Origin of the sequence: Pseudonocardia sp. 73-21, assembly GCF_001899645.1 — a bacterium.
Taxonomy (GTDB): domain Bacteria; phylum Actinomycetota; class Actinomycetes; order Mycobacteriales; family Pseudonocardiaceae; genus Pseudonocardia.
Genome location: NZ_MKVV01000055.1, coordinates 1 through 55,653, shown reverse-complemented (window position 1 = coordinate 55,653; position 55,653 = coordinate 1). Strand labels below are relative to the sequence as shown.

Here is a 55,653-nt window from a genome sequence, read left to right as displayed (position 1 = left end):
GGTTCGTCCCGGCTCGTCGGCATGGTGAGCCTGCTCGACGTCCTGCGTTTCCGCGAGGTGCACCGCACCGAGGGCGTCGAGGCCGACGAGCGGACGTCGGTGGAGGAGATCATGACCCCCGACGTGCTGTCGATGTCGGCCACCGCCAACGCGGCCGCGGTCGCGGAGCGGCTGCGCAGCCACGGCCAGCTGCGCGTGCTGCCCGTCGTGCAGGGCGGCAGGCTGGTGGGCGTCGTCACCCGCAGCGACCTGCTCCGTCACCGTGCGGACGGCGGCTCCCGGCCGGGTCTGCGCCGGCTGTTCGGCGGCGGCCGCGACCGCACCGAGGACGACGCACTCGCCGCCATGGTGCGGGTCCGCCGCACCGGACCGGCGCCGTCGGCGGGAACGCCCGTGACGGCCGTGATGACCCGCGAGGTCGTCGCGGTCGCCGCACGCGAGCCCGTCGCCGTCGCGGCCCGGCTGATGCTGGAGCACCGCCACACCGCGCTCCCGGTGGTGGAGGGGGAGGGGCGGCTGGTGGGGATCATCAGCGAGGCCGACATCCTGGCCGACCCGCTCGCCGGCCGGAAGGCCCACTCCACGGTGTCGTCGGTGATGACGAGGACCCCGGTCACGGTGGACGCCCGCGCGACGGTGGGCGACGCGCAGGCCCTGGTGGCCGACCACGGGCTGCGCACGGTCCCGGTGGTGGACGGAGCGACCCTGGCCGGGGTCGTGAGCCGCAGCGACCTGATCTGACGAGCGGGGTCCGGAACATCGGCCCCGTGCAGGGCGTTCCATCGGCGGTACCAGCAACATCGAGGAGGCAACAGGATGACAACCGAGACCGCGATCCTCGCCGGGGGCTGCTTCTGGGGAGCGCAGGAGCTCGTGCGGCGGCGCCCCGGGGTGATCTCCACGCGCGTGGGGTACTCGGGCGGCGACACCCCGAACGCCACCTACCGCAACCACGGCGACCACGCCGAGGCCGTCGAGATCGTCTTCGACCCCTCCGTGATCACCTACCGCGAGCTGCTGGAGTTCTTCTTCCAGATCCACGACCCGTCGACGAAGGACCGCCAGGGCAACGACCTGGGCCGCAGCTACCGCTCGGCGATCTACTACACCTCCGACGAGCAGAAGGCGACGGCGATCGACACCATCGCCGACGTCGACGCGTCCGGCCTGTGGCCGGGCAAGGTCGTCACCGAGGTGGAGCCGGCCGGGCCGTTCTGGGAGGCCGAGCCCGAGCACCAGGACTACCTGCAGAAGTACCCCACCGGATACACGTGCCACTTCGTGCGGCCGGGCTGGGTCCTGCCGAAGCGCGAGGCGGAGACCGCGCGCTGAACCCGAGACCTCGGATGTCTGCCCGCGTCTGTCTTGTTGGTCGAGGCAGACGCGGGCTAGGGTCCTCCACACATCCGATGTCACGGAAGTCTGGTGCCCAGTGAGCTCTCCGCGCGTCACCGACGTCCGCGCCGTCGACGTCCGCTTCCCCACCTCCCGCGAGCTCGACGGTTCGGACGCGATGAACCCGGACCCGGACTACTCGGCCGCGTACGTCGTGATCACCACCGACGCCGGCGACGGGCACGAGGGCCACGGGTTCGCGTTCACGATCGGCCGGGGCAACGAGGTGCAGACCACCGCCATCACCTCGGTAGCGGCGCGGCTCGTCGGGCGCCCGGTGCCGGAGTTGCTGGCGAACCTGGGGCCGCTGTGGATCGAGCTCGTCCACGACTCGCAGCTTCGCTGGCTGGGCCCGGAGAAGGGCGTCATCCACATGGCGATCTCCGCCGTGGTCAACGCCCTGTGGGACCTGCGGGCCAAACGGGCCGGGCTGCCGCTGTGGAAGCTGCTCGCCGACCTCTCGCCCGAGGAGCTCGTCGAGCTCGTCGACTTCCGCTACCTCACCGACGCGCTCACCCGCGACGAGGCCCTCGACATCCTGCGCAAGGCCGAGCCGGGCCGCGCGGAGCGGGAGAGGCGCCTGCGGGCCGAGGGCTACCCCGCCTACACGACCAGCGCGGGCTGGCTCGGCTACGACGACGAGAAGCTGGCGCGGCTGTGCCGGGAGGCCGTGGCCGACGGGTTCGGCCAGATCAAGCTGAAGGTCGGTGCCGACCTCGACGACGACCGGCGCCGCCTGCGCATCGCGCGCGACACCGTGGGCCCGGACATCCGCATCGCGATCGACGCCAACCAGCGCTGGGACGTCGCGGACGCCATCGACTGGGTGCGGGCGCTGGCGCAGTACGAACCGTGGTGGGTGGAGGAGCCGACGAGCCCCGACGACGTGCTGGGGCTGGCCGCGATCGCCGAGGGCATCGCCCCGATCCGGGTCGCCGCCGGTGAGCACGTCGCCAACCGCGTGGTGTTCAAACAGCTGCTGCAGACCGGCGCGCTGTCGTACCTGCAGATCGACGCCGCGCGCGTCGGCGGGGTGAACGAGAACATCGCGATCCTGCTGCTGGCCGCGAAGTTCGGCGTGCCGGTGTGCCCGCACGCCGGTGGGGTGGGGCTCTGCGAGCTGGTGCAGCACCTCTCGATGCTCGACGTCGTGGCGATCTCCGGGTCGTGGGACGACCGGGTGATCGAGTACGTCGACCACCTGCACGAGCACTTCGTCACCCCCGTCGACGTGCACGCGGGCCGCTACTGGCCGCCCACGGCGCCCGGCGGCGGCGGCGAGATGCACGCCTCCACCCTGACCGCCTTCCGCTTCCCCGACGGTGCCGTCTGGAAGGAGACCCCATGAGCGAGTTCGACGGGCTGGTCGCCGTGGTCACGGGGGGCGGGTCGGGCATCGGCCTGGCCACCGCCCGCCTGCTGGCCGACCGCGGCGCGCGCGTGGCGTGCCTGGACCTCGACCCCTCGGGCGTGCCGGAGCCGCTGCTCGCGCTCACCGCCGACGTCACCGACGACGCGTCGGTGGACGCCGCCGTCGCGGGTGTCGTCGAACGGCTCGGCGGCATCGACGTCCTGGTCAACAACGCCGGCATCGGCGCGCAGGGCACCGTCGAGACCAACCCGCTCGACGAGTGGCGGCGCGTGCTGGACGTCAACGTGCTGGGCATCGTGCGGCTCAGCCGCGCCGCGCTGCCGCACCTGCGCCGTTCGTCGCACCCGGCCATCGTCAACACGTGCTCGATCGCGGCCACCGCCGGCCTGCCGCAGCGGGCGCTCTACTGCGCGTCCAAGGGCGCCGTGCAGTCGCTCACCCTGGCGATGGCCGCCGACCACGTGGCCGAGGGCATCCGCGTGAACTGCGTGAACCCCGGCACCGCCGACACCCCGTGGGTGGGGCGGCTGCTGGACTCGGCCACCGACCCGGAGGCCGAGCGGGCCGCGCTGAACGCCCGCCAGCCGATGGGCCGGCTCGTCACCGCCGACGAGGTGGCCGCGGCGATCGCCTACCTGGCGAGCCCGCTCGCGTCGTCCACCACCGGAGCGGCGCTGGCGGTCGACGGCGGCATGCAGGGCCTACGGGTGCGTCCGCGCTCCTAGAGGTCCCTGGTCGAGGAGCGCACTGCGCAACCACTGCTCCACCCCGGCCACGTGCACGGTGGCCCACGAGCGGGCGACCTCGGGCTGGCGGGCGGCGATGGCGTCGCAGATGGCCTCGTGCTGCTCGATCGTGCGGGCCACCGCGCCCTCCTGCGTGAGGCCGCGCCAGATCCGCGCGCGGGTGGTGGGGCCCGAGAGGCCGTCGATCAGCGAGCACAGCACCGAGTTGCCGCTGCCGGCCGCGATGCGCCGGTGGAACTCCAGGTCGTTGGCCACCAGCGCCTCGGCGTCGGGGTCGGGGCCCAGCGCCGCCAGCACCTCGCGCAGCCCGACGATCTCCTCGTCGCTCATGGCGAGTGCCGCCATCGCGGTGGCCGCGGGCTCCAGGATGCGGCGCACCTCGAGGAACTCCAGCACGGTGTCGTCGCGGTGGAAGTCGACGACGAAGCTCATGGCGTCGAGGAGCAGGTCGGGGTCGAGGCTGGTGACGTAGGTGCCGTCGCCCTGCCGCACGTCGAGCACGCGGATCAGCGACAACGCCTTGACCGCCTCGCGCAGCGAGTTGCGCGACAGGCCCAGCCGCACGGCGAGGTCGGCCTCGCGCGGTAGCCGCGCCCCGGGGCCCAGCTCACCGGAGACGATCATCGCCTTGATCTTCTCGATGGCGTCGTCGGTGACCGGCATCCGCCCATCCTTCCCCATGTCCTCCGAGCGGCCGCGGCTCAGAGCTCGATGCGGGAACCCATGACGACGGTGCGGTCGACCGGCAGGTGGAAGTAGGCGGCCGGGGAGGCGGCGTTGTGCGACAGCCCGATGAACAGCCGCTTGCGCCAGGAGTGCATGCCCGGCCGCCTGCTGCGCTCGATCGTGATGCGGGACAGGAAGAACGACGCCCCGGCGGGGTCCAGGTCGAGGTCGGGGGACAGGCCGCGGGCCTGGCGCAGCACGGCGGGCAGGTCCTGGTCGTCCTGGAACCCGAAGCGGGCGCACAGGTGCACGATGCCGTCGTGGACGTGACCGAGCTCGTCGACGGTGAGCCGCTCGTCGGGTGGCACGTGCGGCACGTTCTCCGACTCCACGGAGATGATCACGACGCGCTCGTGCAGCACGTGGTTGAACTCCACGTTGGCGCGCAGGGCCAGCGGCGCGGTGCGGTTGGTGGGGTGCGGGAAGACGGCGAGCCCCGGCACCCGGGTGATGCCCTTGCCGTGCATCGTGTCCACGAATTCCGGCAGCGGGCCCTCCAGCTCGGTGCGCCGCGCGGTGACGATCCGCCGCCCCCGTTGCCAGGTGGTCATGACGGTGACGACGATCGCGGCGATCAGCAACGGCAGCCATCCGCCGTGGGCGATCTTGGTGAGGTTGGCGCCCAGGTAGAGCAGCTCGACGCCGCCGAAGACCACCGCCACCCCCACGAGCTTCCAGCGCTCCCAGTGCCACGCCGTGGCCGCGTACATGAGGAACAGGGTGGTGGTGAGCAGCAGCGTGCCCGTCACCGCGAGCCCGTAGGCGGTGGCGAGGCTCGCCGACGACCGGAAGGTCACGATGAGCACCAGCACGCCGCCGAACAGCAGCCAGTTCACCGCGGGCACGTAGATCTGGCCGCTCTCCTGCGTGGAGGTCTGGCGCACGGTCAGGTGGGGCAGGAAGCCCAACCGCACGGCCTGCCGGGACACCGAGAACGCGCCGGAGATCACCGCCTGGGACGCGATGACCGTGGCGAACGTGGCCAGCACGACGAGCGGCAGCCGCGCCCAGTCCGGCGCGAGCAGGTAGAACGGGTTGACGATCGCCTTCGGGTCGTCCAGGACCAGCGCGGCCTGGCCCAGATAGTTGAGGATCAGCGCCGGGAACACCACGGCGAACCAGGACAGGCGGATCGGGCGCCTGCCGAAGTGGCCCATGTCGGCGTAGAGCGCCTCGGCGCCGGTGATCACCAGCACGACCGCGCCCATCGCGACGAACGCCGTGAAGGGGTGGTCGGCCACGAACGAGACGATGTAGGTGGGGGAGAGGCCCCGCAGCACGCCCGGGTGGCCGATGATGTGCGGGATCCCGAGCACGGCGAGCGTCACGAACCAGATCACCATGACCGGCCCGAACAGCCGCCCCACGCGGTGGGTGCCGAACCGCTGGGCGGTGAACAGCAGCGCGAGGATCGCGATGCCGATCGGCAGGATGGCGTCGGCGAGCCCGGGATCGGCCACCTCCAGGCCCTCCACGGCCGAGAGCACCGAGATCGCCGGGGTGATCAGGGAGTCGCCGTAGAACAGCGACGCGCCGAGCACCCCCAGCGCCAGGGCCAGCCCGGCCCGGCGCGCGTGCGAGCCCGTCACCCCGCGGACCAGCGCCGCGAGCGCCATGATGCCGCCCTCGCCGTCGTTGTCGGCGCGCAGGATGAAGGTGACGTACTTGAGGGTGACGACGAGCGTGACCGACCAGAAGATCAGCGACACGACGCCGTAGATGTCGTCGGGCGTGGGCTTCACCGCGCCGTCGTCGATCGAGAACACGGTCTGCACGGCGTAGAGCGGGCTGGTGCCGATGTCGCCGAACACGATGCCGAGCGCGCCGAGGGCGAGCCCGTAGAGCCCGCCGCTGTGGGCGGCGGGATGGTCGGGGTTCCCCCCGTTCGCGCGGGGTGTGGGGAGCGGGGCCACCGGGGCGTCGGTCACGCGCCCAGTGTGCCCCGCTCACCCCGCCTCGATCCCCCCGGTGGCGGCGTACCGCACCGAGGCCGTGACGATCTCGGTCACGGTCTCCAGCTCGTCCTCGTCGCGGGGGCCCGGCACCAGCACCATCCCGGGGCTCAGCCGCACCCCGGCCAGCGGATGCGGCAGCGCCCAGCCCTTCGCGAGCGCGTCGTAGGCCAGCGCGTCGGGCAGCGCGACGTGCAGGCTCCCGTCCGGGGCGGGGTGCAGGTGGGCGACCTCGCCGAGGGCCGGCAGCAGGTAGGCGGTGTCCGGGCCCCTGGCGGCCGCGCGGTCGAGCAGCAGGGCCCGGGTGCCCTCGACGCCCACCGTGGTCGGGCCCGTCGCGACCCCGTCGAGGGCGGCGAGCCGCTCCCACAGCCGTTCCTGCAGCTCCGCGGGCCCGTTCTGCGACGTCTGGTGCTGCGGGATACCGGACGTCGTGTCGGGGACCGGGCCCGTGCGGCGGGGGAGCGGCCGGCCGTTCCAGTCCGGCTCCGTCCCGTCGGGCAGCGGGTTCTCGCCGTGCGCGCGCAGGTGGTCGAGCCGGTCGGCCAGCCAGGTGCCCAGGTCGCCGACGACCTTCCCGGCCAGCTGGTCGCCGCCGGGCACGCGCTCGGCCCACAGCGGGGCGCCGCTGTCGTGGGCCAGCCAGTCCCACGTGCGGGCGAGCAGCTCGGGCGGGGTGCGGGGATCGTCCTCGGCGTGGGCGAGGAACACCGGCATCCCGGCGAGCGGGGCGGGACCCGCGGTGCCCGCCGGCGGGAGCGCGCCGTAGAGCAGCGCGGCCCCGGAGAACCGGTGCGGCGCGTCGAGCATCAGGGCGCCCGCCACCGTGACGCCGTCGCGGAACGCCAGGAGCAGCACGGGCCGGTCCGGGTCGCCCTCGGTGTCGAGCCACTCGAGCAGCCACGCGGCGGACTCCGGCAGGTCACCCGGCTCCAGGAACCACGAGTACCCGGTGCCGTGCTCGAACGGCGCCCGCACGGAGACGTAGGCGACCGGCCCGTGCGGCAGCCACGGTGAGATCTCGATCATCGAGTGCTCGCTGGTGCCGTTGCCGTGCAGGGCGACGACCAGCGGCACCGCCGGGTGCTCGCTGCCCCAGCGCGCCACCATCGGCATGCCGTCGGCGTCGGTGGACCAGCCCTCGCGCGACGCCATCGCCAGATCGTGGTCCCCGGTGGACGACGGTGGCGGTGCCGTCTCAGTTCGAGACGCGCCACGGCCTGGCAGGCTGCGGGCATGCGCAGCTCCCCTGTGACCCGGGCCGTGGCCGTGTGCGCGCTGCTGGGTGCGGCCGCCTGCTCGTCCCCGGCGCCCGCCCCGGCCCCGGTCCCGGTGCCCACCCGCGCCTCGGCCGCGCCCGTGGCGCCGGGGGCGTCGGACTGCCCGACCACCGCGGCCGCCCGCCTGGGCTGGGGTGCGCCGACCCGCTCGTCGGACTTCACCGGCACGGCCCTCCCGTCCGACTGGCACCCCTACGGCCCCGAGCCGGGCCACCAGCGCTCCGGGCTGCGCACGCCGGCCGCGATCACGGTGAAGGACGGGGTCGTCACCATCGCCGGCACCGCCGACGGCACGACGGGTGCGATGAGCTGGCATCCCGGCCAGCGCTACGGGCGGTGGGAGGCCTGCGTGCGGGCGGACGCGGGCGATCTGCACCCGGTCCTGCTGCTCTGGCCGGGAGCGGAGGACTGGCCCGTCGGCGGCGAGGTCGACTGGATGGAGATCTCCGACCCCACCCGTCAGGAGACCGGGTTCTTCCTGCACTTCGGGGAGGACAACGGGCAGGAGGCCGCGTCCGTCACCCGCGACGCCACGCGGTGGACGGCCTGGGCGCTGGAGTGGACGCCCGAGAAGATGACGGCCTTCGTGAACGGGGAGGAGTGGTACTCCACCACCGAGACCAGCCACTTCCCGCCCCGGCCGATGAACATGACGATGCAGCTCGACTGGTTCGGCGCCGCCGACACCCCCACCGCGATGCAGATGGACTGGGCCCGCCAGTGGGCGCTGCCCGAGAGCGAGCCCGCCACGCTGTCGCTGGCCCCGGGGGACCCGGCCACCGGTCAGCCGGAGCTGTTCCCGGACCGCACCCCGCGTCCGGTGGGCGGCTGATCGGCCACCCACGGCGTCCGGCGAGCACCGCAGGAGCGACGGAGACCAACAGCGTGGACGTACGCCGACGGGACGCCGCCACCAGCAGCAGCACCCCGACCGCGGCCGCCGTCGCACCGGTGCCGGCGACGTCGACGGCCAGCACCCGCACGTCGTCGGAGGTCGGGACGCCCACCCACCCCACGACGGACGCCGGGACGAGGCCCAGCCGGCGCCGGGCCAGCTCCGCGGCCAGGCCGACGGTGGCCACGGCGCACACCGGGGACAGCGACCGCACCACGATCTCGGAACGTCCGAACAGCAGCACGACGTGCAGCAGCAGGTCGTAGCAGCCGTGGACGACGTCGATCCGGCCGAGCGCCGTCAGGAGGGCGGGCAGCGGCCGGGACGCGATCTCCACGCTCGCGATCTCGTCGCGCCACAGCGGCAGCCGCCCGAGCGCGTGGCCCTGCACGAGCACCGCGACCGCGCAGACCAGCACGAGCCGGCCGCGCCCCGACCTCGTGACGGTCGGGGGCGCGGCGAGCATCCGTCCATCTTCCGCGTCCTGCCCGGGAACGGGCTGTGCTCAGCTCCGGGCGCGCCGGCAGGGCCGAGCCACCCGCCGCCGTCGCCGAGGCCGCGACCACGCAGGCGCGGGCCGGTCGGTGCGGTGCGGCGGGACACCGCGTGAGGGGTCAGACCGAGCCGAGGAACATGACGGCCATGAGTCCGCACATCACGACGTGCGCGCCGACCACGATCCGGGTGCCGGTGGCCAGGGCGGGAGCCGCCACCGCCACCGTTCCCCCACCGGACGCGGTGGGAGCCGCAGGCCGGAGCCGGCCGGCGAGGATCCACGCGTACCAGACGAAGTAGCCCGTCAGCCCGAGCGCGACGGCCGAGAGCCACGGCGACCCGCCGCCTCCGCCCATCGTCATGGTGTGGCCCGCGTGCGCGGGATCGACCACCGTCGTGTCCGTCGGCGCGTGGCCCATCGGGACCAGGTACATGAGCACCATGGCGGCCGGTCCGACGACGAGGTGGGTCGACTCGGTGAGCCCCACCCGGCCGGTGCGCAGCAACGCCGCCGCGAACCAGGCCGCGACCACCACGAAGACGAGCGCCCCGGCGACGGGCGGCACCGGGTCGCCCCACGGCGAGAACATCCCCGCCATCCCCAGCCCCATCAGCGCATGGGCGAGGCACCCGGGGCGCTGCGCGGGGCGCCGGGCCGCGGCCAGCAGGAAGACCGCGCCCGCGCCGAGGCCGATCCCGGCGAGCAGAGCGTTCACCCAGGTGGAACCCATGTGGATCACTCCGATGCGTCGCGGGCGGCGGCTCCGTCAACTGTAGGCAGACGCAACGGCGTTATCCATACGGCCACGGGGTACCGGTTTCAGGTGAGCGCGGCCCGGCAGGAGTTGAGGTGGTGGCGCAGTGCGGCGCGCTCCCCGGCGTCGAGGCCGGCGACCATGCGGGCCTCCAGGGCGGCGACGTCGTCGGCCACCTCGGCGAGCCGGGCCCGTCCGGCGGGGGTGAGGCCGATCAGTCGTCGCCGCCCGTGTGCGGGATCGGTGCTCCGGGTGACGAGCTCCCGGCGTTCCAGGGCGGCGACGATGTCCGACATCGCCTGCGGCGTGACGAACGAGGTGCGGGCCAGTTCGGCGGTGGTGCGACCCTCGCGTCGCTCCAGCACGGTCAGGGCCGTGTAGGTCGAGGTGGTCAACCCGTGCGGGCGCAGCAGCTCGTCGAGGTGGGCGCGCACCGCGAGCTCGACCTGCTTGACGGCGTAGAGCAGCGAGGGCACAGTGGGCATGAGTGACAGGTTTCCTGTTATCGATTCCCGCGTCAATGGTGCGACAGGAGTGTGGAGCATGGCACCAGGTCCCGACGGCCTCGGCAGCTGGCCCGCCCGCCGGGCCCGGATCGCCTCCGACCGTCCGGCGCTCGTCGGCCCACGCGGCCCGGTGTCCTACGGTGAGCTGGCGCAGCGCGTCGACCGGCTCGCGGGTGCCCTGGCCGCGGCGGGTGTCGGTCCCGGCGACCGCGTCGCGCAGCTGGGCGTCAACAGCGTCGAGGTGCTGGAGACGTTCTTCGCGGTGTGGCGCCTCGGCGCGATCGCGATGCCGCTCAACCACCGCCTGGCCGGCCCCGAGATCCGCTTCATGCTCGACGACGCGGGCGCCACGTTCCTCGTGGCCGGCCCGGACGCCGTGGCGCCCTTCGGCGGCGCGCGGCTGGAGGTCGGGCCCGACTACGAGAGCGCGATCGCGTCGAGCCCGGGCCTGGGCGAGCCGCCCGTCGTCGGCCTCGACGATCCCGCGCTGCTGCTCTACACCTCCGGCACCACCGGCCGTCCCAAGGGCGCGCTGCTCACCCACGGCAACCTGACCTGGAACACCGTCAACCAGCTCGCGCACGTCGACGTGCTGTCCACCGACCGGGCCCTGTGCATCGCACCGCTGTTCCACTGCGTCGGGATCGGGCAGATCACGCTGCCCACGCTGTTCAAGGGCGGAAGCGTCGAGCCCGTGCCGAAGGTCGACCCCGGTGCGATCCTGCACCGCATCGGCGAGGCCGGCATCACCAGCTTCTCCGGCGTGCCGACGATGCTGCAGATGATGTGCGAGCACCCCTCGTTCGCGGGCGCCGACCTGTCGTCGCTGCGCGTCGTCCAGTACGGCGGATCGCCGGTGCCCGCGCGGGTGGCGCAGGCGTGGATGGACCGCGGCGTCACGCTGCAGCAGGGGTTCGGGATGACCGAGGCGTCGCCCGGGGTCCTCATGGCCACCCGGGAGGGATCGCCGGACCACCCGGTCTCGGTGGGCGTGCCGCACTTCTACACCGACGTGGCCATGATCGACGGCGACGAGCGCGTGCCGCTGCACGCCGGGCCCGCCGAGGTGGCCGTGCGCGGGCCCAATGTGTTCGCCGGCTACTGGGGGCGCACCGAGCCCGCGCTCGACGACGGCTGGTTCCGCACCGGCGACGTCCTGACCGTCGCCGAGGACGGCTGGGCCACGGTCGTCGACCGGGTCAAGGACATGTACATCTCCGGCGGCGAGAACGTCTATCCGGCCGAGGTCGAGGCCGTCCTGATGCGGCTGCCCGAGGTGGCGGGCGCCGCCGTGGTCGGGGTGCCCGACGAGAAATGGGGCGAGGCCGGCATCGGCTTCGTCCAGCCCGCCGACGGCGCCCGTCTCGACCTCGACGCCCTGCACGCACACCTGCAGGAACACCTGGCCCGCTACAAGGTGCCGCGGCGGCTGGTGGTCACCGACCAGCTGCCCCGCACCGCGACGGGCAAGATCGCCAAACCCGCGCTGCGGGCCATCGCCGAGGAGCAGAGATGACCCTGCCGGAGACCGTCGACGTCGAGGAGCGCGGGGAGGTCGCCGTCGTGCGGCTCAACCGCGCGGCCAAGCGCAACGCCCTCGACGACGCCACCGTCCTCGGGCTGGAGGAGGTCTTCACCTCCCCGCCCGCCGGGGCCCGCGCGATCGTCCTCGACGCCGTGGGGGACCACTTCTCAGCGGGGCTGGACCTCGGCGAGCTCGCCGAGCGCGACGCCTTCGAGGGCATGGCGCACTCCCGGATGTGGCACCGCGTGTTCGAGCGGATCGAGCGCGGCGACCTGCCCGTCGTCGCGGTGCTCAAGGGCGCCGTCGTCGGGGGCGGGCTCGAGCTGGCCTGCGCCGCACACATCCGGGTGGCCGAGCCGAGCACGTTCTACGCCCTGCCCGAGGGCCAGCGCGGCCTGTTCGTCGGCGGCGGGGCGTCGGTGCGGGTGCCGAAGCTGATCGGCGTGCACCGGATGGCCGACATGATGCTGACGGGCCGCGTGCTCGACGCCGACGAGGGCGCGGCGCTGGGCCTGTCGCAGTACCGGGTGGAGGCGGGCGAGGGGCTGGCCCGCGCGCTGGGCCTGGCCGAGAAGATCGCCGCCAACTCGCCCGTCACGAACTTCGCCGTGCTGCAGGCGCTGCCCCGCATCGCGGCGGCCGATCCCGACCAGGGCTACCTCCTGGAGTCGCTGATGGCGGCGGTGGCGTCGAGCAGCGGGGAGGCCAAGGAACGGATGAAGGCGTTCATGGAGGGCCGGGGGGCCAAGGTGGCGACGTCGTGACGATCATCGACCGCTTCGCCGAGCGGGCCGGGTACGCCGACTACGCGTCGTTGCACCGCTGGTCGGTCACCGATCTCGACGGCTTCTGGTCGTCCGTCGCGGAGTTCTTCGACGTCCGGTTCACCACGCCTCCCACCGCGGTGCTGGGCCGGCGCGAGATGCCCGGAGCCGAGTGGTTCCCGGGTGCCACGCTGAACTACGCCGAGCACGCGCTGCGGGGCACCGGGGTCGCCGCCGACGACATCGCGGTCGTCGCCTACTCCCAGACGCGGCCGACCTCGGAGCTCACCTGGGCGCAGCTGCGCGACCAGGTCGCCCGGGCCCGGGACGGGCTGGTCCGGCTGGGGGTGGGCCGTGGCGACCGGGTGGTGGCGTACGCGCCCAACATCCCCGAGACCCTCGTGGCGTTCCTGGCGGCGGCGAGCCTCGGCGCGGTGTGGGCGAGCTGCGCGCCGGAGTTCGGGGCCCGCAGCGTGGTGGACCGCTTCGCCCAGATCGAGCCGGCCGTGCTGCTCACGGTGCCCGGCTACACCTACGGGGCCAAGCCCGTCGACCGCCGCGCCGAGGTGGCGGCCCTGCGCGCGGGCCTGCCCACGCTGCGGCACGTGGTGGCGATCGGGCACGGCGACGGCGCGATCCCGGACGCCGTGACCTGGGACGACCTGCTCGCCACAGGCTCTGCACACACCGGCGCTACAGCCCCGGTTTTCGATCCGGTTCCCTTCGACCACCCTCTGTACGTGCTGTTCTCCTCCGGCACCACCGGCCGGCCGAAGGCGATCGTGCACGGCCACGGCGGCATCCTGCTGGAACACCTGAAGAACCACGCGCTGTCGTGGGACCTCGGTCCCGGCGACCGGATCCTGTGGTTCTCCACCACGGCCTGGATGATGTGGAACGCACTGGTCTCCGGCCTGCTCGCGGGCGCGTCGGTGGTGCTGATCGACGGCAACCCGCTGCACCCCGACCTCGGCTGGCAGTGGCGGATCGCCGCCGAGACCCGGGCCACGATCATGGGTGCGTCGCCCGGCTTCCTCATGGCGTGCCGCGAGCAGGACGTCGCGCCGGGCGAGCTGCCGGCGCTGCGCCAGCTCGGTGCGGCCGGCAGCCCGCTGCCGCCGGAGGGCTTCCGCTGGGTGGCCGAGCAGTTCGGCGAGCGCGTGCTGCTCAACGTCGGCAGCGGCGGCACCGACGTGTGCACCGGCATCGTGCAGGGCAGCCCGTGGCAGCCGGTGGTGGTCGGCGAGATCTCCGGGCCCGCGCTCGGCGTGGCCGCGGAGGCGTTCGACCCCGACGGCAAACCGGTCGTCGGGGAGCTGGGGGAGCTGGTGATCACCGCCCCGATGCCGTCGATGCCCGTCGGGTTCTGGGGCGACCCGGACGGCACCCGCTACCGCGACACCTACTTCGACGTCTACCCCGGCGTCTGGCGCCACGGCGATTGGGTGCGCTTCTCCGAGTCCGGCAGCTGCGTGATCGCCGGGCGCTCGGACGCCACGCTCAACCGCGGTGGTGTGCGGCTGGGCACCGCGGAGTTCTACGCGGTGGTGGAGGAGCTGCCCGAGGTGGCCGACAGCCTGGTGGTGCACCTGGAGGACCCGGCGGGCGGCAACGGTGAGCTGCTGCTGTTCGTCCAGCTCACCGGCGGGGTGGTGCTCGACGACGCGCTGCGCGAGCGGATCGGCGGTGAGCTGCGCTCCGCCCTGAGCCCACGGCACGTGCCCGACCGGATCGAGGCGGTCCCGGCGGTGCCCCGCAACCGCACCGGCAAGAAGCTGGAGCTGCCGGCCAAGAAGATCCTGCTCGGCGCGGCGCCGGACGACGTGGCGAGCCGCGACGTCCTCGCGGATGCCACGTCCCTGGACGCCTTCGTGGGCTTCGCCCGATGAGGGTCGCGGTGGTGGGTACCGGCGTCATCGGCACCAGCTGGGCCGCCCACTTCCTCGCCCACGGCCTCGATGTCGTGGCCACAGACCCGGCCCCCGACGCCGAGGAGCGGCTGCGCGCCGGGGTCGCCGCGATCGGTCCGGGCTCCCTCGACCGGCTCACCTTCACCGGTGATCCGGGCGAGGCGGTGGCCTCCGCCGACTTCGTGCAGGAGAACGGACCCGAGCGCGAGGACGTCAAGCACACGCTGTTCGCCGTGCTCGACGAGGCCGCCCGCCCCGACGTGGTGCTGGCCAGCAGTTCGTCGGGGATGCTGCCCAGCGTCATCGCGAAGGGCTGCGCCCACCATCCCGAGCGCCTGGTGGTCGGGCACCCGTTCAACCCGCCGCACGTCATCCCGCTCGTGGAGGTCGTGCCGGGCGAGCGCACCTCGGACGCCGCCGTCGAGGCGGCGATGGCCTTCTACACGTCGGTGGGCAGGAAGCCGATCCGGCTGCGCCGGGAGCTGCCCGGGCACATCGCCAACCGGCTGCAGGCCGCGCTCTGGCAGGAGGCGTACTCGCTGGTGGAACGTGGTGTCGCGAGTGTGGCCGACATCGACACGGCCATCGCGCAGGGCCCGGGACTGCGCTGGGCACTTCTCGGCCCGTTCGTTAACCAGCACCTCTCCGGCGGCCCCGGCGGCATCGCCCACATCCTCGAGCACCTCGGCCCGCCCACCGAGGCCTGGTGGCGCGACCTGGGCCGGGTGCACATGACCCCCGAGCTGGAACAGAAGATCATCGCCGGGGTCGACGAGGAGCTGGCCGGTGTCGACCCGGCCGACCTCGCCGGCCGCCGCGACGCCGTCCTGCGCACGCTGCTGGCGGCCAAGACCGAAGGAGACCTGCCGTGATCGATCCCTCCACAGTGGACGCCATCGACGTCCACGTCCACGTCGAGCAGGACGGCCACGGCTGCTTCTCGCTGGACCAGGAGCTCAACGACGCCTCGGCGGCCTACTTCAAGGCCGACGCCAACCGCACGCCCACGGTCGCCGACATCGCCGCCCACTACCGGGAGCGCCGGATGGCCGCGGTGGTCTTCACCGTCGACTCCACCTCGGGCACCGGGCACCCGGCCCTGTCGAGCGAGGAGATCGCCGACACCGCCGCCGAGTACGCCGACGTGCTCATCCCGTTCGGCTCGGTGGACCCGCACGGGGGCAAGGCCGCGGTCCGGCGCATCCACAGCCTCGTGAACGACCACGGCGTGCGCGGGTTCAAGTTCCACCCCAGCCTGCAGGCCTTCGAGCCCAACTCGGTGGCGTTCTACCCGCTGTACGCGGCCATCGAGGAGCTCGGCGTGCCCGCGCTGTTCCACACCGGCCAGACGGGCATCGGCGCCGGGCTGCCCGGTGGGCGCGGCATCAAGCTGCGCTACTCCGACCCGATGCTCATCGACGACGTCGCCGCCGACTTCCCGCAGCTGACGATCGTGCTCGCCCACCCGTCGGTGCCGTGGCAGGACTCCGCGATCTCCATGGCCACCCACAAGGCCAACGTCTACATCGACCTCTCCGGCTGGTCGCCGACGTACTTCCCGCCGCAACTGGTGCGCGCCGCGAACGGCCTGCTCAAGCGCAAGGTGCTGTTCGGCTCCGACTTCCCGGTGCTGCAGCCCGACCGCTGGCTGGCGGACTTCGCGAAGCTGGAGATCAAGGATGAGGTCCGCCCCCTGATCCTCAAGGAGAACGCGGTGAGGATGCTCGGACTGGGATAGCACTCTGATCATGACCTGCCGGACGACCCAGAGCTCGGCACGGGCGCGGGGGTCGTCGAGCGAATGGCCCGTGAGTTCTTCGATCCGGCGTAATCGGCGGCGGACGGTGTTGCGGTGCGCCCCGATGGCCGCCGCCACCAGCGTGAGCTGGCCGTGGCAGGCGTGGAACTGCTCGAGTGTGGCGTGCAGGTCGTCGTGTCCCGGGTCGGCCAGCGGACCCAGTACCTCACGGGCGAACGCCTCTCCGGCGGCCGGCTCTCGGCGGCGCCGAGGGCATCTGCCCCGCGCACGCGCTGCACAGGGAAGCGGCCCTCGTGCGAGACCGGTCCGGTCGCGGCGGCGCGCAGACCGAGCAGCGCGACGGCCGAGTCCGCGGCGCCGGCGAGAAACAGAGCCCAGGCACCCGCCCGGATCTCCCGCGCCGCGGCCTGGGCGTCGGCCCGCCGCTCGGCGTCCAGGGACAGCAGCGCGACCGCGGTGGCCACGGCGCCGTGGTGCGCCGCGTCCCACGGGTGGGGGCCCGTCACCAGCAGGTAGCCGCGCGGGGAACCGGCCAGCCCCAGCGGCTGGACGAGCGTGCTCCCCTCCGGCCCCGACGCGCTGTGCGACCCGCGCAGCCCGGCCCGGCGAAACCGCGCGAACACCTCCGGATCGAGCCCGGCCCCGTCCGGCCCGCAGACCCGTGCCGACCCGTGCCGACCCGTCGACGATCGCGCCGAGGGTGCGCAGGATCGCCGCGGGCCCGTCCGGGGCCACCGCGGCCCGGGTGAGGCGGCGCTGCAGCGCGACCGCTGTCCTTGATGGGCGCGACGCGCTCAGCGGGCAGGGGTGCGCCCGTAGGTGATGGCGTGCATGGGGGTGAGGGTGACCGAGCCGAGGTCGGTGAAGCCGTGGCGGGTCAGGAGGTCGTCGTAGGCGGCGCGTGGGAGGAGTTGGTCGTCGATCTGCGCCTCGAAGAACTGGATCCCGCACATGATTCGGCCGGGTGCGGTGCGCAGCGCGGCGTCGGTGTTCGGGAAGGGAAAGTCGGAGATTACGAACCAACCGCCGGGCTCTAGCCCAGCGCGCACGTTGTCGGCAACCCGGTCGATGTCGCGGCATTCGTGCATCGAAATGTTGTTGATCACGACGGTGGCGGATTCGTCGAGCGCCAGGTCCTCCAGCGGGCTGTGCACCAGGGTCACCCGGTCCCCGAGACCGGTCTCGGTGATGCGGACCCGGGCCTGCTCCAGCGAGTGCACGTCACCGTCGACGCCGACCACCGAGCAGTCGGGGTAGGCGGTGGCGAGGCGGATCAGGCCGGTGCCCGCGCCGCAGGCTGTGTCGACGACCCGGCACCCGGCGTCCAGTCGGTCCGCCAAGCCGGGGATCTGGGCGAGGCCGCCCGGCACGAGGCGGGTGTAGAACGGGGCCCCGGTGCTGGAGACCCCGGTGATCCACTCGGGGGTGGTGTCGTCCCACCACATCCGTGCACCGGTGGCCAGGCTGGTCTCGAAGCGGTCGAACATCTCCGGGGCCTCGAAAACCAGGAACACCCCGCCGAGATAGGCCGGGGAGGCGGTGTCGAGCAGGAGCGTGGCCAGGTGCGGGGCGAGCCGGTACCGGCAGGGCTGGGCATCGTCGCGGTCGAGGACACCGGTTGCCAGCGCGGCGCGACACCACACCGAGACGTAGAAGTGGTCGAGCCCGAGCGCAGCGGCGAGCTCGTCCGGGTCGGCCCCGGGCCGGTCGGCGAGCGCCTGAACCAGCCCGCAGCGCAGTCCTATGGCGACGGTGCGATGGCCTACGTATCCGGCGATCTGGCCCAACAGCACCGATGCCTGCTCGGACATGGCCGGGGTCGCAGTGGCGTCGGGGGTGGTGCTGTCGGGGGTGGCGGTCGCGGTCATCGGACTCTCCCGTCGGTGGTCGGCACCAGCTCACGATCCGGTGCCGCTATCCGAGTGCCCCAGTCCCGGATCTGTACCGATCCGCTTCAGATTCTGTACTTCTCGGCACCCGCAGCGGCTGCCTATCCTGGCCGCGTCACCCAGCTTGGGAGGGCTCGGATGCCTGGTAGCTACGGTCAGTTCTGCCCGGTGTCCAAGGCGATGGAGCTGCTCGACGAGCGTTGGACGTTGCTGGTCGTGCGCGAGCTGATGATGGGCAGCCGGCACTTCAATGCCGTGCGCCGGGGTGTGCCTCGCATGTCACCGGCACTGCTGTCCAAGCGGCTGCACACCCTGATCCGGGCCGGGGTCGTCGAGCGTTACCGCGAAGGCAACAGGGTCACCTACCACCTGACCCCGGCCGGCCGGGAGCTCGAACCGATCGTGGAAGCCATCGGCCGGTGGGGCACCCGCTGGATCTCCGAACTCGGTGACGGCGACCTCGATCCGCACCTGCTCATGTGGGATGTGCACCGCAACATCGATCTGGAGGCCGTACCCGACGGCCGCACCACCCTGCAGTTCCGTTTCACCGACATCGATCCCGGCGCGCGGGACTGGTGGATCGTCGTCGGCAACGACGGCGTCGATGTCTGCCACGACGATCCCGGCTTCCCGGTCCAGGTTGCCGTGGAGACGACGCTGCGCGCGCTCACCCTCGTCTGGCGCGGCGACCTGTCCTGGGCCGGCGCGCTGCGCTCCGGTGACATGGTGCTGCGCGGCGAACCGGCAGCGCGGCGTGCACTACCGCGCTGGCTCAAGCTCTCACCACTGGCATCGACACCGCGTCCAGCCCTGAAACCGGTCGAGCACCAACGTTCCTCTCTGCATGGCTCGACCTCCCGTCACAGCCGGGCCGGGTAAGGCTGTTCACCTGGAACTCCAGCCGTAGATCGTGCTCGGCTCCGGCATCGCGGTCACCGGCGTCGGCAACAGCGCCCCCGCCGTGGTCGACGCCGTGTCCGACCACGCCTACCACGGCCGCACGTCGCTCACGATGGCGATGACCGCGAAGAACGTGCCCTACGAGGACGGCTTCGGCCCGTTCGCCCCCGAGGTGCACCGCGCGCCGATGTCGTACCCGTTCCTCGACGGCCTCGACGGGCCCGCTGCTGGGCCGGCTCCGCACGGTGCAGGCCGCCGACCCCCGCATCGGCGACGTCCGCTGGCCCGGTGCCATGGTGGCCGTCGAGATCGTCGACCCGACCACCGGCGCGCCCGACGCGGCCACGACGAAGGCCGTCGCGTCCGCCGCCCACGCGGCCGGGCTGATCGTGCTGACCTGCGGCAGCCACGGCAACGTGCTGCGCCTGCTCCCGCCGCTGGCCATTCCGGGCCTGCTGCTGGACGAGGCCCTCGACGTGCTGGCCGAGGTGATCGCCTCCACGCGGTGACTACGGCCAGGTGAGCGCCGCGGCCCCCCACGTGGCCCCGCCCCCGAACGCGGCGAGCACGACGCGGTCACCGGTGCGCAGCCGGCCCTCGTCGGAGGCCTCGCTCAGCGCGATCGGGATGGAGGCGGCCGCGGTGTTGCCGACGGTGGCCAGGTTGCTGACCACGCACGCGGGATCCATCTTCAGGCGGCCGGCCACGGCGTCGAGGATGCGCTGGTTGGCCTGGTGGCCGACGAAGTGGTCGACGTCGGCGACGGACCAGCCCACGCGCTCGAGGATGGACCGGGTGCTGCTGGCCATCCGCGCCACCGCGTGCCGGTAGACCGTCTGGCCCTGCATCGTGTACGGCGACTTGGCGTCCTCGACGAGGATGAGGTTCTCCATCTCGCCGTCGCTGCCCAGCTCCACGGCCAGCACCGATCCCGCCTCGCCGGGCTCGCCCGCCCGCAGGACCATGGCGCCGGCGCCGTCGCCGAACAGGAAGGCGGTGGAACGGTCGTCGGGGTCGATGAACGACGAGAAGATGTCGGCCCCGATCACCAGCGCGGTGTCGTAGAGGCCCGAGGTCAGCATGCTGTCGGCCGTGGCGAGCGCGTAGAGGAAGCCGCTGCACACCGCGTTGACGTCGAAGGCGGGGGCCTCGACCAGCCCCAGCCGGGTGGCGACGACGGGCGCGGTGGCGGGGCAGGGATGGTCGGGGGTGGTGGTGGCGACGATGACCACCCCGACGCTCGTGAGCCCCGCCGCGGCCAGCGCCCGCCGGCCCGCCCCGACCGCGAGATCGGACGTGCTGGTGCCCGTGTCGACGATGTGGCGCTGGCGGATGCCGGTGCGGGTGCGGATCCACTCGTCGGAGGTGTCGAGGCGGGCGGCCAGGTCGTCGTTGGTGACGATCCGTTCGGGCAGGCAGTGCCCGAGGCCCGTCACAACAGCGGAGCGCAGGCTCATGTCACTCCTCGGTTGTCCAGCGGGTACCCGGGTGGGTTCGGGGTTCGGGTCCCCACTGGTTCGACCGTACTTTGTTACTCACGGGTCAGCTCGGGACCCGCGTCACACGTGTCCCGCCGCGCCGCACACCTCAGGGGCGCAGGGAGTGCAGCACCATCGACTGCGCCGTGCGGATGACGTCGTCGAGCGGGCCGCCCGCAGGGTCCCACCACTCCGCGGCCCAGTTCAAGGCGCCCAGCACCATCATCCGGCCGACGGCCGGGTCGACGTCGGCGCGCAGCTCCCCGGCGGCGGCGAGCTCGGCCACCAGCACCCGCCACACGTCGTTGTAGGCGGCCACCTCGGCGAGGGCGCGGCGGCTGACCGGCTCCGGCAGCTGGTTGGCGTTGCGGATGATCGCCGTGGAGTAGGCGGAGATCTCCAGCTCGTGACGCAGGTGGGCCTCGACGGCGGCGCCGATGCGCTCGACCGGGCCCGCCGAAGGCGGCAGCGCCTCCAGGGCCGCGACCAGGTGGGTGCGCATCGCCGCGGCCCCGACGTACATGACCTCCTCGATGAGGTCCTCGCGCGACGGGTAGTAGTAGTAGATCGCCGGTGCCTGGACGTGGGCCTGCTCGGCGATGTCCGAGAGCCGGGTGCCCGCGAAGCCCTTGCGGCTCAGCACGGTGGCGGCGGCGTCGAGCAGTCGCCGCCGCGTGCGGGCCGACTTCGCACTCGCGTCCTCGTGGACGGCCACGGGCTCGGCGGCGGGGGACTTGCGGGGCACGCGGGAGATCGTAGGCGCCCGCCGCGGCACGGTCTTGCCACGCGCGCCGGCACCTCACTAATCTATCCCTGATTAAACTCTGCCCGAGGAGAGGTCCATGACCGGCAGCATCGACGCCCGGCGCGCGGCCCTCGCGGCCCGCTACCCGACGTGGGAGCCCACCACCCTCGACGGCTTCCTGGACCGCCGGGCGGCGGAGTTCCCGGACCGCCCGCTCGTGCTCACCGACGACCGCACGCTGACCTACGCGGAGACCGTGGCGTGGTCGCGGCGCCTCGCCGACGGGCTGGCGGCGCTCGGGATCCGCCGCGGCGACCGGGTCGGCGTGCTGATGGCCAACTACCTCGAGTTCGTGCCGCTCAAGTTCGCGATCGCCCGGGCCGGGGCGGTGGCGATCCCGTTCAACTTCCTCTACCGCCGCGACGAGCTCGGCTACGTGCTGGCGCAGTCGCGCTGCAACGTGCTGGTGACGATGACGGGCTTCGCCGGGCTCGACCAGCCCGCGATGCTCGACGAGATCGCCCCCGGATGGGAGCAGGGCGCCACCGGGGCGCTGCCGGACCTGCACGCGGTCGTGCTGCTGTCCACCGACGGACGCACGCGCGCCGGCGTGCGCACGCTCGACGACCTCGCCGCGCTCGGCGACGAGCACCCCGGGGCGGCCGACGGTGCCACCGCCGCCCCCGACGACCTCGGCGACATCCTCTACACGTCCGGCACCACCGGCTCGCCCAAGGGCGTGATGGTCACCCACGACGCCGTGCTGCGCACCGGGTACGCCTCGGCCCTGACCCGGGCGTTCGAGGACGGGCGGCGGATCCTGTTCTCGCTGCCCTGCTACCACATGTTCGGCTACGTGGAGGGCCTGCTGGCGGCGATGGTCGTCGGCGGCGCGATCGTCCCGCGCACGGCGTTCACCCCGGCCGACTACGTCGCCGGCGTCGAGCGGCACCGGGCCACGGAGATCCTCTGCGTCCCGACGATGTCGGTCGCGATCCTCGAGCACCAGCACTCGCGCGACCTGTCGTCGCTGTTCGCGGTGCTGTCGGGCGCCGCGCCCGCTCCGGTGTGGCTGTGGGAGAAGATCCGCGACCAGCTCGGTGTCACCGAGATGACCACGGGCTACGGCATGACCGAGTGCGGCGGAGCGATGACCATGTCGCTGCCCGAGGACCCCCTGGAGCGCCACTCGGCCACCGTCGGGCGGCCCAAGCTCGCCGGTGTGGCGGGGGTGCCGGGCTCGGGCGACCTGTGCACCTACCGCACCATCGACCCGCTGACCGGCGACGACCTTCCGGTGGGCGCCGAGGGGGAGCTCGTCTCCTCGGGCCCCACCCACATGCTCGGGTACTGGGACAAGCCCGACGAGACCGCGGCCACCCTGCGCGGCGGCCGGGTGCACTCCGGCGACCTGGGCCGCGTCCGTCCCGACGGCTACGTCCAGCTGACCGGCCGCAGCAAGGAGCTCTACAAGAGCGGCGGCGAGCTGGTCATGCCCAAGGAGATCGAGGACCTGCTCACCCGGCACCCAGGCATCAGCCAGGCGTACGCGGTGGGGGTGCCCGACGAGCGGTGGGGCGAGGTCGGGTGCGTGTGGGTGGTGCCCGAGCCCGGCTCGGTCGTCGATCCCGACGCGCTGATCGCGCTGTGCAAGGAGAAGCTCGCGCGGTTCAAGGTGCCGAAGCACGTACTGGTGCTGGCCGCCGACGAGCTGCCGACGACGCCGACGGGCAAGGTGCAGAAGTTCCGCCTCGCGCAGCGCGCGGCCGAGCGCCTCGGCTAGGTGCTCAACAGGGGCAGCGTCGAGCGGCCCGGGCCGAGCACCTGCGCCGGGTCGCTGCCCAGCACACCGCTGAGCATCGTGGCGTAGACGTCGCGGAAGTCGGTGGTGGGCTTGAGGTCGCCGTCGTCGAGGTCGGTGAGGCTCGGCTGCTCGCCGACGAACCCGCCCTTCACCCCGGCGCCGGCCACCAGCACCGGGCCGGCGGTGCCGTGGTCGGTGCCCTCGTTGGCGTTGGCGGCCACCCGGCGGCCGAACTCCGAGTAGGCCATCAGCACGACGTGGCGGCCCCGGTCGGTGCCGGCCATGCGCGTGAGGAACCCGGAGACCGCGGCGTCCACCTCGGTGAGCAGACGCTGCTGGGTGCTCCGCTCGTCGGCGTGGGTGTCGAAGCCGCCGACGCTCGCGGAGTACACGCGGCTGGGCGCGCCCATCTCCACGCACCGGGCGACGACGTCGAGCTGGGCGGCGAGCTGGCTCGTGGCCGCCTTCTTCCCACCGGCCCCGGGCGCTGCGGTCGTGGCGTCGACCGCGGGTCCGAGCGTCGCGACCGTCCGATGCAGGTCCGTGATCGACCGGGCCGCGACGGCCTGTGGGCCCGGCTCGCCGTCCGACGCCCCGCCCATCGCCGCGAACGCGGTGCCCAGCGCCCCTTTCGTCAGCGCGAGCCCGCTCAACGGCAGGGCGGCACCCGCGGTGGTGGCGCCGGCGAGCATCGGAGGCAGGACCGGGTCCAGCGAGATCGCCTTCAGCGGGTCGCGCCCGTTCCCGTCGAGCCAGCGGCCGATCCAGCCGGTGTTGACGGGGTGGTCGGGGGTGGCGGTCTGCCAGATGTCCATGGACCGGAAGTGGCTGTGGTCGGGTTGTGGATAGCTCACCCCGCGGACGACGGCGAGCGTGCCGGCGTCCCAGCTCGCCTTGAGCCCGGCCATGCCGGGGTTGAGCCCGAGGCCCTCGCCGAGGTCGAGCACCTCGTGCTCGGCGTAGGCGAGGTCGGGACGCGCGGACTGGTAGGCCGGGTCGGCGGCCGGGACCACGGTGTTGAGGCCGTCGTTGCCGCCGTAGAGCGTGACGGTCACGAGCACGCCCGTGCCGGGGGGCAGGGGATCGGTGCGGGTGCGGTCGGCGAGCTCCTTCCAGCCGATCCCGCCCGCCGCGGCCACGGCGGCGGCCGCTCCCGAGTACGTGAGGAACCGGCGGCGGGACAGGGTCAGGGCGTTCATGCGCTCACCGCGTTCTCCGGGGACGCCAGTGCGGCGGCCACCAGCTGTGGGGGTGTGCCGGCCAGGGGTGCGAGTGCGGCGGCCGTGCGGGAGGTGAAGGCGGGCAGGCCGAGCAGCGCCGCGGTGGCCTCCACCCGTGATCCCGCCGCGACGTCGGTGACCGGTGAGAGGTCCGCGGCGGCCACGAGCGCCTGGGCGAGCTTGAGCCGCGCCAGCGCGGCGGCCGTGGTGAGCCACGGGGTGCCGGCGGGCCAGCCGCCGACGTTGGGCGGGTGGAAGGGGGTCTGACCCAGCCCGGTGAGGCCGGCCCGCAGTGCGGCCGGGGCGACCTTCGACGCCGGCAGCTTCAGCGCCCGCAGCGCCGCCACCAGCCACTCGACGGGCTGGCGCACGAGCACCGACGCCGGGTCGCGGAATGCCGGCGCGGTGACGGCGGCCCGTAGCACCGCCGTGACGTCGTGGTTCGCGCCGTAGGCGGCCACCAGGGTGTCCATCGTCGCGGGATCGGGCGGGGTGTCGGAGACGAAGCGCGTCCAGATCCGGCCGGCCACGAACCGTGGTGACGCGGGCCGGGTCACCAGCAGGTCCACGAGGCCGTCCGCGTCGTAGGCGCCGGTGGTGCCCAGCACCGTCTCGGGGCCCGGGTCGTGGTTGCGGGCGTTGACCGAGGACGTGTCGCCTCCCGCGTCGATGCGCCAGCCGGTCAGCGCGCGGGCGGCCTCACGCACGTCGGTCTCGGTGTAGTTGCCCACGCCGAGGGTGAACAGCTCCATGAACTCGCGGGCCAGGTTCTCGTTGGGCTTCCCGACCCGGTTCCCCGTGCCGTCGAGCCACACCAGCATCGCCGGGTCGACGATCATGGCGCGGGCCAGCGCGCGGAAGTCGCCGCCGCCCAGCCGCCGCTGCGTGGCGTTCTGCCCGTACATCAGCGCCGCGGACTTCACCTTCTGCACGCTCGTGGCGAAGTGGCCGTGCCAGAACCATGTCATCCGCTCCGGGTACGGGGCGTCGGCGGCGGCCATCCGGTCGAGCCACCAGACCACGAGCGTCCGGGCCTGGGCGGCCTCGGCCTGCTCCCGGGCCTTCCGGGCCGCGACATCGGTGCGGGCCGCCGGGGCGGGCGGGGCCGGGAACGCCGGTGGTGGCGTCGCGGTGGCGCCGGCGTCCGGTCCCGGGGCGGTCAGGGCGGCCAGCGTGGCGTCGAACCCCCCGGTCGTCGCCCGCGCGAGCTCACCGGGCCGCGGGCCGAGTCCCACCCGCTGCAGCAGCCGGCGTATCGCGTCCGCGTCGGTCATGGGTCCACCCTCGGCGGCCGGGGTGAGCACGCCGTGCGGGGATTGTTCGGGTCGGGTAAACCCGCCGTCAGCTCCGTCCGGTGACGGCGTCGCCCGCGGTGCGCGGGAGCCTCAGCCCCTCCGCCGCCGGCACCACCAGGATCACCGCGAGCATCACGAACGCCACCCGGAACGGCCCGTCGACGCCGCCGAGGCCGACGGCGCCGGCCACGGGCCCGCCGAGCGCCACCAGCACCGCGCCGGTCGCGACCCCCAGCCCGGCGCCGAGCTCCTGCAGCGTGGACATCAGGGTGTTGGCCGAGGACATCCGCGGCGGGTCGACGTCGGCGAACGCGACGCTGATGTAGGCGGTGAAGCCGATCGAGCGGGCATCCCGCTCAGCACCAGCAGGCCCAGGAGCAGCGGCAACGGCGTCGTGGGCTGCACGAGAGCGATACCGACCAGGCACGCCGCCGACGCCGCGACCGCTCCCAGCAGCACCGTCCGGATACCGAACCGGCGCATCAGCGGCGCGCAGCACCCGCAGGTCCAGCAGCGGCCGCTCGGCGTGCAGCAGGTGGCGGACGGCGAGGACCAGGGCCACGACGGCCACGCCCAGCCCGACGCCGACGACCACCCCACTGCGGGTCGGGCGCCCCGAGCGACTCCATGCCGACCACGAGCGCGCCCACCCCGAGCGCGGTGAGCAGGAAGCCCCGCCGGTCCAGCGCGGTGGGCCCGCTGCCGCGGACGTCGGGCACGAGCCGTCGCGCCAGGAGGACAGCGCCGATCCCGAGCGGAACGTTGATCACGAAGATCCACCGCCACGACGCGTACGTGCTCAGGATCCCGCCCGGTGCCGGCGCGACGACGGGGGCGACGGGCGCCGGCCACGTCAGGTAGGCGATGGCCCGTACCAGCTCGGACTTGGCCGTGGTGCGCAGCACGACGAGCCGCCTGACCGGCACCATCATCGCCCCGCCGACGCCCGCCACCGACAGGTTGCTCACCGCGCTGGAGGAGCTCGTCCGCCGCCATCGCGCGCTGCCCGTCGACGACGAGCACGACGGCCTGCGGGCCGAGCTCATCGCCGCCGAGGTAGCCCACGAGCTGTCGATCACGCGCAGCGCGTTGCTGCGGCACCGGCCCCTGCCTAGGCTGGCCGGGTAACGGATCGACAACCACGAGTGACTGCGAGGGTCTCCCGATGCGCCACATCGCTACGTTCTGCGGCAACTGCAACTGCGGTTGCCCCGAGCTCTACGTCGACGACGCGGCCACCCCGGAGCGCCGCGTGGTGATCACCGATGATTTCGGCCAGCGCATCCAGATGAGCCTGGAGCAGCTCGCCGACCTTGTCGCCGACGTCCGCAAGGGCGTGCTCGACGAGGTGCTGGCGCCGGCGGGCGCCTGAGCGGTCACCCGGTGGCCAGGTCGTGGACGGTCTGGCCGCCGACGGTGGTCGCCGTGGGTGCTGCCGCACCCGCGCCGCGATCCGGCCACCCGCGCCGCGGCCCAGGCCCCGCCGGCCCGCACCGGGCTCAGCTGTGCCTGCACCCCGACCAGGTGAGCCTCACTTGTCTGGAATCATTCCAGAAAACGTGCTGGGATGGACCCATGGCGGAGATGCTGGAGACCGAACCCCACGGCGGCGCGCTCGGCGCCCGTCTGAACTGGCTGCGCGCCGGCGTCCTGGGCGCCAACGACGGCATCGTCTCTGTGGCGGGCATCGTCGTCGGTGTCGCCGGGGCCACCCTCGAGAGCGGGCCGATCCTCACCGCCGGCGTCGCGGGCCTCGTGGCCGGCGCGGTGTCCATGGCGCTGGGTGAGTACGTGTCGGTCAGCAGCCAGCGCGACACGGAGATGGCCCAGCTGCGCGAGGAGAAGCGCGAGCTGCGGGAGTTCCCCGAGGCGGAGCTGGCCGAGCTGGCCGCGATCTACCGGGCGAAGGGGCTCAGCGAGGAGACCGCGCACACCGTCGCCGTCGAGCTCACCGCCCACGACCCGCTGGCCGCGCACCTCGACGCCGAGCTGAACCTCGACCCCGACGAGCTGACCAGCCCCTGGCAGGCGGCGTTCGCCTCGGCCGTGTCGTTCACGGTGGGGGCCCTGCTCCCGCTGCTGGCCGTGCTGCTGCCCCCGCCCGCCCTGCGCGTCCCGGTCACCGTCGTGGCGGTGCTGATCGCGCTCGCGCTGACCGGCGTCGTGAGTGCCCGGATCGGCGGCGGTGACCCCCGGCGTGCGGTGCTGAGGGTCGTGGTCGGCGGGGCGCTGGGCCTCGCGGTGACCTACGGCATCGGCCACCTCGTGGGCGTGGCGATCGGGTAGCTATCCCGCCGGGGTGGTGGTCGGGGCGGCCGCCGCCGAGGCGTTCACCGCCGACTGCATCGCCTTCAGCCCGGCCTGGATCTTCTGCAGGTCCGGGCCACAGGTGGCCACGGACGGGGCCGGCTCGCTCGGCGAGGCCACGCAGCCGTCGCGGATGAAGGCCGACACCGCGTCGCCGACAGCGGTGGCCGAGGACTCCAGGGCGGCCGCGTCGGGCCGCCCCGGCGCGGCCCCCCTGACGGCGACGGCGACGTTGCCGACCTCGGTGATGAACCGGGGGCAGTTCGGGAAGATCGTGGCGGCGGGCTCGGTGGCGCACTCGTCGAGCGCGATGGAATCGATCTTGTCGGTGAGGGAGGAGAGCGAGCCGTCGACGCCCGTGCGGACCGGCGTGGTCGGCGCGCCGTCCGGTGTGGTGGCGCCGCAGCCCGCGAGCGTCAGGGCGAGGGCGGCGATGAGGACGGGGTAGCGCAGTGCGGGCACCCGACTACCGTATGCCCGCCCGGGGAACGGCGCCCTCAGAGCCCCACGACCAGCGTCCGCAGGATCAGGACCAGCACGAACACGACGATGAAGGCGAGGTCGATCCCGATCCCGCCGGCGCGGATCGGCGGCAGCACCCGGCGCACCGGCGCCAGCACCGGCTCCGTGGCCGCGTGCGTGACGCGCACGGCCCGGCGGCGCCACTCGGGCTCGGGACCCGGCGACAGCACCCCGACCCAGTCGACCACGACGCGGGCGATCAGTACGAGCTCGAACAGCAGGAGAAGCAGCCCCAGCAACGACCCGATGGCGGACATACCCGCCTAACGAGCGGGGCCCCCGCTGCGTGCCCGCCGCCGCGGCGGGATCGCGTCGAGCCCGAGCAGCCGGTCCAGGACGCGCAGGCGGTAGGCCGCCGTCAGGGCCACGAACCAGACCACCAGCGCGGGCAGCACCGCGATGAGCAGCAGCCGGTTGGGCCCGGTCAGGCCGAAGTAGTCCGACAGCAGCGGCGTGTAGAGCACCCCGACGAACGCGACGAGCAGCGCCAGGACCAGCAACGACGGCTTGCGGTCGGGGTTGGGCGTGGTCCATGCGGCGAAGAACCGGGTGCGGGGCTCCAGGAACAGGATGAGCCCGAACGACGCCAGCGTGACGAACGTCGACAGTCCCGTCTGGGCCCCGATCGTGGCCGACGCGGTGGTGAAGCCCGCGTCGGTGACGGTGAGCCCGGTGTAGCGCTGGAACGCCTCGAGCACCCGCTCGGGCACGTCGGGGTTGGTCAGGCCCTTCATCACGCGGGTGTAGATGAACGTGTACACCCCGGCCCCGCACGCCGCCGTGATCACCGCCGCGGGGATGACGAACCGGGCCAGCGAACCGAGCAGGTTGGGGTCCGGGGGCCTGGGCCGCGCCCACAGCGTCAGGAAGAACGTCGGGACCCCGACGGTGAGCAGCGTGAGCCCGACCTGCGTCGGCTCGTAGGGGAAACCCAGGCCCAGCATGGTGACGGTGAGGATCACCAGGGCCTGCGTGCCGACGCGGGCCAGGAACACGTACATCGACGTGGCGATGCCGTCGATGATGCGACGGCCCTCCAGCCGGGCCGGCAGCAGTGCGGCGAACGAGTCGTCGACGAGCACGATGTCGGCCACGTCACGGGTGACGGGGCTGCCGCTGCGCATCGCGACGCCGACGTGGGCGTGCTTGAGTGCGCGGGCGTCGTTGACGCCGTCGCCGATCATGGCGACGTGGCGTCCCTGGCGGCGCAGCGACTCCACCACCCGTTCCTTGTCCTCCGGGGAGACGCGGCCGAACACGGTGGTCCCCGCCACCACGGCGTCGAGCTCGTCGTCGGTGAGCGCGTCGAGGTCGTGGCCCGACACCGGCGTGCCCGCGTCGATGCCGGCCTGCGCGGCCAGCACGGCGACGGTGTGGGGGTCGTCGCCGGAGAGCACCTTGAGCTCGACGCCGGCGTCGAGCAGCCCGGCCACGGTCTCGGTGACGTCGTCGCGCAGCTCGTCGGCGAGGGCGACGACGGCGAGCGGTTCCAGCTCGGGCAGGGTGGGCCGGTCGCCGGTGCGCAGCGGGGCGGCCGGGTCGAGCGCGCGGGCGAAGACGATCACGCGCAGGCCGCGGGCGGTGCGCTCGGCCACCAGCCGGCCCAGGTCGACACCGCCCAGCCAGGGGGCCAGCGCCTCGGCCGCGCCCAGCACCCACACGCCCTCGTCGGTGGTGACGGCGCTCCAGCGCAGCGAGGAGGTGAACGCCACCTCCTCGCGCACCTCCCACGTCTCGCCGGGAAGGGCGGCGGCGAGCGCCGCACCGGTGACGTTGGCATCGGCGGCGCTGCGGGCCGTGGAGCCGAGCCAGCGCTCCACGTCGGTGACCTCGTGCCCGCCGAACACCTCGACACCGGTGACGGTGAGCCGTCCGCTGGTCAGGGTGCCGGTCTTGTCGGTGCACAGCACGTCGACGTTGCTGATGGACTCCACGGCGTTGGTCTGCTGGATCAGCGCGCCCTGCGTCGCGATCCGGGTGGCGCCGACGGTGTAGGCCACGGCGATGAGGAAGAACAGCCCGTAGGGCACCAGGCCGGAGAGCACCGCGGAGATCTGCACGATCCGCAGCAGCGTGAGGCCCTCCAGGGCGGCCTGGGCGAGGATCGCGGCGCTCATCAGCGCCACCAGCACCATGACCAGGCGGATGACGAACTCGATGCGCCGCTGCAGTGGCGTCTTGTCCACGGTCGGGCGGCGGGCCTCCGCGGTGACCCGCTGGGCGTAGCTGGCCTCGCCGACGTCGCGGGCCTGCTGGAACCCGCGCCCGGCCACGCAGAAGCTGCCCGAGAGCACGTCGTCGCCCTCGCGCTTGACCACCGCGTCCGGCTCGCCGGTGAGCAGCGACTCGTCGATCTCGAGCACGGTGTCACCGGATGAGGGGTCCCCGTGCACCGGCCCGTCCACGACGATCTGGTCGCCGGGCCGGATCACCAGGACGTCGCCGCGTACGACCCCCTCGGGGTAGACCGCGGTCTCGGTGCCGTCGCGCAGGACGGCGACCCGGGTGCGGCCCAGCAGCTGCAGCTGGTCGAGCTTGCGCTTGGCCCGGATCACCTGCACCGAGCTGAGCACCGCGTTGACCAGGCCCAGGCCGACGCTGACGAACGCGTCGTTGTAGCGGCCCAGCACCAGCAGCGCGATGCCGATGACGAACAGGATGTTGTTGTAGAAGGTGAAGACCTGCGTGCGGAGGATCCGCGCGTAGCTCGCGGTGCCCCCGGACACGGCGGCGTTCGACTCGCCGCGACGGTGCCGGGCCTCGGCCTCGACCTGGGTGAGCCCGGGGGATGGCATGAGCGGAGTTTAGGGCCGCCTAGACGGCGCTGCCCTTCAACCACTGGGCCCAGGTGAGCTCCCAGTCGCCGTAGGTGTCGGTCAGCGGCAGCTGCGGGCCGCCCGAGTTGGTGATCTCCACGACGTCCCCGATGCCGAAGTGGTCGAAGAACCACTGGGCGTTGGCGGGGGAGAGGTTCACGCAGCCGTGGGAGACGTTCTGGCCGCCCTGCGACGCCACCGACCACGGGGCCGAGTGCACGAACTCGCCGTCGTCGGAGATGCGCTCGTCGAGGTCGACCTGCTCCTTGTAGTAGCCGGGCTGGCCCTGGCACACGCCGTAGGTGCAGGAGTCCATGGTGATCGACGGCTGTTTGTCGGAGATCACGTGCGGCCCGACGTGCGACGGGTGGCCGGGGGAACCGAGGCTGATCGGCATCGTCTTGACCAGCGCGCCGTTGTCGAAGATCTGCATCTGCTCGGTGGCGCCGTCGGCCTTCGCGACCCACGCGTCGTGGACGTGGATGGTCTCGGTGCGGTCGGTCTCGCCGAACGTGCCGCCGCCCAGGTCGACGCCGAACATGGACGCCTTCAGCGTGATCGTCGAGTTCGCGGTCCAGTAGGTCTGCGGGCGGTAGTGCGCCTCGGTGTCCGAGAGCCAGTACCAGGAACCGGTCTGCCCGGCGCTGGAGGTGACCGACAGCGCCTTCTGGGCGGCGACGCGGTCCTTCACGGGGTGGTTGAAGCGCACGACGACGGGCTGGCCGACGCCGACGGTGGTCTGGCCGGGCGGCGGGATGAACGAGGGGTAGGCCTGGACCCTCGGGTCGACGGTGGACACGCTGAGGTCCTGGTGGCCGGGGGCGCCGCTCGGGTCGAGGGTGTCGACCCCGACGGCGTAGGTGGTGCCGTAGGCGAGGTCGCCCTTCGAGGTCCACGTGGTGCCCGCGGCGTCGAGGGTGCCCGACACGGTCTTGCCGTTCGGGGTCTTCACAGTGACGGCCTTGGCGGTGCCCTGCGCGACCGTGACCACGATGGGCCGGGTCGGGTTGAGCGGCGTGGTGGCGTCCGGGGTGATGGACACGACCGGGCGGACGGCCTGGCTGACGGCCTGACCGCCCGCGTCCGGGCCGGACGCGGAGCTCCCGGCGACGCTCATGGTCTGGGCGTTGGCCGACGGTGGGTGGGTGGCGAGGGCGACGCCCGAGCCCAGCCCGACGAGGACGGCCACGCCGAGGCCCAGCGACAGCCACTGCCGCCCCGGCCCCGAACCGGAGAACGCCGATTCACCCCAAGCCATCCGGGCTGCTCCATCCCGCCGGGGCGCCGCCGGCCGCCCTGACCGGTTCCCCCTGCGTCCCCCGATTCTGGACCTGTCCGATTGATCACCGGCCGGTCGGGGTCCCTTTTCCCGCTGACGGTGATCGTCCTGTCCGGTATCTGCGTTCCGGTGTTCCCACAGGCGCCCCGGATGTCGTACCGTATCGGTAGTAAAACCTTTGATCATCACGGAAGGGGTTCGGAATGGCAGCGAAGCCGTTCGCGTCGTCGGGAGATCTGGCGGAGAAGCAGCAGACCCTGGAGGTGCTCGCCGACGGCGTGTACGCGCTCACCGCGGAGGGGGACCCGAACGTCGGGGCCGTCGAGGGGGAGGACTTCCTCGTCTGCTTCGAGGCGCTCGCCACGCCCGTCGCGGCCCGCCGCTGGCTGGACCGGCTGCGCGAGCACACCGACAAGCCCGTGCGCTACCTGGTGCTCAGCCACTACCACGCCGTGCGCGTGCTGGGCGCCAGCGCGTTCGACGCGGAGGTGATCGTGGCCCACGAGAAGACCCGCGAGCTGGTGGCCGAGCGGGGCCGGCAGGACTGGGAGTCGGAGTTCGCGCGCATGCCGCGCCTGGCCGAGCAGGCCGACTCGGTGCCCGGGCTGACCTGGCCCACGGCCACGTTCTCCGACCGGATGACCATCGACCTGGGCGGCGACCGCGGTGACCTGGTCCTGCAGTACTGCGGGCGCGGGCACACCGAGGGCGACATCGTCGCGTGGCTCCCGCAGCAGAAGGTGCTGTTCGCGGGCGACCTCGTGGAGGCCGAGGCGGCGCTGTACACCGGTGACGCCTTCCACCGCGACTGGTCCACCACCACCCTCGACGCGGTGGCGGCCATCGGGGCCGAGGCGCTGGTCGGCGGGCGGGGTGCCGTGAGCCGCGGGCGCGCCGAGGTCGACGCGGCCATCGCCCAGACCCGCCGCTTCCTGCAGGTCATGATCGCCGAGGTGTCGGCGGTGCAGGGGCGGGGCGGCTCGTTGAAGGACGCGTTCGAGGCGTGCCATGCGGCGCTGCACGAGCAGTACGGGCGCTGGCCGATCTTCGAGCACTGCCTGCCGTTCGACGTCTCCCGGCTCTGGGACGAGCTGTCGGGGATCGAGCGGCCCGTCATCTGGACGGGGGAGCGCGACCGCGAGGTCTGGGCGCAGCTGCAGGGGGCCTGATGGACCCCGTGGTGGTGGTCGGCGCCGGTCCCGTGGGCCAGACCACGGCGCTGCTGCTGGCGAAGTGGGGCGTGCCCAGCGTGCTGCTCGACCGCCGCCCCGGCCGCGACGTCGTCGGGTCGCGCGCGATCTGCCAGCAGCGCGACGTGCTCGACGTGTGGGCGTCGGTCGGGGCGGGCGAGCAGATCGCCGCCGAGGGCGTCACCTGGACCACGGCGCGCACGTTCCACGGAGACCGCGAGCTGTTCGACCAGACCTTCGCCGATGCCGGCCGCTCACCGTTCCCGCCGTTCGTCAACCTGTCGCAGGCGCGCACCGAGGAGATCCTCGACGAGCGGATCGCCGCCGAGCCGCTCGTCGACCTGCGCTGGGACAGCGAGGTGCTCGACGTGGGCCCGGACGGGACGGTGCGGCTCGCACGGGGCGAGCTGCGCGCGCCGTTCGTCGTGCTCTGCTCGGGCTCGGGCGGCGGCCTGCGGGAGCGCCTGGGGGTGGCGTTCGAGGGTCGCTCGTTCGACGACCGGTTCCTCATCTGCGACATCCGCGTGGATCTGCCCGGGTGGGCCACCGAGCGCCGCTTCTTCTTCGACCCGGTCTGGAACCCCGGCCGGCAGGTGCTGATCCACCCCTGCCCCGACTCCACGTTCCGCATCGACTGGCAGGTGCCGCCGGACGCCGACCTGTCGCCCGAAGCCGTCGACGCGCGGATCCGGGCCATCGTGGGGGACCGGCCCTACGAGCTGGTGTGGACCTCCGTCTACCGCTTCCACTCCCGGTGCGCCGACCGCTTCCGGGTCGGTCGGGTGCTGCTGGCCGGCGACGCCGCGCACCTCGTGTCGCCGTTCGGGGCGCGCGGGCTCAACTCCGGGGTGGCCGACGCGGAGAACGCCGCCTGGAAGATCGCGCATGTCGGCCGGGGGTGGGCGGGCGAGGGGCTCCTGGAGAGCTACCACCACGAGCGGCACGCGGCCGCGCGCGAGAACATCGCGGTCACCACGGCCACCATGGACTTCCTGGTGCCCCCCGACGCCGCCCGTGCGGCCCGCCGGGCGGACGTGCTGGCCCGTGCGGTGGACGACCTGTCCGCCCGCGCGGAGGTCGACTCGGGGCGGCTGGCGGAACCGTTCTGGTACGCCGACTCGCCCCTGACCACCCCGGATCCGACCCGCTCGTTCGCCGGCCGCCCGCCCCGCGGGGCCCTCCCCGCCCCCGGGCCCGGCGTCCTGCTGCCCGACGTGAGCGTGCGCCTCCGGCGCCCGTGCGCGGATAACGGTGTTCCCACACCGTTATCCGCGCACGACCCCGTGCGGCTGCGGCAGCTGGCCCGGGCCGGGGTGCTGGTGCTGGTCCTGCCCGCTGCGGACCTGGCGGCCGCCCACCGTGCCGCCGACGCCGTCGACGCGCCGGTGCAGGTGCACCGCACCGCCGAGCTCGACCCCGACGGCGGACTGGTCGCCGCACTCGCCGCCCGTCCGGGGGAGGTGTGGGTCGTGCGTCCCGACGCGCACGTGGCCGCGGTGCTCACCGGACCCGACGCGGAGACGCTGGCCACCGCGCTGCGCCGCGCGCTGGGAGACGGCCGCGCGCTGGGAGACGTCGGAGGGCGAGAGGGTGTGCCGGACGACGCCGTGCCGGGAGAGGATCGGCGTACACCGCACGACAGCGCCCCCGCCGGGGCCGTACCGCACCACCCGCAGCGATCACCATCGGTCACGGCCGATCGAGGAGGAGCCTGATGGCGTACTACCGCAGCGTCGGTGACGTCCCGCCCAAGCGCCACACCCAGCACCGGCGCCCCGACGGTGGCCTGTACTCCGAGGAGCTGATGGGCGAGGAGGGGTTCTCCTCCGACTCGTCGCTGCTCTACCACGCCCATGTGCCGTCCGCGCTGGTCGACGCCACGCCGTGGGAGCTGCCCGACCAGTCCACCACCGAGAACCGCCCGCTGCTGCCGCGCCACCTGAAGCTGCACACGCTCTTCGCCGGCCAGGAGTGGAAGGCGTGCGACGCCGTCACCGGCAGGCGGCTGGTGCTCGGCAACGCCGACGTCCGCATCTCCTACGTCGTGGCCGGCGAGGCCAGCCCGCTCTACCGCAACGCCGTGGGCGACGAGTGCGTGTTCGTCGAGTCCGGCGCCGCCACGGTGGAGACCGTGTTCGGCGCGCTCCCCGCGTCGGCGGGCGACTACGTGGTGCTGCCCCGGTCCACCACCCACCGCTGGGTGCCCACCGGCGACGAGCCGCTGCGCCTCTACGCGATCGAGGCGAACTCCCACATCGCCCCGCCGAAGCGCTACCTCTCGCGGTTCGGCCAGCTCCTGGAGCACGCCCCCTACTGCGAGCGCGACCTGCACGGCCCGGACGAGCCGCTGGTGGTCGACGGCACGGACGTGGAGGTGCTGGTCAAGCACCGCGGCTCGCGGGGCGTCACCGGCACCCGCTACGTCCACCCCTCGCACCCGTTCGACGTCGTCGGCTGGGACGGCTGCCTCTACCCCTACACGTTCGACGTGGCCGACTTCGAGCCGATCACCGGCCGGGTGCACCAGCCCCCGCCCGTGCACCAGGTGTTCGAGGGCGCCAACTTCGTGATCTGCAACTTCGTGCCGCGCAAGGTCGACTACCATCCCCTGTCGATCCCCGTGCCCTACTACCACTCCAATGTGGACTCCGACGAGGTGATGTTCTACGTGGGCGGCGACTACGAGGCGCGCAAGGGCTCGGGCATCGCGAAAGGGTCGGTGAGCCTGCACCCCGGTGGCCACAGCCACGGCCCGCAGCCCGGTGCCGTCGAGCGCAGCCTGGGTGCGGAGTTCTTCGACGAGCTGGCCGTCATGGTCGACACGTTCCGGCCGCTGGAGCTCGGCGAGGGCGCCGCGGCGAGCGAGGACCCCGGCTACGCCTGGACCTGGTCGGGACGGGGGCCCGGAGCATGACCTGGATGGAGCTGCCCGCCGGCACCGCGTTCGGCCTCGACAACCTGCCCTACGGCGTCTTCAGCCCGGGCGACGGCCCGCGCCGGGTCGGCGTCGCGGTCGGCGACCGGGTGCTCGACGTCGGCGCCGTCGCCTCCGCGGCCGCCGCCCCGTTCGCGTCGCTGCTGTCCGGGCCCGTGCTCAACCCGCTGCTGGCCGCGGGCCGGGCGCGCTGGGCGCAGGTGCGCGCCACGATCCGAGACTGGCTCACCGAGGCGTCCTCGGCCGACCGGGTCCGGCCCCACCTGTACCCGCTGGCCGACGTCACCCTGCACCTGCCGATCGAGGTCGGCGACTACGTCGACTTCTACTCCAACGAGTTCCACGCCACCAACGCCGGCCACATCTTCCGGCCCGACGTCGCCGATGCGTTGCCGCCCAACTGGAAGCACCTGCCGATCGGCTACCACGGCCGCTCGTCCTCGGTGGTGGTCTCCGGCACGCCGATCGTCCGTCCCGTCGGCCAGCGCCGGGGGAAGGAGACGCCCGGGTTCGGCCCGTCGAAGCGCCTCGACGTCGAGACCGAGGTCGGGTTCGTCGTCGGCGTCGGGTCCGAGATGGGCACGCGCATCGGCGTCGCCGACTTCGCCGACCACGTGTTCGGGGTCTTCCTGCTCAACGACTGGTCCGCCCGCGACATCCAGGCCTGGGAGACCGCGCCGCTCGGACCGTTCCTGGGCAAGTCGTTCGCCACGTCGATCTCGCCGTGGATCGTGCCCCTGGACGCGCTGCAGGACGCTCGCGTCGCGCCGCCCGCCCGCGACCCCGAGCCCCTGCCGTATCTGCGCGACGTCGACCACTGGGGCCTCGACCTGGACCTGGAGCTGTCGATCAACGGGCACACCGTCTCGCGGCCGCACTTCTCCACGATGTACTGGACGCCGGCCCAGCAGCTGGCCCACATGACGGTCAACGGCGCACCGACGCGCACCGGCGACGTCTACGGGTCCGGCACCGTCAGCGGTCCGGTGAAGGGGGAGCGCGGCTGCCTGCTGGAGCTCTCCTGGGGCGGCACCGAGCCGTTCGCCCTCCCCGACGGCGGCACGCGCACGTTCCTCGAGGACGGCGACGAGGTGGCCATCACCGCCACGGCCCCCGGCCCCGGCGGCGCCCGCATCGGATTCGGCGAGGTGTACGGAAAGGTTGTCCCGAGCATTGTCGACTGATTGTCCGTCTCCGTTGCTCTGTTCAGCGGATTCGTCCACCCGCCATTAACCTTCCGGCGCGTGGACGACAGCGGGATCACCATCACCGACGAACAGACGATGAGACGTGCGGTGGCAGCGGCGGCCATCGGCAACGTGACGGAGTGGTACGACTTCGGCGTCTACTCCTACCTCGCGGTCGTCATCACGAAGGTGTTCTTCTCGAACCTGCCCCCGGCCACGGCCACGGTCTACACGTTCGGCGTGTTCGCGGTGTCGTTCATCGTCCGTCCCATCGGTGGGCTGATCTTCGGCCCGCTGGGCGACCGGATCGGCCGGACCAAGGTGCTCGCCATCACGGTGATCATGATGGCGGCGGGCACCACGGTGCTGGGCCTGATCCCGGGCTACGCGAGCATCGGCGTCGCCGCGCCGCTGCTCGTGCTGCTCGTGCGCGTCGTGCAGGGCCTGTCCACGGGCGGTGAGTACGGCGGCGCAATGACGTTCATCGCCGAGTACTCCGCCGACCGGCGGCGCGGGTTCTTCGGCAGCTGGCTGGAGTTCGGCACGCTCACCGGGTACGCGATGGGGGCCACGTTCTCCGCCGTCCTGATCGCCGTGCTCCCGCCGGAGCAGATGGAGAGCTGGGGCTGGCGCATCCCGTTCCTGCTCGCGTTCCCGCTCGGCGTGGTCGGGCTCTACCTGCGCTCGCGGCTGGAGGAGACCCCGGCGTTCCAGGTGATGGTGGCCCGGTCGGAGACCCACGAGGGCACCTCCACCCAGGACGCCTTCCGGCTGATCTTCACCAGGCACTGGCGCGCGATGCTGCTCGCCGGCGGGCTCGTCGTGGGGTGGAACGTCACGAACTATGTGCTCACCGCCTACATCCCCACCTACCTGACCTCGACGCTGCCGGCCGCGGGGGAGGCCGGCACGTCGGAGTCGGCGTCGAACATCCTGCAGATCGTGGTGCTGCTGATCCTGATGGTGATCATCACGTTCATCGGGCGGCTCTCCGACCGGGTGGGCCGCAAGCCGATCCTCTACACGGGCTGCATGGCGCTGATCGTCCTGGGCCTGCCCACGATCCTGCTGCTGCGCGTCGGCGGCCTCGGGGCCACGTTCGGCGGCCTGATGATCATGGGGCTGACGCTGGTGCTGTTCTCGGCCGTCTCGCCGTCCACGCTCCCGGCGCTGTTCCCGACGGAGATCCGCTACAGCGGCCTGTCCATCGCGTTCAACATCTTCGTCTCGGCGTTCTGCGGGACGGCGGCCACGGTCATCGCGGCGCTCGTGCTGGTCAGCGGGGATCTCAACTGGCCCGGTTACTATCTGATCGCCGCCGGCGTCGTGGGCCTGATCAGCGTGTACCTCATACAAGAGACAGCCGGCCGCCCCCTGGACGGCTCCCCGCCCGCGGTGGCCACCGAGCAGGAGGCACGTGATCTGGTGGCGGCCCGGGACGCGCCCGCCTGATCACCGGGCGGTGGTTCCGAGTGCGCGCTCGGCGTCGGCGTTCATGATCAGCGCGCACTCGTTCTCGTGTGGCGGCGACCAGGAACCCGGCGGCGTCGAGCGCCATCGCCGTGACGTAGGCGGCGGGGGTGTCGATCGCCAGTGCCACCCGCCCAGCGCGGCGCCGAGCCCGGCGTCGGCCGTGGCCTGGATCCGCCCGCACCGCCGTGCGTTCGGCGGGCGGCACCGGCGCCGCGAGCAGGGCCTGCCGCGCGGCCCGGATCCGGTCTGCGCGCAGGCGTACACGCAGCAGACCAGCACGAACGCGACCAGCCCCGGCGCGGCCCCGACCAGGACGAACCCGCCGATGCGGCCGCGGTGGGCACGGCGAGCAGCACCGCGACCCCGCGGGGCCGCGTCGGTCGGCCAGCGTCCCGAGCGGGACCCGGCCAGCAGGCCGCTGGTCCAGCCGATCGTGAGGCCGAGGCCGATCCCGTCCGCCGAGAGCCCGAGCACTACTGCGCCGGTGTACCGCAGGCCGGGCTCGTCATCGGCTTCGGAACGGTCTCCCGGCACCGGATCGCGAAGGGTCTGCTCCGGTTGGCCGATTCGTCCCGGGGGTGATCCAACCCGGAGGTGCCGGGGTGCCGCCGGTGGGATAGAACGCAGGCATGACCGAACCGATCACAGCCCAGACGATCACAGCCGGGCCGATCACGATCTCCGGCCACGGTGGCGACCAGATCGAGGCCTACCTCGCCCGCCCCACGGGCACCACCCCGCGCGGCGGCGTCGTGCTGATCCACCACATGCCCGGCTACGACGAGGCCACCCTCGAGATGGCGCGGAAGTTCGCCGTGCACGGCTACTCCGCGCTGTGCCCCAACCTCTACTCCCGCGAGGCGCCCGGCGCGGCTCCGGACGACGCGGCCGCGGCCGTCCGTGCCGCGGGCGGCGTGCCCGACGAGCGGCTGGTCGGCGACGTCGCCGGTGCTGCGGCGCACCTGAAGTCCCTCGACAACGCCAACGGCAAGGTCGGCGTCATCGGGCACTGCTCGGGTGGGCGCCAGACGTTCCTCTCGGCCTGCTCGCTCGACATCGATGCGGCGGTGGACTGCTACGGCGCGTTCGTCGTCAACGAGGTGCCCGCCGGGTTCCCGATCAGCATGAAGCCGATCATCGGGCTCGCCCCGGACCTGTCCTGCCCGCTGCTGGGCCTGTTCGGCGCCGAGGACCAGAACCCCGCGCCCGACGAGACCGCGGCGCTCTCGGCCGAGCTCGACCGGCTGGGCAAGGCCCACGAGTTCCACACCTACCCCGACGCGGGCCACTCGTTCTTCGCCGTGGACCGCCCCGCCTACCGCGTCGCGGCGGCCGTCGACGGCTGGCAGAAGATCTTCGCGTTCTTCGGCACCCACCTGGCGGCCTGACCGTGTGCACCTACCAGACCGAGAAGGTCGCGGTCGACGGCAGCGGCAAGGGTGCGCAGGGGTGGTTCCCGGTCAGCGACGCCACCGTCTACGTCGACCATCCCGTGCACGCGCCGTACGGGCACACCGTCAACATCGACTTCCTGAACCCGGCGCTGGGCCCGTCGTCGCGGGTGGCGCTGGAGCTCACCGAGGAGGCCGCGCTCGCGCTGGCCGATGCGATCCGCGCGTCGGTGGTGTCGGCTCCGGCCGGGATCGCGTCGGCTAACCAGAAGGTGTGAGACCGGACGTCGTCAGGAAGGCCCACATCTGCGCCGACACCGACGTCGGCCAGGTGTGGCCCGAGCGCGGGTAGAGCACGAACGTCACGCCGGAGCCCGGACGGCAGGTGCTCCAGCGCTGGACCGTCGACGCCCCGGCCGTCGGGGAGGTGGGGGTGCCCGTGCAGCCGTCCTGCGCCCGCAACCACCCGACGGCGGTGCGCACGGGGGGCAGCGGCGGCCGGTCGTGTGCCGCTCCGCCGAACGGGAGGATCGGGTCCAGGGCGCCCGCGGCCAGCAGGAACGGTCGCGGCGTCCCGTACCGACACGGCGCGAGCGGCACCGATCCGTACGTGGCGACGGCGGCGTACAGCGACGGCTCAGCGCACGCGGCGGCGTAGGCGAGCTTCCCGCCGTTGCTGTAGCCCACGAGGTAGACCCGCGCCGCGTCGACGGGCAGGTCGCGCAGTGACGCGGCCACCACCGCCCCGACGAACGCCGTGTCGGCGGAGCCCCGCGCGCCCGCCACCCCGCAGCAGCCTCCGCCGGCATTCCAGGAGCGGCCGATGCCGTCCGGGTAGACGACGGCGGCCCGGTCCTGCTGCGCCAGGCTCGCGAAGCCGGTCTGCTGGATCGCGGTCCGCGGCGACTGGCCGCGGCCGTGCAGGACCACGAGCAGCGGCAGATCGTGGCCGGTCGCGGGGGCGAACGTCCGGTAGGTCCGCCGGACGCCCGCGACCGTCAGCACGTGCTCGACGCCGGCCAGCGGCGGCTGGGCCTGGGCGGCCGCCGCCACCACGGGCGTGGTCGTACCGAGCCCGCCCGTGACACCCACCGCGAGGGCGACCGCCGCCACCACGAGCAGCCCGATCTGCGCCCCGCGCCACCACCTCACGCCCGTGAGTATGCGCCTCCCGCCACCGTCGTCCGGGAGTTCACACGGCACTCTCAGCGAGCCCACAGCTCAATGGTCCACCCTGGGGCCCCATGGCTTCCTGCATGCGTGAATGGGTCCGTATTCGCAGGTCAGCGGCTCCGGACGGTCGATTCGTCGCCGACGCCCGCAGCGCCCGCTACGTCGACTACGCCGCTCTCGACACCGCCTGCGAGGTATGGGCGGGCGAGCTCGACGCCCGGGGTGTCCCGGCGGGCGCGCGGGTGCTCGTCGACGTCGACGACCCCCTCGCGTTCGCGGTCGTACACCTCGCCGTGATCGCGGCCGGCCGGTGCTCCGCGCCCGTCGATCCGGACGCCCCGCCGGCCGAGCGAGAGCGGTACCGCGTTGCTCTGGCCCCGGCGCTCGTGGTGTCGGACCGGCCCGGGCGGGGCGGCGTGCTCGTCACGGACGGCGGGCTGCCCGGCGCGCCGTCGCGCCGCGGCCCGTCGACGCGGCCGGGGCCGGGCTCCGTCGTCCTGCTCACGTCGGGCTCCACCGGCGCCCCGAAGGCCGTGGAGCTCACCGAGGCGCAGCTGCTGCACACGGCGGGCGCCGTCGCGCGGCACAACGGGCTCACCACGGCCGACCGCGGCTACAACCCGCTCCCGCTGTTCCACATCAACGCGCAGGTCGTGGGCCTGCTGGCCACGCTGGTCGCCGGTGCGGAGCTGGTGCTGGAGCGCCGCTTCCACCGCACCGGGTTCTGGCCGATGCTCGTCGAGCGCGAGGTGACGTGGGTGAACGCGGTGCCCGCGGTCCTCACGATCCTGTCCCGGGCCGACGTGCCCGTCGTGCCGCCCGGGCTGCGGTTCCTGCGCTCGGCGTCGGCGCCGCTGCCGCTCGTGGTGCGCGAGCTGGTCACGGCGCGCACCGGGGTGCCGGTGATCGAGAGCTACGGGATGACCGAGGCCGCCAGCCAGATCACCGCCATGCCGCTGGACGCGCCCGTCCGGCCGGGCTCGGTGGGGCGGCCCGTCGACGTCGAGCTGCAGGTGGTCGACGACGCGGGCGGGCCGTGCCCCGTCGGCGTGGTCGGGCGCGTGCGGATCCGCGGGGGCGGTGTCATCCGCGGATATGCGGGCGGCGCCGCGGCCGACCGCTTCGACGCCGACGGCTGGCTCGACACCTCCGACGTCGGCCACCTCGACGCCGACGGCTACCTCTACCTGGCCGGGCGCGCCGACGACGTCGTCAACCGGGGCGGCGAGCTCGTCTACCCGCGCGAGGTCGAGGAGGTGCTGCTCGGCGAGCCGGACGTGGTCGGGGCCGTGGTCGTCGGGCGGCCCGACGACGTGCTGGGCGAGGTCCCGGTCGCGTTCGTGCGCGGTGCGGGGGCCGATCTGGTCGAGCGGCTCACGGTCCGGTGCGCCGAGCGGCTGGCGCGGTTCAAGCGGCCCGCCGAGATCCGCGTCGTGGAGTCGTTCCCGCTCGGGCCGACGGGCAAGGTGCGCCGGGTGGCCCTGCGCGAGGCACTGGTCGCGTCGTGAGCAGGCACGTCTACCCCGCCGACATGGTCCGTGTGCTCACGTTCGCCTGCGTGATCGCCGTGCACACCGTATCGACGGTGAACGACATCGCGAGCGTCCGCTTCGGGGCGCTGACGATGCTGCTGCACTTCACGCGCGAGGCGTTCTTCGTGCTCACCGCGTTCGTGCTGATGCACCGCTACCGCGAGCACGCCCCGGCCGCGCTGCCGTTCTGGCGCCGGCGGTTCCTGCTGGTGGGCGTGCCGTACGTGGTCTGGTCGGTGCTCTACACGGGACTGCAGCTGGTGAGCGTGCCGCAGGCCGACCCGGTGCGGTTCCTGCTGGTCAACATCCTGACCGGCACGGCGTGGTTCCACCTGTACTTCCTGCTCGTCTCGATGCAGTTCTACCTGCTGTTCCCCGCGTTCCGGTGGCTGCTGCGCGCCACGCGCGGGCACCACGGGCTGCTCCTGGTGACCAGCCTCGCGCTGCAGGTGGTGACGGACCTCTGGCTGCACGACTCCGCGCCGGCCGCGCTCCAGCCCTACGCCGGCTCGATCTTCCTGAGCTACCAGTTCTTCCTGGTCCTGGGCGGGGTGGTGGCGCTGCACCTCGACGCCGTCGACGCCTGGATCCGCGGCCACACCGGTGTCGTCGTCGCGGCGTTCGTCGTCACGGGGGTGGCGGCCGAGGCCGGGTACCAGGTCACGGTGCCGACGGTCGGGGCGATCGTCGCCACCGACGTCTTCCAGCCCGTGATGATCCCGTGGGTCGTGGCGGTGGTCGCCGCGTTCTGGGCGATCGGTGCGGCGTGGACGGACCGTCGGGGCGGCGGCCTCGCGACGCGCTTCCTCGACCGCGCGTCGGACCGTTCGTTCGGGGTGTTCCTGGTGCACCCGGTGATCCTCTGGGTGCTGACCATCGGCGGTCCCGACTCGACGGCCGCGGCGCTCCCGGCGCCCTGGTCGAGCGTCGCGGTCTACCTGGTGGCGGTCGTCGGCTCACTGCTGATCGTCGAGGTGCTCCGGGCCACGCCGCTGAGCCTCGTGCTCACCGGGAAACACCGTTCCACCAGATCTTCACAGCTCACTCCCAGGCGGCCCGGGGGGTTCCGCCCAGCTTCGCCCGCAACCGTGGGTGGCGACCGGACACGAGGAGACTGACATGATCGACACACGGCTCACCCTTCCCGAGCGCGACTGCGCCCCGCGGCAGCGCGGCCTCACGATGGTGATCGATCCCGGCCTGCACACGGGCCGCTTCGAGGACGCCATCGACAGCGTCGGCGAGTACATCGACATGGTGAAGTTCGGCTGGGGCACCGCCCTCGTCACGCACGACATCAAGCGCAAGATCGACATCCTGCGCTGGGCGGGCATCGACTTCTACTTCGGTGGCACGCTGTTCGAGCGCTTCGCGGTCGACGGGATGGTCGACGACTGGAGGGAACTCTGTCGCAGCCTCGGCGCGAGCTGCGTCGAGGTCTCCAACGGCACCATCGCGATGGGCAACGACGAGAAGGCCGGCTGGGTGGCGCGGCTGTCGGACGAGTTCACGGTGATCAGCGAGGTCGGGTTCAAGGACGCGGCGCGCTCCGAGGCGCTGTCGTCGCCCGAGTGGATCTCCTCGATCCGCCAGGACCTCGCCGCCGGCGCGAAGCTCGTCACCACGGAGGCGCGCGAGAGCGGCCGCAGCGGCATCTGCACCCCCGACGGGCAGCCGCGCGACGAGCTGATCGAGGCCATCCTCGACTCCGGCGTCGACGTCGACCGGCTGCTGTTCGAGGCGCCGAACAAGGAGCTGCAGACGTACTTCGTGCGCCGGCTGGGGCCCTCGGTGAACGTCGGCAACATCCACGCCGAGGACGTGATCCCGCTGGAGACCCTCCGGCTGGGCCTGCGCTCGGACACGCTGGGGCTGGTGTGAGGACCACCGGCGACGTCTTCCACCTGGCGATCCCGGCCGCGGACCTCGACGAGGCCTACGAGTTCTACGTGACGGGGCTGGGATGCAAGCTGGCCCGCCGCTACGCCGACCGGATCACGCTGGACTTCTTCGGCGACCAGGTGGTGTGCCACCTGCACGAGGTGATCGAGGAGGAGCCGCAGCTCTACCCGCGCCACTTCGGCGTCACGTTCCGGGCGAAGGAGGACTGGGAGCGGCTGCTGCGGCTGGCCCGCAACCGCCGGCTCGAGTTCTTCGCGGAGCCGTTCCGCCGGTTCGAGGGGCGCTCGGAGGAGCACGAGACGTTCGTACTGGCCGACCCGTCGCACAACCTGCTGGAGTTCAAGTACTACGACGATCCGCGAATGATGTACTGATGGGGCTGGTGCACTGATGTCCCTCGTGGCCGTGCGGCACGCGGAGACGGCGTGGAACCGCTACCGGATCTTCATGGGCGGGCTCGACGTCGAGCCCGACCCCGCCGCCCTGGCCCGGATCGTCCCCGGCCCCACCGCCGACCGCGTCTACGCGTCACCGCTGCGCCGTGCCGCGCTCACCGCGGCGGCGCTCTTCCCGGGCGCCGACGTGATCATCGACGACCGGCTGCGCGAGCGGGCCATGGGGGAGTGGGAGGGGAGGCCGAAGGACGACGTCCGCCGCGAGCGGCCCGTCGACTTCCCGGGCGGGCACCTCGACGTGACCGTCACCCCGCCCGGTGGGGAGGAGCTCGACGCGCTGGTCGCGCGGGTCGGCGGCTTCCTCGCCGAGGTCCCGCCCGACGAGCACGTGGTCGTCGTCTCGCACAACGGCTGGATCCGCACGGCCCAGTACCTCGCCGGGGAGGCCACGCTCGCCGACTTCCACGCCCACCCCGTGCCGCAGCTCGTGCCGACGCCCCTGGCCGTCGGGGATCAGCGGATCGTGGTGCTCTCGTCGTCGGGCGCCTCGAAGGCGCGCAGGTAGGCGTCGAGGAGATCGTCGGTGATCGGGAAGGCGGCGTTCGCGTCGAACCTCGCGCTGCGTTCGTCGGGGCGCCGCCGAAGGGTGGCCCGGTCCCGGGCGGAGGACGATGAGCCACGGTCGACCGTGGGCCTCGATGACCGCCGTGCGGCGGTCGCGACCACGAGCGCGGGCATCTCGCCGCGACGTGACCGGGTGCGCGGGGTCCCTGGCGGTGGAGCAGGTATCCGGCCTGTTCCCGCTCGGACAGGTGCGGTACTGCCAGGTCTGGGGGCCGGTGGGGTGTGACCCACCGACGCGTTCGACCTCAGGCCGTCCCCGACCGTCGACGAGCCGCAGCGGCTCAGGGCAGCGACGGGGGCAGTCCGAACGCCGCGAAGTGCTCCGCGCCGATGAACGACGTGACCTCGGCGATCCGGTCGCCCCGCATCGTCAGGACGTTGATCGACCACGCGTCGTGGGCGCCCGTGTCGCCCGGGCGCAGGTAGGCGGCCACGGCCGGCTGCCCGTTCGCGCTGGTGGGGACGTGCCGCCAGGCCCCGCAGCTCCCCAGCGGCACCGCCACGACGAAGTCCATGACGGCGTCGATGCCCCGGTACCAGCGCGGCAGCGGGGGCATCGACCACGTGACGTCCTCGGTGAGCAGCGCGACCAGAGCCTGCGCGTCCCCGCTCTCCAGTGCCGCCGTGTAGCCGCTGACGACCTCCCGGGTGCGGGCGTCGCGGGCCGCGGGCTGCTCCTCGCGGGACGGCACCCGCTCCGCGACGATCTTCCGGGCGCGCTGGAGGGCGCTGTTCACCGACGCGGTGGACGTGTCCATGATCGTGGCGATCTCGGCGGCGGAGAAGCCGAGCACCTCGAACAGCAGCAGCGCCGCGCGCTGGTTGCCCGGCAGGTGCTGGCAGGCGGCCACGAACGCCAGCTCGACGGACGCGCGCTGCTCGGGATCAGCGTCGGGGTACGGGCCGAGCCACGCGACGTCGGACAGCGGCGTGTCGCCGGCCACCACCGCCGCGCTCGACGGGCCCAGGTCCATCGGCAGGGCGCGGCGGCCCCGGCTCGTGATGCTGTCGAGACAGGTGCGGGTGGCCACGGTGTAGAGCCACGAGCGCAGGGAACTGCGGCCCTCGAAGCGGTCGATCCCGCGCCACGCCCGCACGAGCGCCTCCTGCAGCGCGTCGTCGGCGTCGTGGACGGAGCCGAGCATGCCGTAGCAGTGGGCGTGCAGCTGGCGGCGCAGCGGCGCGACGAGCCGGCCGAACGCCGCGTCGTCACCGGCCCGCGCGCGGGCCAGATCCGGGTCCAGCACAGAAACATCACCCATGCCCGATGATTCTGCCCGACATCCGGCGGTCCCTACTCGTATGACCATGACCCAGAAGGAATCCGTGCTCGACGTCCCCGACGGCTGCCTCCACTACGAGGTGCGAGGTGTGTCCGGCCCGCTCGTCGTGCTCGTCGGTGCCCCGATGGGCGCCGACGCGTTCGCGCCGCTGGCCGAGCTGCTCGCCGTCGACCACACCGTGCTCACCACCGACCCGCGCGGCATCCACCGCAGCCCGCTGCACGATCCCGAGCAGGACTCCACCCCGGACCTGCGCGCCGACGACCTCGCCCGGCTGATCACGCACCTGGACGCCGGGCCGGCGACGATCCTGGGCTCCAGCGGCGGGGCGGTCACCGCACTCGCCCTGGCCCAGACCCGCCCGGAGCTGGTGCGCGCCGTGATCGCGCACGAGCCACCGCTGGAGCAACTGCTCGACGACCGCGACGAGCTCCGCGCCCACCGGGAGGCCATGATCGCCACCTACCTCACGGGTGACCGGGTGGGGGCGTGGGCACAGTTCCTGGCCGGGGCCGGCATCGCCATGCCGGCCGAGGTGCTGGTCGCGCACGGGGAACAGGCGGAGGCGGACGAGCGCCGGTGGTTCGCACACGAGATGCGCGGCACCTGCGACTGGCTGCCCGATCCGGCCGCGCTCACGGCCGCGCACGTCGTGCCGGGCATCGGGGCGGACTCGGCCGGGCAGATGTGTGACCGCACCACGCGCGCGCTCGCCGCGCAGCTCGGCGTCGAGCCCACCGTCTTCCCGGGCGGTCACGCGGGCTTCGTCGAGGATCCTCCCGCGTTCGCCACCCGCCTGCGTGCGCTGCTCGACCAGAGGGGACGTGCCGCAGGGTGACCCGGTCCTGGAGGACTTCTGGATCAGCGCGGCCGCGCAGGAGGACGGGCGCGTGTACCTCGAGGACGGGCTGCGCCGCGCGGGCCTCGGCCGGGCGCTCTACGGGGAGCTGAGCACCTGCCTGTCCGCCCGCGGGTTCCGGACCGCCGTCGCCGGCACGACCCTGCCCGACGAGGCGAGCGCCGGGCTGCACCGGGCGATGGGGTTCGAGCCCGTCGGGGTCCACCGGCGGATCGGCTGGGAGGACGGCGCCTGGCACGACGTGGCGTGGGTGCAGCGCGACCTCGCCGACGCCGCGGACCCCCCGGGCGAGCCCCGCTGTGGCGTCAGTGGGGATCGGCCCGGCGCGACAGGCGGGCGAACAGGGCCGGTGCCGCGCCGTGCACCCGGGCGCCGAGCGTGAGCCAGCCGGGCACGAACATCTCGGTGCGTCGTCGCCGCACCCCGTCGACGAGGGCGGCGGCCACGCGTTCGGGGCTCACCGGGCGCGGGAACCGCCGGTGGTAGGGCCGGCCCCGGCGGGCGAAGTAGGGCGTGTCCACGGCACCGGGCAGCACCGTCGTGACGCCGATGCCGGCCTCCAGCCGCAGGGCGTCGGCGAAACCGCGCAGGCCGGCCTTGGTGGCGGAGTAGACCACCTCGTCGGCCACGCCGATCGCGGCGATCGAGGCCACGAACGCGACATGGCCCCGCTGCGCCACCAGGGTGGGCAGCAGGGCCCGGGTGAGCTGGACCGGCGCCACGAGGTTGACCTGCATCAGCTCGTCGACGCACGCCGCGGACGTGTCCGCGAGCGGCCCGGCGGCGCCGAGTCCCGCGGCGTGCACGAGCAGCGTCACCCGGCCGTCCGCGGCGGCGCGGACGGCCTCCACCCCGTCGGGTCCGGCGAGGTCGGCGACGAGCGACCGGCCCCCGGTGCGGTCCGCGACGGCGGCGAGCCGGGCCTCGTCGCGGCCGACGAGCAACAGGTCCCAGGATCCGGCGAGGCGTTCGGCGACGGCGGCGCCGATGCCGGACGACGCCCCCGTGACCACGGCGGTCCTCATCCCGGCGCGGTCCGGGTCTCGCGCTCGTCGAGGCGGTGCAGCAGCGCCGAGCCGCGCAGCGTGATGAACGCGATGCCCGCGATCACCACGACGGCCGCGGCGCACTCCCCGGCCAGTGCCGCGGGGGAGGTGTCGAGCTGCTCGCCGAGCCAGCCGACGCCGATCAGCACGGCGATCACCGGGTCGACGCTCGTGATCACGGCGACGGCGGGGGAGATCATCCGTCCCTGCTGGAACGTGTTCTGGCTCAACAGGAACCCCATCGGGCCGACGATGCAGACCACGTAGAGGGTGACGTGCTGGAAGGGCTCGTCGATGCCCAGGCGCAGCTGGCCGACCACCACCTTCATCAGGCCCGCCGTGACGCCGTAGAGGACTCCCGTGGCCAGGGCGAGGGCCAGTACCCGCGACGAGTGGGTGACGACGGCGGAGTAGCCGAGACAGGCGGCGACCAGGGCCGCGAGCGCGATGGCGAGCGGCAGGCCGGAGACGAGGTCGATGTGCTCGTCGGCGCCCACCGACACCGGACGGGCCAGCAGCAGGAACGCCGAGAGCCCGGCGGCGCAGAACAGCGCTCCGATGAGGATCAGGGGGTCGGGCCGGCGGCGGGCCATCAGCGCCGAGAAGCCCGCGGCGAACGCCACCCCCGTGACCAGCAGCGGCTGGACCACCGTGATCGGCCCGAAGGCCAGCGCGACGAGCTGCATGAGCAGCGCCAGGATCGTGGCCACGAGCCCGATCAGCCACATCGGCCGCGCGAACAGCTCCACCAGCAGCCGCGGGCTCAGCGTGGGCGCGACCTCGACCTCCTTGGTCGCGCGCTGCTGGGCCGCCGACGCCAACCCGAAGCCGGCTGCACCGATCACCGCGGCGGGCACGGCGATCAGCAGCGACGTGCCGGCGTCCATACGCGGTCCCTCCCTGTGACGGCCCTACATCCGGTCCAACGACGCCGCGAGTCCAGCGGGTATTCCCACGATCCCGGGAACGAGGGCCGGATCGGCGGTGATACCGACCGTCGTCGCGCGTCCCCAGTGCATGACCCCCACCGCGAGCCCGACGCCGTCGGCCAGCGGCAGCACCGGGTGGACCTCGCGAACCAGGCATCCGGCGATGCGGGTCGGGCGCCGCACCCCGGGCATCACCGAGGCGAGCACGTGGAAGAACCGCCGCCCGTAGATCCGGCGGACGATGACGGCCTGGACGCGGCCCGGCAGCAGCCCCAGCAGCCCCAGGACGGCGGCCGCCCCCTCGGGTTCACCGCTGGCCGTGCCGCGGGCGACGGCCCGCGCCACCCGCGCCACGCGTTCGGCCCCCGACATCGGCCCGAGCGGCAGCGCCACGGACACGGCTGCGGTGCGGTTGCCGGGGGCGTCGCTGGCCACGTCCGCGCTGGTCCGGGTCGTCATCGGGACCATCGCGCGCAGGTGCTCGGTCGGGGCCCCGTGCCGTTCCAGCAGCTCGCCCAGGGCGTCGGCGACCACGGCCAGCACCAGCACCGTCGTCCCGACGCCCTGGGCGCGGGCCGCGGAGCGGACGCGGGCGCCGTCGAAGCTCACCCCGACGTGGCGGTGGCCCGGTCCGCTGCTGCGGCCCGTGACCGGTGACCGGCCCGCCGTGCCGGCGAGGGCGAGCGCGCCGATGCCCCGGACGACCGTGGCGGCCCGGCGGACGCGGTCGGTGGGCGTCGGCGCGACGGGCGGGGCCGGGTCCCGGGGCCGGCCCGCGTCGGTCAGCAGGCGGGTCAGCGCCTCGGTGACGGCCAGCCCGTCGCCCAGGGCGTGGTGCACCTTGGCCAGCACGGTGATCCCGCCCGCCTCCCGGTCGCGCGTGACCTGGAGCTCCCAACCGGTGGTGGCCGGGTCGACGGGGGCGGCGAAGAACGCGTCCACGACGTCCGGGGCGTCGTCGAGCACCTCCCGGTGCACGTGCCCCTCCGGCGAGGCGTCGGTGCCCCACCGCAGCGGCCGGCCCGGCCGGGGAGGGGCGATGCGCCGGTGCAGCAGGGGTACCGACGGCAGCCGCTCGCGGACGAGCCCGGTGATCACCTCCGGCCAGTCCGGACGCCCATCCGGGTCCTCGACGACGATGCGCGCGCCCACCTGCTGGGGCACCTCCGGGGTGGCGGCGTAGAAGAACAGGGCGTCCTGGGCACGGACACGGGTGCCGTGACCGTGTCGCGCGCCCCGGCCGGTCGTGCCGTCGCGGCCCGGCAACAGCCCGGCCAGGTCGGCGACGGCGGTCGGGAACACCCCCGGGCCGTGCCCGGTGCGGTCCACGTGGTGGCCGGCTCCGAGGTCGGCCACCGCCGCCCGCAGGTCCGCGGGCCGCGCGCAGACGCGAGCCAGGCCCTCGGCCTCCAGCACGGCCGCGTTGGCCCGGCCGTGGCCGGGTATCGGCGCGAACAGCAGCAGCCGGCGCCCGCAGGCCAGCGCCTCCAGCGCCGTGGCGCCACCGGCGTTGGTGACGACGGCGTCGCAGTCGCGGGTGGCGGCGGCCGGATCGTCGATCCAGTCCTCCACCCGCAGCGCCGCCCCGCGGGGGTGCGCGCGGGCCAGCGCGTCGAGCCGGCGCCGGGCCGCCGGGTCGCGGCTGCAGCTGACGAGCACGTCGGCTCCGCCGTCGAGGGCGGCGGCGCAGGCGGCCGCGACGTCGCCGAAGGCCAGCGAGCCGCAGGAGACGTAGACGAGCGGCCGGGCGCGGCGCGACGGCCCGGCGGGCGGGGCGAACCGGCCCGCGACGGGCAGGCCCGCGACCCGCACGGACGCACCGGGCGCGATGCGGCGCAGCCGGTCGGCGCCGGTGGGGGTGGAGACGAGGTGCAGGTCGAGCGCCGCGTCGGCCCACAGCGGGTGCGGCGCGGGATCGGCCACCAGTGCGACGGCCGCAGGCGCGAGCCGGCCGCGGCGACGCAGCCACCCGAGGCCCGTGATGCCCTCGGGGAAGGTCGCCACCACCAGGTCGGGGTCGTGGCGCTCCAGGAGGGGGGCGAGCCCGCGTCCGCTCCACGCCCCGATCACCGCCCGCGTCCCCGCCCGGAACGGTGCGACGTGCGTCAGCAGCCAGAAGTAGAGGGCGTAGAGCCAGGGGAGGTGGCGCAGGCAGCCGGCGTAGATCCCCCGGAACGCCCCGCCGGTGGCGGCGCCCATCCCGTCGAGGGTGTCGGTCCAGGTCACCTCGACCTCCGGCCACGCGCCCCTGGCCGCCTCCTCGACGGCCCGGGCGGCGGCGTGGTGGCCCTCGCCCATGCTGCCGGTGACGAGCAGGAGCCGGCGGGGGTGATGTCCGGGCGTCGGGGCGGCGGGACGGTGCTCGGTGCGGGCGTCAACGGTCACGGGGTCGTCCCTGTCGTCCTTCGGGGGTGTCGTGATCCTGGCCGTACCCGATCGGGCGGCGCGCCGCGGGGGCTAGCGTGCTGCCGTGCAGGAGGGTGGGCCCCGGAGGGTCCTGGTGCTGTCGGCCCCGGTCGGGGAGGGGCACGTGGCGGCGGCGCGGGTGCTCGCCGCGCGGATGCGCGAGCTGTGGCCCGCGGCGGAGGTGCGGGAGGTGGAGGGCACCGGCGGCCCGGGGCGCGACCGCCTGCTGCGCAGCTCCTACGCGGTGACCATGCGGATCGCCCCGCGGCTCTACGGGCTGGGCTACGACCTGCTGGTGGCCCACCCGCGTGTGGCGGAGTTCTTCAAGGCGGTGGCCGCGGCCCGGCTCGGTCGCGCGCTCGCCCCGCTGGTGGCCGACGGACCCGACCTCGTGGTCTCCACCTACCCGATGACCTCCGGCGGGCTGGCGTGGCTGCGCCGCCGCGGCCGCCTGCCGGGGCGCAGCGTCGCCGTCGTCACCGACGTGGCGGTGCACCCGTTCTGGGTGTGGGCCGACGTCGACCAGACCTGGACGCTGTTGCCCGCCTCCCGCGACCAGGCCCGGGCGATCGCGCCGGCGGCCGACGTGCGGGTGGCGCCCCCGGCCGTCGACCGGCGGTTCCGGCCGGGTGACCGCGCCGCCGCCCGGGCCGCCACCGGGCTCGCCCCCGATGCGTTCGTCGTGCTCGTGACCGGGGGCTCGCTGGGCTTCGGCGGCCTGGAGCGGGTGGTGGACGCGGTGCTGGCCGGGGGTGCGCAGGCGGTGGTGCTGGCGGGCCGCAACGACCGGTTGCGCCGCCGCCTGGAGGCCCGCGGGCTGCCGGCCGAGCGGCTCGTGGTGCACGGCTGGACCGACCGCGTCCCCGAGCTGGTCACCGCGTCCGACGTCGTGCTGACCACCGCCGGCGGCATGATCGCCACCGAGGCCCTGGCCGCGGGCCGTCCGGTGCTGTTCGCGACGCCGGTCCCCGGCCACGGGCGCGCCGGTGCGGAGATGACGGCGGCGGCCGGGCTGGCGCTGGTCTGCCCGACCCGCACCGACGTGACGACCACGATCCGCGGGCTCATCCGGGACCCGGCCGGGATGGCCCGCCTGGCGGCCGCGGCGGTCGACTTCGGCGTCGCCGACCTCGACGCGGCGCTGAGGGACCTCGCGGCCCGCTGAGGCGGCGATGACCGCCGCCCGTGCGCCGAGCCGGTGATCATGGCGGATCAGGCGGGGCGGGCGCCCATCCGCAGGTGGATGCCCTGGCCCGCCATGCAGCGGCGGAACCAGACCAGCGACGCCACGATGCCGAGCGCCACCACCGAGTACGAGCCCGCCGTGGAGACCATCAGGTAGTTGCCCACCGTCTGCGTGGCCAGCACGACCAGCGTGGTGACGCCGTTGACGATGAACACCGTGGCCCACAGCAGCGACACGCGCTTGAAGAACCGCTTCATCTGCGGGTGGCCGGTGAGCGAGGCCGGGAACGCGCAGAAGTCGTCGGCGAGCTTGGCCAGCAGCGGTCGGTCCAGGCCGAGGGTGACCAGCAGTGCCGCCGCGAACACGAAGTTCTGCACCGTCGGTTGCAGGAAGTACAGGAACGCGCTGCCGGTGAACAGGCCCACCAGCGTGCGGGCGAGCAGCAGCAGCGTGCTGATCACCAGGATGGCCGGCACGGGTCTGCGCAGCACCAGCCGCCGCCCGATGGCCAGCCCCGACCAGCTCAGCGCGGCGATCAGCCCAGCGTCGAACCCGACGCGGGTGAACAGCACCCAGAACAGCGCCAGCGGGATCAGCGTGGACTCCAGCAGCGGACGCCCGGCGTTGCGCAGCAACGACCCGATCGACGGGAGGTGGATCGTGGTGCGGTGGCTGAGCATCAGGTGGAGTGACCTCTCCGGTTGCTACTGCGGTGGAGGCACTGTATCGGGCCGTGTAACGCGGAGATAACGGCCCGGTTGACCGGTTCAGCTCCCCACCGCGGCCCGGAGCGACTGGCGCAGCGAGCCCATCGTCGCGAAGACCGCCGACGGCTCGTACCCGCAGTGTGCCATGCAGTTGTCGCACCGTGGGTCGTTCCCGCGGCCGAAAGCGTTCCAGTCGGTGTCCTCGATGAGCTCCTTGTAGGTCTGCACGTAGCCGTCGTCGAGCAGGTAGCAGGGCCGCTGCCAGCCCAGCAGTGAGTACGACGGGATCGCCCACGCGGTGCACGAGAGGTCGACCCTGCCCTCGAGGAAGTCGAGGAACACCGGGGAGTGGTTGAGCCGCCACTTCTTGCGCCGCCCGCCGTCGAACGCCTTGCGGAACAGCTCGCGCGTCTGCTCGACGCCCAGCCAGTGCTCCTGGTCGGGGGCCTTCTCGTAGGCGTAACCGGGGGAGATCTGCATGTTGTCGACGCCGAGCTCGTCGTTGAGGTAGTCGAGGACGTCGATCACGTCCTGCGGGGTGTCGGTGTCGAAGAACGTGGTGTTGGTGTTGACCCGGAACCCGGCCGCCTGGGCCTGCTTGATCGCCGCGACGGCGGTGTCGAACACGCCGTCCTTGCAGACCGACTGGTCGTGGCGCTCGCGCAGGCCGTCGATGTGGACCATCCACGCGAAGTTCTTGTGCGGGGTGAAGCGGTGCAGGTGCTTGGGCAGCAGCACCGCGTTCGTGCACAGGAACACGATCTTGTTGAGATCCAGCAGGCGCGAGACGATGACGTCGATCTCCTTGTGCATCAGCGGCTCGCCGCCCGCGATGGAGACCATCGGCGCGCCGCTCTCGACGATGGCGTTCACGGCCTGCTCGACGGGCATGCGCTGCTTGAGCAGGTGGGCGGGCTGCTCGATCTTGCCGCAGCCGGCGCACTTGAGGTTGCAGGCGAACAGCGGCTCCAGCTCCACGAGCAGCGGGAACTTCTCCACCCGCTTGATCTTCTGCTTCATCAGGTAGGCACCCAGGCGGATCGACTGCCTCATGGGCATGCTGATGGCTCTACCTTCCCTTCGCACGGTGGATCCCG

54 protein-coding genes and 2 pseudogenes (1 of these 56 only partly in view) are annotated in these 55,653 nt (G+C 73.5%); 31 read left to right on the top strand and 25 right to left on the bottom strand.

Translation table 11 applies throughout. The features are described from left to right. The 4 genes from BGP03_RS17955 to BGP03_RS17940 all read left to right on the top strand — a co-directional run. Positions 1-741, top strand: partial view of a CBS domain-containing protein gene (locus BGP03_RS17955; protein WP_296371864.1) — the 3' portion only. The gene continues 123 nt to the left of window position 1, outside the view; 741 of the gene's 864 nt are visible here — the last part of the coding sequence; its start codon lies off the left edge, out of view; it ends in the stop codon at positions 739-741. A 75-nt stretch (positions 742-816) separates the two neighbouring features. After that, a complete protein-coding gene (gene msrA / locus BGP03_RS17950; RefSeq protein ID WP_296371862.1) occupies positions 817-1,332 on the top strand; it encodes a peptide-methionine (S)-S-oxide reductase MsrA in 516 nt (171 codons plus the stop codon). 100 nt (positions 1,333-1,432) lie between these two features. Beyond that, positions 1,433-2,743, top strand: coding sequence for an enolase C-terminal domain-like protein (locus BGP03_RS17945; RefSeq protein ID WP_296371860.1), 1,311 nt, complete (start codon positions 1,433-1,435; stop codon positions 2,741-2,743). Beyond that, positions 2,740-3,492, top strand: coding sequence for an SDR family oxidoreductase (locus BGP03_RS17940; protein ID WP_296371858.1), 753 nt, complete (start codon positions 2,740-2,742; stop codon positions 3,490-3,492). Before BGP03_RS17945 ends, BGP03_RS17940 begins: the two co-directional genes overlap by 4 nt. On the opposite strand, the gene BGP03_RS17935 is transcribed toward BGP03_RS17940, so the two are convergent. Genes BGP03_RS17935 through BGP03_RS17925 form a run of 3 tightly spaced genes read right to left on the bottom strand, consistent with a single transcriptional unit; the run spans position 3,469 to position 7,346 of the window. Further along, a complete protein-coding gene (locus BGP03_RS17935) occupies positions 3,469-4,176 on the bottom strand; it encodes a FadR/GntR family transcriptional regulator (RefSeq protein ID WP_298795304.1) in 708 nt (235 codons plus the stop codon). The genes BGP03_RS17940 and BGP03_RS17935 overlap by 24 nt on opposite strands. A gap of 38 nt (positions 4,177-4,214) precedes the next feature. Beyond that, a complete protein-coding gene (locus BGP03_RS17930) occupies positions 4,215-6,167 on the bottom strand; it encodes a potassium transporter Kup (protein ID WP_298795305.1) in 1,953 nt (650 codons plus the stop codon). 18 nt (positions 6,168-6,185) lie between these two features. Continuing rightward, the gene (locus BGP03_RS17925; protein ID WP_298795306.1) at positions 6,186-7,346 is read right to left on the bottom strand and encodes a luciferase family protein; all 1,161 of its coding nucleotides are present in this window, start codon (positions 7,344-7,346) and stop codon (positions 6,186-6,188) included. An 81-nt stretch (positions 7,347-7,427) separates the two neighbouring features. Between BGP03_RS17925 and BGP03_RS17920 the strand changes: the two genes are divergently transcribed. Next, positions 7,428-8,303, top strand: coding sequence for a glycoside hydrolase family 16 protein (locus BGP03_RS17920; protein WP_298795307.1), 876 nt, complete (start codon positions 7,428-7,430; stop codon positions 8,301-8,303). A 677-nt stretch (positions 8,304-8,980) separates the two neighbouring features. Here the strand turns inward: BGP03_RS17920 and BGP03_RS17915 are convergent. Then, positions 8,981-9,592 (bottom strand): DUF5134 domain-containing protein, encoded by a 612-nt coding sequence (locus BGP03_RS17915; RefSeq protein WP_296370094.1) that lies wholly within the window; start codon positions 9,590-9,592, stop codon positions 8,981-8,983. 89 nt (positions 9,593-9,681) lie between these two features. Then, positions 9,682-10,101 (bottom strand): MarR family transcriptional regulator, encoded by a 420-nt coding sequence (locus tag BGP03_RS17910; protein WP_296370092.1) that lies wholly within the window; start codon positions 10,099-10,101, stop codon positions 9,682-9,684. A gap of 58 nt (positions 10,102-10,159) precedes the next feature. Here BGP03_RS17910 and BGP03_RS17905 point away from each other — a divergent pair, with 58 nt between their 5' ends. Genes BGP03_RS17905 through couO form a run of 5 tightly spaced genes read left to right on the top strand, consistent with a single transcriptional unit; the run spans position 10,160 to position 16,059 of the window. Beyond that, positions 10,160-11,638: a long-chain fatty acid--CoA ligase gene (locus BGP03_RS17905; RefSeq protein ID WP_296370090.1), complete on the top strand. Its 1,479-nt coding sequence runs from the start codon at positions 10,160-10,162 to the stop codon at positions 11,636-11,638. Continuing rightward, positions 11,635-12,411, top strand: coding sequence for a crotonase/enoyl-CoA hydratase family protein (locus BGP03_RS17900; protein ID WP_296370088.1), 777 nt, complete (start codon positions 11,635-11,637; stop codon positions 12,409-12,411). Before BGP03_RS17905 ends, BGP03_RS17900 begins: the two co-directional genes overlap by 4 nt. Further along, on the top strand, positions 12,408-14,300 hold the full coding sequence (locus tag BGP03_RS17895) for an acetoacetate--CoA ligase (protein ID WP_298795308.1): 1,893 nt from the start codon (positions 12,408-12,410) through the stop codon (positions 14,298-14,300). The genes BGP03_RS17900 and BGP03_RS17895 overlap by 4 nt, the downstream gene beginning before the upstream one ends. Then, positions 14,297-15,193 carry a 3-hydroxyacyl-CoA dehydrogenase NAD-binding domain-containing protein gene (locus BGP03_RS17890; RefSeq protein WP_298795309.1) on the top strand — a complete coding sequence of 299 codons (897 nt, stop codon included), beginning with the start codon at positions 14,297-14,299 and terminating at the stop codon, positions 15,191-15,193. The genes BGP03_RS17895 and BGP03_RS17890 overlap by 4 nt, the downstream gene beginning before the upstream one ends. Beyond that, a complete protein-coding gene (gene couO, locus BGP03_RS17885; RefSeq protein ID WP_296370115.1) occupies positions 15,193-16,059 on the top strand; it encodes a 4-hydroxyphenyl-beta-ketoacyl-CoA hydrolase in 867 nt (288 codons plus the stop codon). The genes BGP03_RS17890 and couO overlap by 1 nt, the downstream gene beginning before the upstream one ends. A gap of 84 nt (positions 16,060-16,143) precedes the next feature. Here couO and BGP03_RS17880 read toward each other — a convergent pair. Together BGP03_RS17880 and BGP03_RS17875 are read right to left on the bottom strand one after the other, a co-directional pair. Continuing rightward, positions 16,144-16,197 (bottom strand): annotated as a pseudogene (locus tag BGP03_RS17880) (hypothetical protein); the annotation flags it as partial. Positions 16,198-16,874: 677 nt separating this feature from the next. Next, positions 16,875-17,948 carry a class I SAM-dependent methyltransferase gene (locus BGP03_RS17875; RefSeq protein ID WP_298795310.1) on the bottom strand — a complete coding sequence of 358 codons (1,074 nt, stop codon included), beginning with the start codon at positions 17,946-17,948 and terminating at the stop codon, positions 16,875-16,877. Between the two features lie 189 nt (positions 17,949-18,137). Here BGP03_RS17875 and BGP03_RS17870 point away from each other — a divergent pair, with 189 nt between their 5' ends. Beyond that, entirely contained in the window at positions 18,138-18,851 is a 714-nt protein-coding gene (locus BGP03_RS17870; protein WP_298795311.1) for a helix-turn-helix domain-containing protein, read from the top strand. Positions 18,852-19,117: 266 nt separating this feature from the next. Then, positions 19,118-19,381, top strand: a complete 264-nt coding sequence (locus BGP03_RS35980; RefSeq protein WP_363093999.1) for an aminotransferase class III-fold pyridoxal phosphate-dependent enzyme — start codon at positions 19,118-19,120, stop codon at positions 19,379-19,381. Here BGP03_RS35980 and BGP03_RS17860 read toward each other — a convergent pair whose 3' ends face one another. Further along, entirely contained in the window at positions 19,382-20,329 is a 948-nt protein-coding gene (locus BGP03_RS17860) for a beta-ketoacyl-ACP synthase III (protein WP_296370079.1), read from the bottom strand. A 130-nt stretch (positions 20,330-20,459) separates the two neighbouring features. After that, entirely contained in the window at positions 20,460-21,095 is a 636-nt protein-coding gene (locus BGP03_RS17855) for a TetR/AcrR family transcriptional regulator (protein ID WP_296370077.1), read from the bottom strand. Positions 21,096-21,192: 97 nt separating this feature from the next. On the opposite strand from BGP03_RS17855, the gene BGP03_RS17850 reads away from it, so the two are divergent. Further along, entirely contained in the window at positions 21,193-22,878 is a 1,686-nt protein-coding gene (locus BGP03_RS17850) for an AMP-binding protein (protein ID WP_298795312.1), read from the top strand. Here the strand turns inward: BGP03_RS17850 and BGP03_RS17845 are convergent. From BGP03_RS17845 to BGP03_RS17830, 4 genes are all read right to left on the bottom strand, one after another. After that, the gene (locus BGP03_RS17845; RefSeq protein ID WP_298795313.1) at positions 22,875-24,098 is read right to left on the bottom strand and encodes a DUF1501 domain-containing protein; all 1,224 of its coding nucleotides are present in this window, start codon (positions 24,096-24,098) and stop codon (positions 22,875-22,877) included. The two genes, BGP03_RS17850 and BGP03_RS17845, sit on opposite strands and share 4 nt — an antisense overlap. Continuing rightward, the gene (locus tag BGP03_RS17840) at positions 24,095-25,393 is read right to left on the bottom strand and encodes a DUF1800 domain-containing protein (RefSeq protein ID WP_296370070.1); all 1,299 of its coding nucleotides are present in this window, start codon (positions 25,391-25,393) and stop codon (positions 24,095-24,097) included. Before BGP03_RS17840 ends, BGP03_RS17845 begins: the two co-directional genes overlap by 4 nt. A 67-nt stretch (positions 25,394-25,460) precedes the next feature. Beyond that, positions 25,461-25,976: a hypothetical protein gene (locus BGP03_RS17835; RefSeq protein ID WP_298795314.1), complete on the bottom strand. Its 516-nt coding sequence runs from the start codon at positions 25,974-25,976 to the stop codon at positions 25,461-25,463. After that, a complete protein-coding gene (locus tag BGP03_RS17830) occupies positions 25,897-26,382 on the bottom strand; it encodes an MFS transporter (protein WP_298795315.1) in 486 nt (161 codons plus the stop codon). Before BGP03_RS17830 ends, BGP03_RS17835 begins: the two co-directional genes overlap by 80 nt. Between BGP03_RS17830 and BGP03_RS17825 the strand changes: the two genes are divergently transcribed. From BGP03_RS17825 to BGP03_RS17815, 3 genes are all read left to right on the top strand, one after another. After that, positions 26,375-26,542, top strand: coding sequence for a hypothetical protein (locus BGP03_RS17825; RefSeq protein ID WP_296370064.1), 168 nt, complete (start codon positions 26,375-26,377; stop codon positions 26,540-26,542). The genes BGP03_RS17830 and BGP03_RS17825 overlap by 8 nt on opposite strands. A 37-nt stretch (positions 26,543-26,579) precedes the next feature. Next, a complete protein-coding gene (locus BGP03_RS17820) occupies positions 26,580-26,786 on the top strand; it encodes a hypothetical protein (protein ID WP_296370063.1) in 207 nt (68 codons plus the stop codon). 203 nt (positions 26,787-26,989) lie between these two features. Beyond that, complete coding sequence (locus tag BGP03_RS17815) at positions 26,990-27,700, top strand: VIT family protein (RefSeq protein ID WP_296370061.1); 711 nt, start codon at positions 26,990-26,992, stop codon at positions 27,698-27,700. On the opposite strand, the gene BGP03_RS17810 is transcribed toward BGP03_RS17815, so the two are convergent. Genes BGP03_RS17810 through BGP03_RS17795 form a run of 4 tightly spaced genes read right to left on the bottom strand, consistent with a single transcriptional unit; the run spans position 27,701 to position 32,317 of the window. After that, positions 27,701-28,183, bottom strand: coding sequence for a hypothetical protein (locus tag BGP03_RS17810; protein WP_298795316.1), 483 nt, complete (start codon positions 28,181-28,183; stop codon positions 27,701-27,703). Between the two features lie 35 nt (positions 28,184-28,218). After that, the gene (locus tag BGP03_RS17805) at positions 28,219-28,500 is read right to left on the bottom strand and encodes a YggT family protein (RefSeq protein WP_296370056.1); all 282 of its coding nucleotides are present in this window, start codon (positions 28,498-28,500) and stop codon (positions 28,219-28,221) included. A gap of 6 nt (positions 28,501-28,506) precedes the next feature. After that, positions 28,507-31,038: an HAD-IC family P-type ATPase gene (locus tag BGP03_RS17800; RefSeq protein WP_298795317.1), complete on the bottom strand. Its 2,532-nt coding sequence runs from the start codon at positions 31,036-31,038 to the stop codon at positions 28,507-28,509. 19 nt (positions 31,039-31,057) lie between these two features. Next, entirely contained in the window at positions 31,058-32,317 is a 1,260-nt protein-coding gene (locus tag BGP03_RS17795; RefSeq protein ID WP_296370052.1) for an Ig-like domain-containing protein, read from the bottom strand. Between the two features lie 224 nt (positions 32,318-32,541). On the opposite strand from BGP03_RS17795, the gene BGP03_RS17790 reads away from it, so the two are divergent. Genes BGP03_RS17790 through BGP03_RS17770 form a run of 5 tightly spaced genes read left to right on the top strand, consistent with a single transcriptional unit; the run spans position 32,542 to position 39,102 of the window. Further along, positions 32,542-33,507, top strand: a complete 966-nt coding sequence (locus BGP03_RS17790; protein ID WP_296370051.1) for an MBL fold metallo-hydrolase — start codon at positions 32,542-32,544, stop codon at positions 33,505-33,507. Next, positions 33,507-35,243, top strand: a complete 1,737-nt coding sequence (locus BGP03_RS17785; RefSeq protein ID WP_298795318.1) for an FAD-dependent monooxygenase — start codon at positions 33,507-33,509, stop codon at positions 35,241-35,243. The genes BGP03_RS17790 and BGP03_RS17785 overlap by 1 nt, the downstream gene beginning before the upstream one ends. After that, on the top strand, positions 35,243-36,442 hold the full coding sequence (locus BGP03_RS17780; RefSeq protein ID WP_296370049.1) for a cupin domain-containing protein: 1,200 nt from the start codon (positions 35,243-35,245) through the stop codon (positions 36,440-36,442). Before BGP03_RS17785 ends, BGP03_RS17780 begins: the two co-directional genes overlap by 1 nt. Then, complete coding sequence (gene fahA / locus BGP03_RS17775; RefSeq protein ID WP_296370047.1) at positions 36,439-37,647, top strand: fumarylacetoacetase; 1,209 nt, start codon at positions 36,439-36,441, stop codon at positions 37,645-37,647. The genes BGP03_RS17780 and fahA overlap by 4 nt, the downstream gene beginning before the upstream one ends. A gap of 60 nt (positions 37,648-37,707) precedes the next feature. Beyond that, entirely contained in the window at positions 37,708-39,102 is a 1,395-nt protein-coding gene (locus tag BGP03_RS17770; protein WP_298795319.1) for an MFS transporter, read from the top strand. On the opposite strand, the gene BGP03_RS17765 is transcribed toward BGP03_RS17770, so the two are convergent. Then, a complete protein-coding gene (locus BGP03_RS17765) occupies positions 39,103-39,597 on the bottom strand; it encodes a hypothetical protein (RefSeq protein ID WP_299736782.1) in 495 nt (164 codons plus the stop codon). A gap of 155 nt (positions 39,598-39,752) precedes the next feature. On the opposite strand from BGP03_RS17765, the gene BGP03_RS17760 reads away from it, so the two are divergent. Both BGP03_RS17760 and BGP03_RS17755 read left to right on the top strand, forming a co-directional pair. Continuing rightward, positions 39,753-40,511, top strand: coding sequence for a dienelactone hydrolase family protein (locus tag BGP03_RS17760; protein ID WP_298795321.1), 759 nt, complete (start codon positions 39,753-39,755; stop codon positions 40,509-40,511). 2 nt (positions 40,512-40,513) lie between these two features. Then, positions 40,514-40,792 carry a DUF6295 family protein gene (locus BGP03_RS17755; RefSeq protein ID WP_298795323.1) on the top strand — a complete coding sequence of 93 codons (279 nt, stop codon included), beginning with the start codon at positions 40,514-40,516 and terminating at the stop codon, positions 40,790-40,792. On the opposite strand, the gene BGP03_RS17750 is transcribed toward BGP03_RS17755, so the two are convergent. Further along, positions 40,776-41,666: a PHB depolymerase family esterase gene (locus BGP03_RS17750; protein WP_296370041.1), complete on the bottom strand. Its 891-nt coding sequence runs from the start codon at positions 41,664-41,666 to the stop codon at positions 40,776-40,778. The two genes, BGP03_RS17755 and BGP03_RS17750, sit on opposite strands and share 17 nt — an antisense overlap. Before the next feature lie 104 nt (positions 41,667-41,770). Between BGP03_RS17750 and BGP03_RS17745 the strand changes: the two genes are divergently transcribed. Genes BGP03_RS17745 through BGP03_RS17725 form a run of 5 tightly spaced genes read left to right on the top strand, consistent with a single transcriptional unit; the run spans position 41,771 to position 46,081 of the window. Next, complete coding sequence (locus tag BGP03_RS17745; RefSeq protein WP_298795325.1) at positions 41,771-43,195, top strand: AMP-binding protein; 1,425 nt, start codon at positions 41,771-41,773, stop codon at positions 43,193-43,195. Further along, on the top strand, positions 43,192-44,337 hold the full coding sequence (locus BGP03_RS17740) for an acyltransferase (RefSeq protein WP_298795327.1): 1,146 nt from the start codon (positions 43,192-43,194) through the stop codon (positions 44,335-44,337). The genes BGP03_RS17745 and BGP03_RS17740 overlap by 4 nt, the downstream gene beginning before the upstream one ends. Position 44,338: 1 nt before the next feature. Next, complete coding sequence (locus BGP03_RS17735) at positions 44,339-45,100, top strand: phosphosulfolactate synthase (RefSeq protein WP_296370036.1); 762 nt, start codon at positions 44,339-44,341, stop codon at positions 45,098-45,100. Beyond that, on the top strand, positions 45,097-45,495 hold the full coding sequence (locus tag BGP03_RS17730) for a VOC family protein (RefSeq protein WP_296370034.1): 399 nt from the start codon (positions 45,097-45,099) through the stop codon (positions 45,493-45,495). Before BGP03_RS17735 ends, BGP03_RS17730 begins: the two co-directional genes overlap by 4 nt. Before the next feature lie 16 nt (positions 45,496-45,511). After that, entirely contained in the window at positions 45,512-46,081 is a 570-nt protein-coding gene (locus BGP03_RS17725) for a histidine phosphatase family protein (RefSeq protein ID WP_298795330.1), read from the top strand. Positions 46,082-46,421: 340 nt separating this feature from the next. On the opposite strand, the gene BGP03_RS17720 is transcribed toward BGP03_RS17725, so the two are convergent. Further along, the gene (locus BGP03_RS17720; RefSeq protein WP_296370031.1) at positions 46,422-47,402 is read right to left on the bottom strand and encodes a sigma-70 family RNA polymerase sigma factor; all 981 of its coding nucleotides are present in this window, start codon (positions 47,400-47,402) and stop codon (positions 46,422-46,424) included. Positions 47,403-47,448: 46 nt separating this feature from the next. On the opposite strand from BGP03_RS17720, the gene BGP03_RS17715 reads away from it, so the two are divergent. Beyond that, positions 47,449-48,261 carry an alpha/beta hydrolase gene (locus BGP03_RS17715; protein WP_296370030.1) on the top strand — a complete coding sequence of 271 codons (813 nt, stop codon included), beginning with the start codon at positions 47,449-47,451 and terminating at the stop codon, positions 48,259-48,261. Positions 48,262-48,313: 52 nt separating this feature from the next. Next, a pseudogene (locus BGP03_RS17710) lies at positions 48,314-48,538 on the top strand (GNAT family N-acetyltransferase); the annotation flags it as partial. Between the two features lie 49 nt (positions 48,539-48,587). Here BGP03_RS17710 and BGP03_RS17705 read toward each other — a convergent pair. The 3 genes from BGP03_RS17705 to BGP03_RS17695 are packed head-to-tail and all read right to left on the bottom strand — an operon-like array spanning position 48,588 to position 52,642. Next, a complete protein-coding gene (locus BGP03_RS17705) occupies positions 48,588-49,307 on the bottom strand; it encodes an SDR family NAD(P)-dependent oxidoreductase (RefSeq protein ID WP_298795332.1) in 720 nt (239 codons plus the stop codon). Next, on the bottom strand, positions 49,304-50,215 hold the full coding sequence (locus tag BGP03_RS17700; protein ID WP_296370026.1) for a DMT family transporter: 912 nt from the start codon (positions 50,213-50,215) through the stop codon (positions 49,304-49,306). The genes BGP03_RS17705 and BGP03_RS17700 overlap by 4 nt, the downstream gene beginning before the upstream one ends. Positions 50,216-50,239: 24 nt before the next feature. After that, complete coding sequence (locus tag BGP03_RS17695; protein ID WP_296370025.1) at positions 50,240-52,642, bottom strand: WS/DGAT domain-containing protein; 2,403 nt, start codon at positions 52,640-52,642, stop codon at positions 50,240-50,242. A gap of 85 nt (positions 52,643-52,727) precedes the next feature. Here BGP03_RS17695 and BGP03_RS17690 point away from each other — a divergent pair, with 85 nt between their 5' ends. Further along, positions 52,728-53,828 carry a glycosyltransferase gene (locus BGP03_RS17690; RefSeq protein WP_296370023.1) on the top strand — a complete coding sequence of 367 codons (1,101 nt, stop codon included), beginning with the start codon at positions 52,728-52,730 and terminating at the stop codon, positions 53,826-53,828. A 47-nt stretch (positions 53,829-53,875) separates the two neighbouring features. Here BGP03_RS17690 and BGP03_RS17685 read toward each other — a convergent pair whose 3' ends face one another. Then, complete coding sequence (locus BGP03_RS17685; RefSeq protein ID WP_298795335.1) at positions 53,876-54,529, bottom strand: VC0807 family protein; 654 nt, start codon at positions 54,527-54,529, stop codon at positions 53,876-53,878. Positions 54,530-54,616: 87 nt separating this feature from the next. Continuing rightward, positions 54,617-55,621, bottom strand: a complete 1,005-nt coding sequence (gene hpnH, locus BGP03_RS17680) for an adenosyl-hopene transferase HpnH (protein ID WP_296370019.1) — start codon at positions 55,619-55,621, stop codon at positions 54,617-54,619. Positions 55,622-55,653 lie beyond the last annotated feature (32 nt).

Excerpts from the sequence above, each read along its gene's own strand:
- BGP03_RS17785 (WP_298795318.1), top strand. The coding sequence starts at position 33,507 with ATGGACCCCGTGGTGGTGGTCGGCGCCGGTCCCGTGGGCCAGACCACG.
- BGP03_RS17685 (WP_298795335.1), bottom strand. The coding sequence starts at position 54,529 with ATGCTCAGCCACCGCACCACGATCCACCTCCCGTCGATCGGGTCGTTG.
- BGP03_RS17800 (WP_298795317.1), bottom strand. The coding sequence starts at position 31,038 with ATGCCATCCCCCGGGCTCACCCAGGTCGAGGCCGAGGCCCGGCACCGT.
- BGP03_RS17875 (WP_298795310.1), bottom strand. The coding sequence starts at position 17,948 with ATGACCGCGACCGCCACCCCCGACAGCACCACCCCCGACGCCACTGCG.
- BGP03_RS17850 (WP_298795312.1), top strand. The coding sequence starts at position 21,193 with ATGACCGGCAGCATCGACGCCCGGCGCGCGGCCCTCGCGGCCCGCTAC.
- fahA (WP_296370047.1), top strand. The coding sequence starts at position 36,439 with ATGACCTGGATGGAGCTGCCCGCCGGCACCGCGTTCGGCCTCGACAAC.
- BGP03_RS17925 (WP_298795306.1), bottom strand. The coding sequence starts at position 7,346 with ATGGCGTCGCGCGAGGGCTGGTCCACCGACGCCGACGGCATGCCGATG.
- BGP03_RS17725 (WP_298795330.1), top strand. The coding sequence starts at position 45,512 with ATGTCCCTCGTGGCCGTGCGGCACGCGGAGACGGCGTGGAACCGCTAC.
- BGP03_RS17845 (WP_298795313.1), bottom strand. The coding sequence starts at position 24,098 with ATGAACGCCCTGACCCTGTCCCGCCGCCGGTTCCTCACGTACTCGGGA.
- BGP03_RS17915 (WP_296370094.1), bottom strand. The coding sequence starts at position 9,592 with ATGGGTTCCACCTGGGTGAACGCTCTGCTCGCCGGGATCGGCCTCGGC.
- BGP03_RS17860 (WP_296370079.1), bottom strand. The coding sequence starts at position 20,329 with ATGAGCCTGCGCTCCGCTGTTGTGACGGGCCTCGGGCACTGCCTGCCC.
- BGP03_RS17910 (WP_296370092.1), bottom strand. The coding sequence starts at position 10,101 with ATGCCCACTGTGCCCTCGCTGCTCTACGCCGTCAAGCAGGTCGAGCTC.
- BGP03_RS17735 (WP_296370036.1), top strand. The coding sequence starts at position 44,339 with ATGATCGACACACGGCTCACCCTTCCCGAGCGCGACTGCGCCCCGCGG.
- BGP03_RS17805 (WP_296370056.1), bottom strand. The coding sequence starts at position 28,500 with ATGTCCGCCATCGGGTCGTTGCTGGGGCTGCTTCTCCTGCTGTTCGAG.
- BGP03_RS17940 (WP_296371858.1), top strand. The coding sequence starts at position 2,740 with ATGAGCGAGTTCGACGGGCTGGTCGCCGTGGTCACGGGGGGCGGGTCG.
- BGP03_RS17700 (WP_296370026.1), bottom strand. The coding sequence starts at position 50,215 with ATGGACGCCGGCACGTCGCTGCTGATCGCCGTGCCCGCCGCGGTGATC.
- BGP03_RS17900 (WP_296370088.1), top strand. The coding sequence starts at position 11,635 with ATGACCCTGCCGGAGACCGTCGACGTCGAGGAGCGCGGGGAGGTCGCC.
- BGP03_RS17905 (WP_296370090.1), top strand. The coding sequence starts at position 10,160 with ATGGCACCAGGTCCCGACGGCCTCGGCAGCTGGCCCGCCCGCCGGGCC.
- BGP03_RS17795 (WP_296370052.1), bottom strand. The coding sequence starts at position 32,317 with ATGGCTTGGGGTGAATCGGCGTTCTCCGGTTCGGGGCCGGGGCGGCAG.
- BGP03_RS17890 (WP_298795309.1), top strand. The coding sequence starts at position 14,297 with ATGAGGGTCGCGGTGGTGGGTACCGGCGTCATCGGCACCAGCTGGGCC.
- BGP03_RS17780 (WP_296370049.1), top strand. The coding sequence starts at position 35,243 with ATGGCGTACTACCGCAGCGTCGGTGACGTCCCGCCCAAGCGCCACACC.
- BGP03_RS17705 (WP_298795332.1), bottom strand. The coding sequence starts at position 49,307 with ATGAGGACCGCCGTGGTCACGGGGGCGTCGTCCGGCATCGGCGCCGCC.
- BGP03_RS17790 (WP_296370051.1), top strand. The coding sequence starts at position 32,542 with ATGGCAGCGAAGCCGTTCGCGTCGTCGGGAGATCTGGCGGAGAAGCAG.
- BGP03_RS17715 (WP_296370030.1), top strand. The coding sequence starts at position 47,449 with ATGACCCAGAAGGAATCCGTGCTCGACGTCCCCGACGGCTGCCTCCAC.
- BGP03_RS17720 (WP_296370031.1), bottom strand. The coding sequence starts at position 47,402 with ATGGGTGATGTTTCTGTGCTGGACCCGGATCTGGCCCGCGCGCGGGCC.
- msrA (WP_296371862.1), top strand. The coding sequence starts at position 817 with ATGACAACCGAGACCGCGATCCTCGCCGGGGGCTGCTTCTGGGGAGCG.
- BGP03_RS17920 (WP_298795307.1), top strand. The coding sequence starts at position 7,428 with ATGCGCAGCTCCCCTGTGACCCGGGCCGTGGCCGTGTGCGCGCTGCTG.
- BGP03_RS17840 (WP_296370070.1), bottom strand. The coding sequence starts at position 25,393 with ATGACCGACGCGGACGCGATACGCCGGCTGCTGCAGCGGGTGGGACTC.
- BGP03_RS17820 (WP_296370063.1), top strand. The coding sequence starts at position 26,580 with ATGCGCCACATCGCTACGTTCTGCGGCAACTGCAACTGCGGTTGCCCC.
- BGP03_RS17935 (WP_298795304.1), bottom strand. The coding sequence starts at position 4,176 with ATGCCGGTCACCGACGACGCCATCGAGAAGATCAAGGCGATGATCGTC.
- BGP03_RS17815 (WP_296370061.1), top strand. The coding sequence starts at position 26,990 with ATGGCGGAGATGCTGGAGACCGAACCCCACGGCGGCGCGCTCGGCGCC.
- BGP03_RS17760 (WP_298795321.1), top strand. The coding sequence starts at position 39,753 with ATGACCGAACCGATCACAGCCCAGACGATCACAGCCGGGCCGATCACG.
- BGP03_RS17745 (WP_298795325.1), top strand. The coding sequence starts at position 41,771 with ATGCGTGAATGGGTCCGTATTCGCAGGTCAGCGGCTCCGGACGGTCGA.